This window comes from Nonomuraea sp. NPDC003727 (genome assembly GCF_053586935.1).
The window spans coordinates 1,025,926-1,082,692 of record NZ_JBSFNE010000001.1; the positions used below are offsets into that span (position 1 = coordinate 1,025,926).

General features: G+C 69.4%; 53 protein-coding genes, 2 tRNA genes and 1 pseudogene (2 of these 56 running past the window's edge). 33 read left to right on the top strand and 23 right to left on the bottom strand.

Going from position 1 to position 56,767, the window contains the following annotated elements; genetic code table 11:
* The 7 genes from recF to ACWDLG_RS05015 all read left to right on the top strand — a co-directional run.
* Window positions 1-417: the end of a DNA replication/repair protein RecF gene (recF, locus tag ACWDLG_RS04985; RefSeq protein WP_449916047.1), read on the top strand. It extends 816 nt beyond the left edge of the window; 417 of the gene's 1,233 nt are visible here — the last part of the coding sequence; the start codon falls outside the window, past its left edge; its stop codon occupies window positions 415-417.
* Window positions 407-904, top strand: a complete 498-nt coding sequence (locus ACWDLG_RS04990) for a DUF721 domain-containing protein (RefSeq protein ID WP_354916716.1) — start codon at window positions 407-409, stop codon at window positions 902-904. Before recF ends, ACWDLG_RS04990 begins: the two co-directional genes overlap by 11 nt.
* Window positions 905-1,230: 326 nt before the next feature.
* Window positions 1,231-3,153: a DNA topoisomerase (ATP-hydrolyzing) subunit B gene (gene gyrB / locus ACWDLG_RS04995; RefSeq protein ID WP_449916187.1), complete on the top strand. Its 1,923-nt coding sequence runs from the start codon at window positions 1,231-1,233 to the stop codon at window positions 3,151-3,153.
* Window positions 3,154-3,186: 33 nt separating this feature from the next.
* The gene (gene gyrA / locus ACWDLG_RS05000; protein WP_354916722.1) at window positions 3,187-5,688 is read left to right on the top strand and encodes a DNA gyrase subunit A; all 2,502 of its coding nucleotides are present in this window, start codon (window positions 3,187-3,189) and stop codon (window positions 5,686-5,688) included.
* 3 nt (window positions 5,689-5,691) lie between these two features.
* Complete coding sequence (locus ACWDLG_RS05005; protein ID WP_449916049.1) at window positions 5,692-6,297, top strand: DUF3566 domain-containing protein; 606 nt, start codon at window positions 5,692-5,694, stop codon at window positions 6,295-6,297.
* 115 nt (window positions 6,298-6,412) lie between these two features.
* A tRNA-Ile gene (locus tag ACWDLG_RS05010) sits at window positions 6,413-6,486 on the top strand.
* Between the two features lie 149 nt (window positions 6,487-6,635).
* Window positions 6,636-7,085: a hypothetical protein gene (locus ACWDLG_RS05015; protein ID WP_449916052.1), complete on the top strand. Its 450-nt coding sequence runs from the start codon at window positions 6,636-6,638 to the stop codon at window positions 7,083-7,085.
* Window positions 7,086-7,868: 783 nt separating this feature from the next.
* Here the strand turns inward: ACWDLG_RS05015 and mltG are convergent.
* From mltG to ACWDLG_RS05050, 7 genes are all read right to left on the bottom strand, one after another.
* Entirely contained in the window at window positions 7,869-8,828 is a 960-nt protein-coding gene (gene mltG / locus ACWDLG_RS05020; RefSeq protein WP_449916054.1) for an endolytic transglycosylase MltG, read from the bottom strand.
* The gene (locus ACWDLG_RS05025) at window positions 8,825-9,337 is read right to left on the bottom strand and encodes a SigE family RNA polymerase sigma factor (RefSeq protein ID WP_449916056.1); all 513 of its coding nucleotides are present in this window, start codon (window positions 9,335-9,337) and stop codon (window positions 8,825-8,827) included. Before ACWDLG_RS05025 ends, mltG begins: the two co-directional genes overlap by 4 nt.
* Before the next feature lie 252 nt (window positions 9,338-9,589).
* Window positions 9,590-9,955, bottom strand: coding sequence for a hypothetical protein (locus ACWDLG_RS05030; RefSeq protein WP_449916058.1), 366 nt, complete (start codon window positions 9,953-9,955; stop codon window positions 9,590-9,592).
* 176 nt (window positions 9,956-10,131) lie between these two features.
* Window positions 10,132-10,890, bottom strand: a complete 759-nt coding sequence (locus ACWDLG_RS05035; protein ID WP_449916061.1) for a carbonic anhydrase — start codon at window positions 10,888-10,890, stop codon at window positions 10,132-10,134.
* Between the two features lie 348 nt (window positions 10,891-11,238).
* Window positions 11,239-11,622 (bottom strand): hypothetical protein, encoded by a 384-nt coding sequence (locus ACWDLG_RS05040; RefSeq protein WP_449916062.1) that lies wholly within the window; start codon window positions 11,620-11,622, stop codon window positions 11,239-11,241.
* Window positions 11,623-11,737: 115 nt separating this feature from the next.
* Complete coding sequence (locus ACWDLG_RS05045; RefSeq protein ID WP_449916065.1) at window positions 11,738-13,036, bottom strand: APC family permease; 1,299 nt, start codon at window positions 13,034-13,036, stop codon at window positions 11,738-11,740.
* 269 nt (window positions 13,037-13,305) lie between these two features.
* Entirely contained in the window at window positions 13,306-13,821 is a 516-nt protein-coding gene (locus ACWDLG_RS05050; RefSeq protein WP_449916066.1) for a DUF1269 domain-containing protein, read from the bottom strand.
* Window positions 13,822-14,101: 280 nt separating this feature from the next.
* Between ACWDLG_RS05050 and ACWDLG_RS05055 the strand changes: the two genes are divergently transcribed.
* From ACWDLG_RS05055 to ACWDLG_RS05085, 7 genes are all read left to right on the top strand, one after another.
* Complete coding sequence (locus ACWDLG_RS05055) at window positions 14,102-14,593, top strand: hypothetical protein (RefSeq protein WP_449916068.1); 492 nt, start codon at window positions 14,102-14,104, stop codon at window positions 14,591-14,593.
* Window positions 14,594-14,716: 123 nt separating this feature from the next.
* On the top strand, window positions 14,717-15,376 hold the full coding sequence (locus ACWDLG_RS05060; RefSeq protein WP_449916071.1) for an HNH endonuclease family protein: 660 nt from the start codon (window positions 14,717-14,719) through the stop codon (window positions 15,374-15,376).
* Between the two features lie 135 nt (window positions 15,377-15,511).
* Window positions 15,512-15,808: a hypothetical protein gene (locus tag ACWDLG_RS05065; RefSeq protein ID WP_449916073.1), complete on the top strand. Its 297-nt coding sequence runs from the start codon at window positions 15,512-15,514 to the stop codon at window positions 15,806-15,808.
* 8 nt (window positions 15,809-15,816) lie between these two features.
* Window positions 15,817-16,614, top strand: a complete 798-nt coding sequence (locus ACWDLG_RS05070) for a saccharopine dehydrogenase NADP-binding domain-containing protein (RefSeq protein WP_449916074.1) — start codon at window positions 15,817-15,819, stop codon at window positions 16,612-16,614.
* A gap of 123 nt (window positions 16,615-16,737) precedes the next feature.
* Window positions 16,738-17,952, top strand: coding sequence for an amidohydrolase family protein (locus tag ACWDLG_RS05075; protein WP_449916077.1), 1,215 nt, complete (start codon window positions 16,738-16,740; stop codon window positions 17,950-17,952).
* Between the two features lie 221 nt (window positions 17,953-18,173).
* A complete protein-coding gene (locus ACWDLG_RS05080; RefSeq protein ID WP_449916079.1) occupies window positions 18,174-18,740 on the top strand; it encodes a hypothetical protein in 567 nt (188 codons plus the stop codon).
* 149 nt (window positions 18,741-18,889) lie between these two features.
* A complete protein-coding gene (locus ACWDLG_RS05085; RefSeq protein ID WP_449916081.1) occupies window positions 18,890-20,284 on the top strand; it encodes a PepSY-associated TM helix domain-containing protein in 1,395 nt (464 codons plus the stop codon).
* A 123-nt stretch (window positions 20,285-20,407) separates the two neighbouring features.
* Here the strand turns inward: ACWDLG_RS05085 and ACWDLG_RS05090 are convergent, their stop codons facing one another.
* The gene (locus tag ACWDLG_RS05090) at window positions 20,408-21,622 is read right to left on the bottom strand and encodes a PP2C family protein-serine/threonine phosphatase (RefSeq protein WP_449916082.1); all 1,215 of its coding nucleotides are present in this window, start codon (window positions 21,620-21,622) and stop codon (window positions 20,408-20,410) included.
* Window positions 21,623-21,746: 124 nt separating this feature from the next.
* On the opposite strand from ACWDLG_RS05090, the gene ACWDLG_RS05095 reads away from it, so the two are divergent.
* From ACWDLG_RS05095 to ACWDLG_RS05145, 11 genes are all read left to right on the top strand, one after another.
* Window positions 21,747-22,217 (top strand): hypothetical protein, encoded by a 471-nt coding sequence (locus ACWDLG_RS05095; RefSeq protein WP_449916084.1) that lies wholly within the window; start codon window positions 21,747-21,749, stop codon window positions 22,215-22,217.
* 102 nt (window positions 22,218-22,319) lie between these two features.
* Entirely contained in the window at window positions 22,320-23,831 is a 1,512-nt protein-coding gene (locus ACWDLG_RS05100; RefSeq protein ID WP_449916086.1) for a M28 family metallopeptidase, read from the top strand.
* Window positions 23,832-23,914: 83 nt separating this feature from the next.
* Window positions 23,915-25,423: a M28 family peptidase gene (locus ACWDLG_RS05105; RefSeq protein WP_449916088.1), complete on the top strand. Its 1,509-nt coding sequence runs from the start codon at window positions 23,915-23,917 to the stop codon at window positions 25,421-25,423.
* A 189-nt stretch (window positions 25,424-25,612) separates the two neighbouring features.
* On the top strand, window positions 25,613-26,731 hold the full coding sequence (locus ACWDLG_RS05110) for a PP2C family protein-serine/threonine phosphatase (protein ID WP_449916090.1): 1,119 nt from the start codon (window positions 25,613-25,615) through the stop codon (window positions 26,729-26,731).
* Between the two features lie 5 nt (window positions 26,732-26,736).
* The gene (locus tag ACWDLG_RS05115; RefSeq protein WP_449916092.1) at window positions 26,737-27,354 is read left to right on the top strand and encodes a class I SAM-dependent methyltransferase; all 618 of its coding nucleotides are present in this window, start codon (window positions 26,737-26,739) and stop codon (window positions 27,352-27,354) included.
* An 81-nt stretch (window positions 27,355-27,435) separates the two neighbouring features.
* A complete protein-coding gene (locus ACWDLG_RS05120) occupies window positions 27,436-29,511 on the top strand; it encodes a prolyl oligopeptidase family serine peptidase (protein WP_449916095.1) in 2,076 nt (691 codons plus the stop codon).
* Window positions 29,512-29,613: 102 nt separating this feature from the next.
* Window positions 29,614-30,114 (top strand): hypothetical protein, encoded by a 501-nt coding sequence (locus tag ACWDLG_RS05125; protein ID WP_449916097.1) that lies wholly within the window; start codon window positions 29,614-29,616, stop codon window positions 30,112-30,114.
* Entirely contained in the window at window positions 30,114-31,382 is a 1,269-nt protein-coding gene (locus ACWDLG_RS05130; protein WP_449916099.1) for a hypothetical protein, read from the top strand. The genes ACWDLG_RS05125 and ACWDLG_RS05130 overlap by 1 nt, the downstream gene beginning before the upstream one ends.
* Window positions 31,379-32,605, top strand: a complete 1,227-nt coding sequence (locus tag ACWDLG_RS05135) for a VWA domain-containing protein (RefSeq protein ID WP_449916102.1) — start codon at window positions 31,379-31,381, stop codon at window positions 32,603-32,605. Before ACWDLG_RS05130 ends, ACWDLG_RS05135 begins: the two co-directional genes overlap by 4 nt.
* Window positions 32,606-32,614: 9 nt before the next feature.
* Window positions 32,615-33,724 carry an ATP-binding protein gene (locus tag ACWDLG_RS05140; protein WP_449916104.1) on the top strand — a complete coding sequence of 370 codons (1,110 nt, stop codon included), beginning with the start codon at window positions 32,615-32,617 and terminating at the stop codon, window positions 33,722-33,724.
* Window positions 33,721-36,420: a DUF5682 family protein gene (locus ACWDLG_RS05145; RefSeq protein ID WP_449916107.1), complete on the top strand. Its 2,700-nt coding sequence runs from the start codon at window positions 33,721-33,723 to the stop codon at window positions 36,418-36,420. Before ACWDLG_RS05140 ends, ACWDLG_RS05145 begins: the two co-directional genes overlap by 4 nt.
* Window positions 36,421-36,470: 50 nt before the next feature.
* Here ACWDLG_RS05145 and ACWDLG_RS05150 read toward each other — a convergent pair whose 3' ends face one another.
* Window positions 36,471-37,682, bottom strand: coding sequence for an MFS transporter (locus ACWDLG_RS05150; RefSeq protein ID WP_449916109.1), 1,212 nt, complete (start codon window positions 37,680-37,682; stop codon window positions 36,471-36,473).
* The gene (gene pdxR, locus ACWDLG_RS05155; protein ID WP_449916111.1) at window positions 37,679-39,052 is read right to left on the bottom strand and encodes a MocR-like pyridoxine biosynthesis transcription factor PdxR; all 1,374 of its coding nucleotides are present in this window, start codon (window positions 39,050-39,052) and stop codon (window positions 37,679-37,681) included. Before pdxR ends, ACWDLG_RS05150 begins: the two co-directional genes overlap by 4 nt.
* A 68-nt stretch (window positions 39,053-39,120) precedes the next feature.
* Here pdxR and ACWDLG_RS05160 point away from each other — a divergent pair.
* Window positions 39,121-40,143 (top strand): annotated as a pseudogene (locus tag ACWDLG_RS05160) (MFS transporter); the annotation flags it as partial.
* Between the two features lie 120 nt (window positions 40,144-40,263).
* Here the strand turns inward: ACWDLG_RS05160 and ACWDLG_RS05165 are convergent.
* From ACWDLG_RS05165 to ACWDLG_RS05180, 4 genes are read right to left on the bottom strand one after another with little or no spacing between them, the layout of a single operon-like run.
* Window positions 40,264-42,465: a heavy metal translocating P-type ATPase gene (locus ACWDLG_RS05165; protein ID WP_449916114.1), complete on the bottom strand. Its 2,202-nt coding sequence runs from the start codon at window positions 42,463-42,465 to the stop codon at window positions 40,264-40,266.
* Between the two features lie 22 nt (window positions 42,466-42,487).
* Complete coding sequence (locus ACWDLG_RS05170) at window positions 42,488-43,516, bottom strand: hypothetical protein (RefSeq protein ID WP_449916117.1); 1,029 nt, start codon at window positions 43,514-43,516, stop codon at window positions 42,488-42,490.
* Complete coding sequence (locus ACWDLG_RS05175) at window positions 43,516-43,725, bottom strand: heavy-metal-associated domain-containing protein (protein WP_354916806.1); 210 nt, start codon at window positions 43,723-43,725, stop codon at window positions 43,516-43,518. Before ACWDLG_RS05175 ends, ACWDLG_RS05170 begins: the two co-directional genes overlap by 1 nt.
* A gap of 41 nt (window positions 43,726-43,766) precedes the next feature.
* Window positions 43,767-44,048: a metal-sensitive transcriptional regulator gene (locus ACWDLG_RS05180; RefSeq protein WP_449916119.1), complete on the bottom strand. Its 282-nt coding sequence runs from the start codon at window positions 44,046-44,048 to the stop codon at window positions 43,767-43,769.
* Window positions 44,049-44,423: 375 nt separating this feature from the next.
* Between ACWDLG_RS05180 and ACWDLG_RS05185 the strand changes: the two genes are divergently transcribed.
* The 3 genes from ACWDLG_RS05185 to ACWDLG_RS05195 all read left to right on the top strand — a co-directional run bounded on the left by ACWDLG_RS05185 (window position 44,424) and on the right by ACWDLG_RS05195 (window position 45,795).
* Entirely contained in the window at window positions 44,424-44,543 is a 120-nt protein-coding gene (locus tag ACWDLG_RS05185) for a DLW-39 family protein (protein WP_240506072.1), read from the top strand.
* Between the two features lie 19 nt (window positions 44,544-44,562).
* Window positions 44,563-45,288 carry an HAD-IA family hydrolase gene (locus ACWDLG_RS05190; protein WP_449916122.1) on the top strand — a complete coding sequence of 242 codons (726 nt, stop codon included), beginning with the start codon at window positions 44,563-44,565 and terminating at the stop codon, window positions 45,286-45,288.
* Between the two features lie 81 nt (window positions 45,289-45,369).
* Window positions 45,370-45,795, top strand: a complete 426-nt coding sequence (locus ACWDLG_RS05195; RefSeq protein WP_449916124.1) for a hypothetical protein — start codon at window positions 45,370-45,372, stop codon at window positions 45,793-45,795.
* Window positions 45,796-45,955: 160 nt separating this feature from the next.
* Here the strand turns inward: ACWDLG_RS05195 and ACWDLG_RS05200 are convergent, their stop codons facing one another.
* The gene (locus tag ACWDLG_RS05200; RefSeq protein ID WP_449916127.1) at window positions 45,956-46,723 is read right to left on the bottom strand and encodes a hypothetical protein; all 768 of its coding nucleotides are present in this window, start codon (window positions 46,721-46,723) and stop codon (window positions 45,956-45,958) included.
* Between the two features lie 301 nt (window positions 46,724-47,024).
* Here ACWDLG_RS05200 and ACWDLG_RS05205 point away from each other — a divergent pair.
* A tRNA-Ala gene (locus ACWDLG_RS05205) sits at window positions 47,025-47,097 on the top strand.
* Between the two features lie 90 nt (window positions 47,098-47,187).
* Here the strand turns inward: ACWDLG_RS05205 and ACWDLG_RS05210 are convergent.
* The 8 genes from ACWDLG_RS05210 to ACWDLG_RS05245 all read right to left on the bottom strand — a co-directional run bounded on the left by ACWDLG_RS05210 (window position 47,188) and on the right by ACWDLG_RS05245 (window position 54,264).
* The gene (locus ACWDLG_RS05210) at window positions 47,188-47,820 is read right to left on the bottom strand and encodes a site-specific integrase (protein WP_449916129.1); all 633 of its coding nucleotides are present in this window, start codon (window positions 47,818-47,820) and stop codon (window positions 47,188-47,190) included.
* Between the two features lie 79 nt (window positions 47,821-47,899).
* Window positions 47,900-48,718: an integrase gene (locus ACWDLG_RS05215; protein WP_449916132.1), complete on the bottom strand. Its 819-nt coding sequence runs from the start codon at window positions 48,716-48,718 to the stop codon at window positions 47,900-47,902.
* A 1-nt stretch (window position 48,719) separates the two neighbouring features.
* Complete coding sequence (locus ACWDLG_RS05220; protein ID WP_354916844.1) at window positions 48,720-49,562, bottom strand: sigma-70 RNA polymerase sigma factor region 4 domain-containing protein; 843 nt, start codon at window positions 49,560-49,562, stop codon at window positions 48,720-48,722.
* A gap of 406 nt (window positions 49,563-49,968) precedes the next feature.
* Complete coding sequence (locus ACWDLG_RS05225) at window positions 49,969-50,352, bottom strand: ATP-binding protein (protein WP_449916135.1); 384 nt, start codon at window positions 50,350-50,352, stop codon at window positions 49,969-49,971.
* A gap of 116 nt (window positions 50,353-50,468) precedes the next feature.
* The gene (locus ACWDLG_RS05230) at window positions 50,469-51,311 is read right to left on the bottom strand and encodes a helix-turn-helix domain-containing protein (protein WP_449916138.1); all 843 of its coding nucleotides are present in this window, start codon (window positions 51,309-51,311) and stop codon (window positions 50,469-50,471) included.
* Window positions 51,312-52,113: 802 nt separating this feature from the next.
* Window positions 52,114-52,425 (bottom strand): DUF6342 family protein, encoded by a 312-nt coding sequence (locus ACWDLG_RS05235; protein ID WP_354916853.1) that lies wholly within the window; start codon window positions 52,423-52,425, stop codon window positions 52,114-52,116.
* A gap of 830 nt (window positions 52,426-53,255) precedes the next feature.
* Window positions 53,256-53,948 (bottom strand): tyrosine-type recombinase/integrase, encoded by a 693-nt coding sequence (locus ACWDLG_RS05240; protein ID WP_449916141.1) that lies wholly within the window; start codon window positions 53,946-53,948, stop codon window positions 53,256-53,258.
* Window positions 53,949-54,063: 115 nt separating this feature from the next.
* The gene (locus tag ACWDLG_RS05245; protein ID WP_449916143.1) at window positions 54,064-54,264 is read right to left on the bottom strand and encodes a hypothetical protein; all 201 of its coding nucleotides are present in this window, start codon (window positions 54,262-54,264) and stop codon (window positions 54,064-54,066) included.
* Window positions 54,265-54,325: 61 nt separating this feature from the next.
* Here ACWDLG_RS05245 and ACWDLG_RS05250 point away from each other — a divergent pair, with 61 nt between their 5' ends.
* The 3 genes from ACWDLG_RS05250 to ACWDLG_RS05260 all read left to right on the top strand — a co-directional run.
* Window positions 54,326-54,586, top strand: coding sequence for a GntR family transcriptional regulator (locus ACWDLG_RS05250; protein WP_449916145.1), 261 nt, complete (start codon window positions 54,326-54,328; stop codon window positions 54,584-54,586).
* A 128-nt stretch (window positions 54,587-54,714) separates the two neighbouring features.
* Window positions 54,715-55,314, top strand: a complete 600-nt coding sequence (locus ACWDLG_RS05255; RefSeq protein WP_449916147.1) for a DUF6461 domain-containing protein — start codon at window positions 54,715-54,717, stop codon at window positions 55,312-55,314.
* Window positions 55,315-56,707: 1,393 nt separating this feature from the next.
* Window positions 56,708-56,767 carry the 5' portion of a type II toxin-antitoxin system RelE/ParE family toxin gene (locus tag ACWDLG_RS05260; protein ID WP_449916149.1) on the top strand. The gene runs 303 nt beyond the window's last position, so only the first 60 of its 363 coding nucleotides appear in the window; its start codon is at window positions 56,708-56,710; its stop codon lies off the right edge, out of view.

Consider the following 56,767-nt stretch of genomic DNA (forward strand, 5'->3'; position numbering starts at 1 on the left):
TTATCCACAGACCTGGGGAAAACCCTTGAGTCGAGGTTGAAAGAGCGGCTGATCGAGGTCCGCGAGGCCGAGCTGGAGCGCGGCGTCACCCTGGTCGGCCCGCACCGCGACGACCTCGTTCTCGGCCTCGGCGACCTGCCCGCGCGCGGCTACGCCAGCCACGGCGAGTCGTGGTCGTTCGCGCTGGCGCTCCGGCTGGCCGCCTACGACCTGCTGCGCGCCGACGGCGGCGATCCCGTCCTGATCCTCGACGACGTCTTCGCCGAGCTCGACAGCCAGCGCAGGCGCAGGCTGGCCGAGATCGTCGCGCCCGCCGAGCAGGTGCTGATCACCGCGGCGGTGGCCGACGACGTGCCGAGGGAGCTGACCGGTGCCCGATTCGATGTAGCAGGGGGGAGCGTGACCCGTGTCAGGTGACGACAACCCGACCGCCCGTGGGGCGGCGCTGGCCAGGGAGAAGCTCGCCCAGGCCAAGGCCGACGCGGCCAGGCGGGGGCAGTTGCCGCGCCGGGAGCCGCGCCGCCGGTCGGTGGCCCAGCGTGACGCCGGCGACCCCCAGCTGTTCGGCAAGGCGATCACCGACCTGCTGGCCGCCCGCGGCTGGGAGCGCTCGGCCGCGGTCGGCGGCGTCTTCGGCAGGTGGCCCGACATCGTGGGCCCCGACCTGGCCGCGCACACCAAACCGGAGGCGTTCGAGGACGGCGAGGTGGTCATCGCCGCCGACTCCACCGCCTGGGCCACCCAGGTCCGGCTGCTGGCCCGCACGCTCATCCACAGGCTGAACGAGGAACTCGGCCCTGGAACGGTCAAGAAGGTCAAGGTCAGAGGCCCGCAGAACGGGCCGAGGCCGTCCGGGGGGCTGCGGGTCACGGGCAGCCGAGGCCCGGGCGACACGTACGGCTAAATCCCGCGTCGGGCGATCAGAAGGCCGCAGACGGGAGCGGCCCTCCTCCAAGAGGGGGGATGCTCGACAGGGGGGAAAACGAGCTACAGGGCATCACAGGCGCGTTCGATGCCACCTTCGGCGCTCAGAGCCGGTAGAATGAAAGCGGATTCCGGACACGTCCGCTTGCGTGTCACCCGCGGCATGCGAGCCGACTCCCCTGGGTGACCGCGCATCGGGGCACTCACGACGGTGACGGGCACGGCAGGGGCAGCTGGCGGTTGTCGCCTCCCCGGCCGCGTGTCCGCGGCAGGAGGATTTCGCACTTGTCCTACGACGCTAGCTCAATCACCGTACTCGAAGGGCTTGAGGCGGTCCGCAAGCGCCCGGGTATGTATATCGGTTCGACCGGTGAGCGCGGTCTGCACCATCTCGTCTACGAGATCGTCGACAACTCCGTCGACGAGGCCCTCGCGGGTCACGCCGACCGCATCGACGTGACGCTCCTCGCCGACAACGGCGTGCGGGTCGTCGACAACGGCCGCGGCATCCCCACGGGTATCCACCCTGTGGAAAAGCGCTCCGCGGTCGAGGTCGTGCTGACCACGCTCCACGCGGGCGGCAAGTTCGACGGCAAGTCATACGCGGTCTCCGGCGGCCTGCACGGCGTCGGTTCGGCGGTCGTCAACGCGCTGTCGACCGCCATGGACGTCGTCGTCGAGCAGAACGGCCACGTCTGGCGCCAGCGCTTCGAGATGTCCAAGCCGGTGGCTCCGCTGGCCAAGGGCGAGACCACCGACCAGAGCGGCACGTCGATCACCTTCTGGGCCGACCCGGCGATCTTCGAGACCACCACGTGGAACTTCGAGACGCTCTCGCGCCGCTTCCAGGAGATGGCCTTCCTCAACAAGGGCCTGACGATCACACTGACCGACGAGCGGCCCGACCACATCAACGGCGAGGTCCACAAGGTCCACTACCACTACGAGGGCGGCCTGTCCGACTTCGTCAGGCACCTCAACTCCAAGAAGGAGCCGGCCCACGCGTCGGTCGTCGACTTCGAGGCCCACGGTGAGGGCATCTCCGTCGAGATCGCCATGCAGTGGAACAACTCCTACTCCGAGTCGGTCTACACCTTCGCCAACACGATCAACACGGCTGAGGGCGGCACCCACGAGGAGGGCTTCCGCGCGGCCCTGACGTCCATCGTCAACCGCTACGCGCGCGAGCAGAAGTTCCTCAAGGAGGGCAAGGACGACAACCTCTCCGGTGAGGACGTCCGCGAGGGCCTGACCGCGATCGTCTCGGTCAAGCTGGCCGACCCGCAGTTCGAGGGCCAGACCAAGACCAAGCTGGGCAACACCGAGGCCAAGTCCTTCGTCCAGAAGGCCTGCAACGACCACCTGCGCGACTGGTTCGAGCGCAACCCCGGCGAGGCCAAGGACATCATCAACAAGTCGCTGCAGGCCGCCCGCGCCCGCCTCGCGGCACGCCAGGCCCGCGACCTGACCAGGCGCAAGTCGCTGCTGGAGTCCGGCAGCGGCCTGCCGGGCAAGCTGGCCGACTGCCAGTGGAACGAGCCCGACAAGTGCGAGCTGTTCATCGTCGAGGGCGACTCGGCCGGCGGCTCCGCCAAGGGCGGCCGCGACTCCCGCTTCCAGGCGATCCTGCCCATCCGGGGCAAGATCCTCAACGTGGAGAAGGCCAGGATCGACAAGGTCCTGAAGAACAACGAGGTCCAGGCGCTGATCACCGCGCTCGGCACCGGCGTGCACGACGAGTTCGACATCGCCAAGCTGCGCTACCACAAGGTGATCCTGATGGCCGACGCCGACGTCGACGGCCAGCACATCAACACGCTGCTGCTGACCCTGCTGTTCCGCTTCATGCGGCCGCTGATCGAGGCCGGTCACGTCTACCTGTCGTGCCCGCCGCTCTACAAGATCAAGTGGGACCGCAAGGGTGACGACGCCTCCTACGCCTACTCCGACTCCGAGCGCGACGCGGTCATCGCCGAGGGCATCGCGGCGGGCAAGCCCGACCCGCGCCCGCGCGACAACGTCCAGCGCTTCAAGGGTCTGGGCGAGATGAACGCCGGGCAGCTGTGGGAGACCACGATGAACCCCGCGACGCGGCTGCTGCGCCTGGTCACGCTCGACGACGCCGCGCAGGCCGACGACCTGTTCAGCGTGCTCATGGGCGAGGACGTCGAGGCCAGGCGCGACTTCATCATCCGTAACGCGCGTGACGTCCGCTTCCTCGACGTATAGCGGTAGCCGTACCAGAAAAAAGGATCTTCACCTGTGACGGAAGTGAACACCACTCCCCCGGCTGACCGCATCGAGCCTGTGGACATCCAGTCCGAGATGCAGCGCAGCTACATGGACTACGCGATGTCCGTCATCGTGTCCCGTGCGCTGCCCGACGTCCGCGACGGTCTCAAGCCGGTGCACCGCCGGGTGCTCTACGCCATGTACGACGGTGGCTACCGTCCCGACCGCGGCTACTTCAAGTGCGCCCGCGTCGTCGGTGACGTCATGGGCACCTACCACCCGCATGGCGACACCTCCATCTACGACGCGCTCGTACGGCTGGCGCAGCCGTGGTCGCTGCGCTACCCGCTGGTCGACGGGCAGGGCAACTTCGGCTCGCCCGGCAACGACCCCGCGGCGGCGATGCGCTACACCGAGTGCAAGCTCGCGCCCATCGCCATGGAGATGCTGCGCGACATCGACAAGGACACCGTCGACTTCCGGCCCAACTACGACGGCAAGTCGCAGGAGCCCGACGTCCTGCCCGCGCGCATCCCGCAGCTGCTCGTCAACGGCTCGGGCGGCATCGCGGTCGGCATGGCCACCAACATCCCGCCGCACAACCTGCGCGAGGTGGCCGCGGCCGTCAAGTGGTGCCTGGAGAACCCCGACGCCACTGACGAGGAGCTGCTCGAGGCGGCCATCGGGCTGGTCAAGGGGCCCGACTTCCCGACCCACGGCCTGATCGTCGGCCGGCGCGGCATCGAGGACGCCTACCGCACCGGCCGCGGCTCCATCACCATGCGGGCCGTCGTCGAGGTCGAGGAGGACGGCAAGGGCCGCCAGTCGCTGGTGGTCACCGAGCTGCCCTACCAGGTCAACCCGGACAACCTGGCCCTCAAGATCGCCGAGCTGGTGCGCGAGGGCAAGCTGACCGGCATCGCCGACGTCCGCGACGAGTCCTCCTCGCGGGTCGGCCAGCGCCTGGTGATCGTGCTCAAGCGCGACGCGGTCGCCAAGGTCGTGCTGAACAACCTCTACAAGCACACCCAGCTGCAGGACACCTTCGGCGCCAACATGCTGGCGCTGGTCGACGGCGTGCCCCGCACGCTGCGCCTCGACCAGTTCATCCGCCACTACGTGGCGCACCAGATCGAGGTCATCGTCCGCAGGACCCGCTACCTGCTGCGCAAGGCCGAGGAGCGCGCCCACATCCTGCGCGGGCTGCTCAAGGCGCTGGAGCGGATGGACGAGGTCATCGCGCTGATCAGGCGCTCCCCCTCGGCCGCTGAGGCGCAGGGCGGCCTGATGACGCTGCTCGACATCGACGAGGTCCAGGCCCAGGCCATCCTCGATATGCAGCTGCGCAAGCTGGCCGCCCTGGAGCGCCAGGCGATCCAGGACGAGTACGACAACCTGATGACCCAGATCGCCGAGTACAACGCGATCCTGGCCAGCCAGGCCCGCCAGCGCGAGATCATCAACGACGAGCTGTCGGAGATCGTCGCCAAGTACGGCGACGACCGGCGCACCGAGATCATCGCCTACGACGGCGACATGTCGATCGAGGACCTCATCGCCGAGGACGAGATCGTCGTCACGATCACCCGCGGCGGCTACGCCAAGCGCACCAAGACCGACCTCTACCGGGCGCAGAAGCGCGGTGGCAAGGGCGTGCGCGGGGCGCAGCTGCGCCAGGACGACATCGTCGACCACTTCTTCGTCACCACGACCCACCACTGGCTGCTGTTCTTCACCAACAAGGGCCGCGTCTACCGGGTCAAGGCCTACGAGCTGCCCGAGTCGGGGCGTGACGCGCGCGGCCTGCACCTGGCCAACCTGCTGGCCATGCAGCCCGACGAGACCGTCATGGAGGTCCTCGACCTGCGTGACTACGACGTCGCGCCGTACCTGGTGCTGGCCACCCGCAGCGGCCTGGTCAAGAAGACGAGGCTGGCGGAGTACGACTCCCCCAGGTCCGGCGGCCTGATCGCGATCAACCTGCGTGAGGACGACGAGGTGATCGCCGCACGGCTGGTCTCCGAACAGGACGACCTGCTGCTCGTCTCCAAGGGCGCGCAGGCCATCCGCTTCACCGCCACCGACGACGCGCTGCGCCCCATGGGCAGGGCGACAAGTGGTGTCATCGGCATGAGATTCCTAGAAGGTGACGAACTTCTCGCCATGAATCGCATGGGTGATGGCGAAGACGTGCTTATCGCCACCGAGGGCGGGTACGCGAAACGGACAGCTGTTGAGCAGTATCCGGTCCAGGGACGTGGCGGCAAGGGCGTGCTTACTGCGAAGATTGTTACCTCTCGTGGCAAGCTGGTCGGAGCCGTCATGGTCAACCCGGAGGACGAGGTCTTCGCGATCACATCCAACGGCGGGGTGATCCGGACGAGTGCTGGGGAGATCAAGCAGTCTGGCCGTCAGACCATGGGAGTGCGCCTGATGAATCTCGCCGAAGGCGACAGCGTCGTGGCCCTCGCTCGGAACGCCGAGTCGATGGAGACTTCGGCGGAAGCTGAGGAAGACGGGGGAGGAGAGTAGTCCATGAACGCCCAGGGCGGTTCCGCGAAGACGACATCGTCTCGGGAGAACGGGCAGAAGCCTGCCAAGCCCAATGAGACGGAAGTCCTTGACATCACGGAGGACCAGGCCCAGGACGAGGCGGAGCGGAAGAACGAGACGGTCCGTCTCCGTCCGTCTCTGACCTCCGAGGCCCCACCGCCGCCGGCCGTCGAGCTGCCGAAGAAGAAGGCGGCCGCAGCGGCGGCCCGCCTGCCTCGCAAGGCGCACCTGGTGCTGCGGCGCGTGGAACCGTGGTCAGCGATGAAGTTCAGCTTCGTCGTCTCCCTGGTCTGCTTCGTGATCCTGTTCGTCGCGGTCGCCGTCCTGTACGGCGTGCTGTCGGCCATCGGGGTCTTCGACTCGATCGTCCAGACGGTCAACCAGCTGACCCAGGCCGACGGGCAGAGCTCGGGGAGCTTCGACATCTCTGCGTGGTTCGAGCCGGTCAGGATCCTCGGGTACACCGCGCTCATCGGCGCGGTCAACGTCGTGCTGATCACGGCGCTGTCGACGCTGGGCGCGGTCATCTACAACATCGCCGCCGACCTGGTGGGCGGCGTCGAGGTGACGTTCAGCGAGGCCGAGTAGGCCCTTTGCCGTGTCCCGGACGCGGCGCGAGCAGCGCCCGGGACACGGTAAGCTTTCCTCGTACGAACAACCGGTTCGCCTCCGGCTGACGGATGCGATAACGTTCTTTGTGCGCGGGGCTATAGCTCAGACGGTTAGAGCGCTTCCCTGATAAGGAAGAGGTCCCAGGTTCAAGTCCTGGTAGCCCCACCCAGCTCAGAGGCCATTTCTCGTAATGAGAAGTGGCCTTTTTGATCTTCCGAGTGACTAACTGGGTGACTAAGGTGGAACACTGAGCCTCCCCGTCCCGAGGCCCGCCCGGAGGATGAGCGGTTGTGGGGTCCTGGGGGATATAGGCGATGAAGCACCGCGCGCTGTTGTGCTGGATGGGTGCCGTCCTTCTGTCCACCCTTCCTAACTGGGCTTCGTTACCAGTGGATACAGAGATCTACATCTGTGCCTACCTGAACACCGAAGACGGATACACCGGTCGTGATGTGCTCGGCCTGGGCTTCGGCGCGATGGCCACTCTTCTTCCCCCTGCCTTGATAGCGCTGGCCGTGGCCGCATGGCGATCACTGCCCCAAAGGCGCCGACTCTTGGCCTGGACAGGAGCAGGCGGAGCGCTCGCGACAGCCGCTTACTACGCACTGTCGACCATTGCGTTCTTCTCCCCCTATTGCCCTGAGGGTTCGCAGGGGCTTGGGTTCGTGATCCCGCTCTACGGCGCTATTGCTGCGCTCATCCTGATCGCCGGCGTGCCACGAGCCGAAGACAAGCCCAACGCGGAGGCCGAGACGCGGACATGAACAGCGTTTAAGCCTGCGGGAAGATCTGATCCATCGCCTCGGCGCCTTCCAGTAGTACCGGGCGGAGCTGTTTCCGGTAGACCTTCTCGGTCACCACAGTGCCCTTGTGGCCGACCAGGCGGGAGATGTTCTCCAGCGCTCGATCTTGGACGGCGCCTCAGGTGCGGACTCCCGCGCCCTCCAGAGAGCGATCAGCTCATCCAGGATCGCGACCGGCGAAGCAGGGCCCCTCGTGGGCCGCTCGGCTGCGAGCTCCCCCACAGCGGCCCAGAAGCGCGCCTCCAGGGCCGCGCAGATCTGCTTCTCCATCTCGTCCGAGACGTGGGTGTAGATCGTCTCGATCTTCTATGTCTTGTGCCCCATCCGCCGGTTGATCGCCTTCTGTGCGACCTGATCGCGAGCACCCGCCCCCTCCTGCCCACCACGACGAACTGACACTCGCTGCCCGCGCCATCCTTCAATGTTGGAGCGCACCGCTGAGGCGATCGGCGCGTCCCCGGCGCCCGTACGCGTGCCGGTCGTCGATCTGCTGTCGCCTCCTGGCCGGCGTTGGCCGCCTGGGTCGGGGTGCTCGGCCTCATGGACTTGCGGATGAGTTCGTCGGGCGAAGGCGAGCTGCCCCCATGCAACCCGCCGCACCGAGCCACGCCGCTCTGAACGACGTGGGCGACTCGACGGATGCAGCGGCAGCCGCGCGGACCGGGCGTCGTCGCGGTCCGATGAAGGGACGAGGAGAGGGAGCGTGCCCGATCGGTGAACCGAGGACTGCGGCGCGCCGCTCCATCACCCGGTCCTGCGGTTCTTGTTGTATTCCTCGACCAGCTTGAAGAACTCGGATTCCGAGTCGGCGAACTTCGTGATGCCCTTCTCCGGATCGGTCGTCACGAAGAACAGCCAGGGCCCAGCGGCCGGCTTCAGGGCAGCCTCGATGGCGTCGGCGCCCGGATTGCAGATGGGACCGGGCGGCAGGCCGAGGCGCGCATAGGTGTTGTACCGCGACCGGCTCTTGAGATCCTCGTTCGAGGCCCTGGCGCCGAACTTGTTCAGGCCGTACAGGACCGTGCTGTCCACCTGCAGCCTCATCTCGGGCGTGTGGTTCAGCCGGTTGTAGACAACTCGCGCGATCTTGGGCATGTCGCGCTTGTTGGCCGACTCGGCCTGGACGATGCTGGCGATGGTCAGGATCTCCAGTGGCGTACGGCCGACACGCCTGGCACCGTCCACCAGGTTGCTGTCCTCGGCGGTGCGATTGAAGCGTGTCACCATCGCGGCGAGGATCTCGTCGGGGCTCGACGTGGGCGAGACCTCGTAGGTTCCGGAGAAGGCGAATCCTTCCAGCGCGCCCTTGGCGTAGGCCGGAAGGCCAAGCGCCCTGCCGTCCTTGGCGGCCCGCTCGAACTCCACCAGCGGTCTGCCGGTAGCGGTCGACAGCTGCTCCAGGATCTGTGAGAGCCGTAGTCCTTCTCTCACCGTCAGGGTGGTCTGTCCCTGTTGGGTCTCCGCAAGCGCCTCGCCGGAGCCCTGCTCGGCGAAGTCCTTGGAGACCCCCACCCGAGAGGACAGCCCCTGGACCACGAGCGTGGATCCGACCGCCATCACGGTTACGGCCGCGGCCGCCGCCAGGGCGAGGCTGCGCCAACGGGATCGACTCCGGTCGACCTGGAAGAACCGGCTCGGTGAGGGTGGCTGCTCCTCACGGGCCATGTCGGAAAGGGTCTCACGCAGCAGATCCTCGATGTTCATCCGAACTCCCTCACGGTGTTCAGTTCAGGTGCGGCCTTCTTCAGACGCTCCAACGACCGGTAAATCTGGCTGCGCACCGACCCCACCCTGACACCGAGCAGCCGCGCGATCTCGGTCTCGGACAGGTCTTCGAAGTAGCGCAGCACGAGCATGGTCCGCTGCCGGGGTGTCAGCCGGGCAAGAGCCGCGCGCATCACCAGGCGGAGATCCACCATCTCGGCGTGCCCGTCGCCGATCTGTTCGGGCAGCCATCCAGTGGACACTTCCGCGATGCGGGAACGGCGCCGCCACCAGCTCACCTGCTCGTGGTACATGGCGCGGCGGACGTAGCCCTCGATGGCCGCCGGGTCGCGCAGGCCGCGCCACTTCGCGGCGGTCTTCGCCAGCGCCGACTGGATCAAGTCCTCAGCGGCGTGGCGGTCACCGGTCAGCAGGTACGCGGTACGGAACAGCGCCCCTGATCGACCGATGACGAACTCCCGGAAGTCCGCCTCAAATCCTGGATCCACCCGTCCTCCTCAGATGTCACCAAGCAAGGACGCGGAAAGGGCGTCGATCTATGCCGGCATGGCCGCACTGATCTGCATCAAGGGCCGCATGCCTGCATCATCTACCTCCGCCGCTTGCGGGCCTCAGCCTGAAACGACTTTCGAAGGGCGAAGGGCGCGGAGTGAGTTCTCGACGAGGACGCGGTCCTGGATCGGTGCTGCCCTCCCGATCGCCTGATGGTGGCCGATCTCCGTTCAGGGCCGGGGTGATCTTTAATCAGCATCCTGCTCATGGTCATCGGCCGGAACCGCACCGCACGCACGGTCGATCTCTCCCGTTTCGATCATGCCCCGTACGGCGTCGGCCATCGAGGCGAAGCCCGGCTCACGGATGACGATCAGATCGGAGCACCAGAAGTACCGGCCGTTGAGGCACTCGCCCGTGTCGCGCCACCGGTCCATGGTCCTGCCGATGACATCGAGAGTCATGAAGGTCGCATGACGACGAGTGCCGTCAGGAAGGGTGATGGTCGCGTCGGCCTCCTTCGCGGTCTCAGGGTCATGCCCTTCCCACTGCGGGATCAACATCTCGAAGCCGGGTTCGATGACGCGATAGAAGGGACCCTCGGTCTCGATCACGCAGCTCACTCTGCCGGTGGCTTCGAGATGCTGCAACGAATACTGCAACAGTCAGTGAGCACTGGTCGCGGGCAGGCAGTGAGCCGCTGATCTCGCCGCGGACAGTTCTGATAGCTCCCGGGTTCACGCCGAGGAAGATCAGGTCCGTTCTCCTGCCACGACTCCCCCGCCTGCGCTCAGGCGGGGGCGCCGTTCAGGGTTTCGACCTGGCCGGTGTCCAGCGAGTAGTACGCGCTGACCACGGCCAGGCTTCCGTCGCTCACCAGCGGCGCGAGGTCTCGATTGCCGCGCAAGTTGTCCGCCGTCAACCTCACCTGGGCTCTGGCCATCGTCTCGACGGGGTCGGCGCCGGGGTTCCTGATGGTCTGTTCGTATGCCGGACGGAGAGCCTGCGCGATCGCCTGCAGGTTGCCCGGAAGCGGCTTGCCTTCCCGCAGGGCCTTGTACGCGGCGGAGACGGCGCCGCACCGCTGGTGTCCGAGGACGACGATGAGCGGGGTACCGCTGGTCATCGGCCCGTACTCGACGGATCCCGTGACCACGGGCCCCACGGCCAGCCCGCCGGTACGCATCACGAACAGGTCGCCCAGCCCGGTGTCGAAGACGAGCTCGGGCGCGACCCGGGAGTCGATGCACGACAGCACCACTCCATAGGGCTGCTGCTTGGCGGCCAGCAGCTCGCGGCGTGTGGGATCGCGATCGGGGTGCTTGAGCGCGCCGGTCACCCAGCGCCTGTTGCCCTCCATCAGCCGTTCGTAGGCGGCCTTCGGCGAGTCCGGAGCCGGCCCCGTGGGCGACGCGGGCACCGTCCTGTCCGCATCGCTCACGGTGTGCACCGCATCGGCAGTCGAGCAGCCGGCGAGGTTCGCCGCCACGAGAGCCACGCCGCCCGCCAGCAGCGTGCGCCGTGCCGGGCCATCAGCTGGGACGCTCATGACCTGTATCCTTCCTCTCCCCCAGCAAGGCCCCGGCAACGAGCGCGGATCGACTCGTCACGATTTCTGAGGCCGATCGTGAGGCAGCACAGCAGGTCGATCACCGGGTGGCCAGGACGCGGATTCGCTCCCTGGCGGCGACCACGAGCATGGCCGCGGAACCCGGGAGGGCTCACCCGACAAGATCGGCACCGCGCCGCGCGATTTCATCCGCACGCTTTGCGCTCACCCAGGCCCGCAGCGGCGCACCAGCCGGCCCAGCCAGGCTGGGCGGGTCAGGCTGGACGGGTCAGGTCAGGCGGGTCAGGCCGGGCCGGGCGGGTCAGGCCCGCTGGTCGGCGGGCGAGCTCAGTTGCCGAGGGCGGCGAGGGTCAGGCGCTGGGCCACCGCCGCGGCGCCGTTGCCGGAGGACGAAGAGGTGCCCATCGAGTAGACCGCGCGCAGGCTGAGGTCGCGGGTGGCGAAGACGCCGCTGCGGTAACCCGGCTCGGAGCCCGTCTTGCCCCACAGAAGCGAGCCGTCGGGCAGCGGCACCGACATCAGGCCGACGCTGAAGCAGGCCGTGCCCTTGCCGGGGCCGGTGTTGCAGTAGGAGCTGTCGGCGTACGGCAGCGGCTTGCCGTCGGCGCCCTTCGGCACGGTGAACAGCTCCGCGGCCTGTGCCGGGCGCAGCAGCCGGCCGTCGAACAGGCCGGAGATGAAGCGGTCCATGTCGCCCGTGATGGAGGTCATGCTGGTCGGCAGCCCGCCCTGCACGGTGACGTCGACCAGTTCGCCCGACCCTGACCCCGCATCAGGAGAACCCTGGCCGGCCGCCCACGCCGGCGACCGGCAATGTCCCCGCGCCTTAGTGCGCCCCCGGTAGCGGGCCTGCCCGGTGGGTGTATCTGTGCTTCCAGCCGAGATCGAGGGCGACGCTCACCACCAGTACGGCCAGCAACGTGAGGATCGACGCGGGCTCGTGCACGAGCGTGGTGAAGACGAAGGTCAGCAGGACGGCGCCGGCTGATACGACGGCCAGTCCGAGGACGAGGGTGTTGGCGCCGGTCTGGGTCCGTACCCGGAAATGCGCCACCGTGATGAAGATGAAGACCAGGAGGGCGACGGCGCTGCCGATGGAGGCGATCGCGTCGAGTTTGAAAGCGACGGCGAGCACCACGCATACCGCCGCCTCCACCAGCAGCCCGGCTGATGCTCGTCCACCGATCCGCCGTGCCATCAACGGCGGGAACTGCCGCGTGTGCGCGAGCCGCTCGCACAGGCCGGGTGCCGGGTACAGTCCCGCGTTGGTTGCTCCCGCGGTGGCGAACAGGGCGGTCACGCTCATCAGCCAGTAGCCGGCCGTACCGAGGGACGGCTCGGCGGCCACGGCGAGCGCGGTCCCCCCGGAGGCGATGACCTCCTCCGCGGTGAGCGTGCCGAACACGCCTACCGCGATGGCGACATAGATGACCGTCGCGATCCCGAGGGCGAGGTACATGGCCTTCGGAAGCTGGCGTGTCGGATCGGCGAGATCCTTGGCCGTGAACGTGATGATGCCGAATCCGAGGAACGCGAAGAACGTCAGCGCGACGCTGGCGACGATGTCGCGGAGCGGCGGGTATCCGGACGGCGCCAGCAGCGACAACCGCATGTTGGCGATCGTCACCACCGCGAAGACGACGAGGATTCCCAGGACGACGTACACGATCACGGTCTGTGCCTTGGCGACGAGCGTCGATCCGATGATGTTCACGGCGGTCATCGCCAGGATGATGAGCACGGAGAACGCCTTGGCCCATGTCGCGTTCGCGGCGGTGAACATGGCGCTCGCGTAGCTGCCGAACGACACCGCCACCATCGCGGTGACGATGGCGTTGGCCACGTAGATGAGCCAGGCGGTGATGCCGGTGATGTGGCCTTCACCGAAGCCCTTGGCCACGTACTCGAGCAGGCCTCCGGCCGAGGGGTACTTGGCGCCGAGCTTGGCGAACGAATAGCCCTGCAGGGCCGCGACCACGCCCGCGATGAGGAACGACAGCCACACGGCCGACCCCGCCACCTCGCCGGCCGCACCCAGGAGTGCGAAGATGCCGGCTCCCACCATGGCGCCGACGCCGATGAACGCGGCCTGCCGTACGGTCATGAATCTCGACGGCGATGACATCAGCGGCAGCCTCCCTCTCATGGCGCGGCCTTGCCCAGGGCCTCGACCGCTCCGCTCGGCCGGCCGGGCCTGTGCCACGGCGGCACCGCCGGCCGCATTCCGGGTCACTGCGGCACCGCCGACCGGTTTCCGGGTCGCGGCGGGACCGCCGGCCGGTTTCCGGGTCACTGCTGGACCGTCGGCCGTTTCCGGCGTCACAGCGTCAGCTACGGCCGCTTTCCGGCGTCACAGCGTCAGTGACGGCCGGACGGTGTTCCCGTACACCCCTTTCAGTCGGCGCCGTGCGGGCGGTTGGGCTTCGCGGCTGTGAGAGCCGCCTCGAGTTGCGCCTCGACTTCCGCGCTGAGCGTCGTGCGGATCACGTGCCCGCGCTGCTGGATGAGCGGGAGGACCTTCTCCGGCGTCATGTCGCGGACGAGGACGATGAGCGCGGCGCTTCCGGGCGGCAGGTTCGCGCTGAGCTCGTTGACGAAGTCCTGTGCCCCGCCGGTGGAGCCGAAGGTGCTCTTCCATATCGTGCCGCCCGCGACCGCGCCGACCGCCATGCCGAACAGCGGCGCCAGGAGCAGCAGGCCGATCATGCCGCCCCAGAGGGCTCCGCCGGTGGCCGCCGCGCGGACGCCGGTGCCGCCCTGCTGCACCTCGATCTTGCCGTCCTGGCCCCTGATCATGACGACGACGTCCTCGATCTGGACCGAGCCCTCCGCGCCCGATCGGCGGAGGCGCTTCTCGGCCTGCTCGACCGCCGCCCGGTCGGGGTACGCGATCGCTATGAGATCACTCACTGGCGCCCTCTCACCGGATCATCGAGCACGTGCGGCAGTGGATGCAGGGGAAGACAGGCCCCCGCCTCGGTAGGCGTCAGTCACCCTGGCCGCCTCTTGCCGCACATTCTACTCCGCGCGTGTTCCCTCCGGATTTGTCCCGCGACCGTGCGTGACGATCAGTCAATCCCGGCGGATCCGCGGGTCTCGGGACCGGTGCAGGATCTGGCCCGAGGGGATGGTGAATGCGGTGGTACCGCCGTCCGGCCCCCGAGGCGTGCCGGCGGAGTACGGTCATGCCATGTCCCCTGACGTCGAACTGGCCTGCGAGCAGTTGGTGAAGGCCCTTCGCGATCTTGCCGCCGGGTCGTCCCAGGAGGAGGCGGTCGCCACGGTGAGATCCACCGCGCGTGCCTATGCGGACGCGATCGCCGAGGTCACCGGATGGACGGACGTCTTCGCCGACCTGGACGAGGAGGACAGCGAACCTCATGACGAGGTCGAGCGGGTCAGCGTGACAGGACGATGGGACTTCGTGGTGGAGGACCCCGAAGCTTTCATGCGTCACGCCTACGATCGCCTGATCGAGAACGGCTGGCCCGAGGATGCCGCGGCGGAGCATTCGGAGTCTCCTGCCGCAGCGCTGGACACGCTGCTCAGCCTGGACGGCTGGGACGCGCGGCGGTACGACCGGCATGGCGCCAAAGCATCCGGACAGATCTGGACCGCACGCCATGTCGACAGGACCCTGTGGGAGATGAGCCACACCGAACAGTGGAGAGCCCGCTTCTGACCGGCGCCCGACGCCACGCACCCCTGGTGAAAGCGCGAACCAGGGGAGGCCCATGGTCGTCTCACCCTTCGATGTCTCGGATGTCGCTCTAGTCACGGGGGAGTCATGGGTATGGGTGGAAGCATGATCTTCCTGAGGCGGGCGCTCCGCATCGCTGTCTTCACGCTTGTCGTCCTCCCCCTCACCGCTGTCATCGCCACCCAGCAGGCGGCGGCCGACTCCCGCAGGCAGCACCAGGCCGACGCGGGGACGGCCCGCCGGATGCTGGCCCAGCTGAAGGTCGCCCGGCCGTTATCCCTGCGCGGCTACAGCCACCGCCGGTTCCAGCCCCGGTGGGCGCACCACAAGGGCAGGTGCGACGCGCGGGAGACGGTGCTGTCCCGCGACGGGCGAGGCGTGCGCAGGAACGCGGCCTGCCACCCGGTCAAGGGCGTCTGGTACAGCCCGTACGACGGCAAACGGCTGAGAAGCGAGAAGCTGGTCGACGTCGACCATGTGGTGCCGCTGGCGTACGCCTGGCGTACCGGCGCCCGCACCTGGAGCCAGGCGCGGCGGCGCGCCTTCGCCAACGACCTCACCCGGCCGGAACTGGTCACGGTCAGCCACTCCGCCAACATCGCCAAGGGCGGCCAGGGCCCGCAGAGCTGGCGGCCGCAGCGCCGCGGCTACTGGTGCCGTTACGCGACCTCATGGATCACCGTGAAGCATCACTACCGGCTCTTCGTGACCCGGAAGGAGAAGGTCGCCCTCCTCAACATGCTGCGCACCTGCAGCAGGTCCTGACCCTTTCCCGGAGACCACGGGCGGAACGGCGGTCGCCGAGCCGGCGAACGGGACATGAGGGATCTCGGGGGAGCAGCCTGAGCGTTCTACACTCCTGCGACGAGTTGATCATTCCCCCCCTCTGTGTGAGGAACCATGAGAAACGTCTTCGCGGCGACCGTCGCCACCGCCTCCCTTCTGCTGGCCGTCCTTCCGCCCGCCGCCTCCGCGGGCACCACCGCGCGGCCGTACTGCAACGAGAAGCATCCGCCCAAGGACCGGTACTACTACAAGCACAAGAACCACTGGGACTGTGTCGGCGAGCACTTGACCTGCTCCAAGGAGCAGCGCGGCGCCTACGGCTACTCGATGAACCATGCACCGCACACCCGCCGGCTCAGGTGCGTCTTCTGGACGGACGCCTACCGCTGGAAGCCTGCCCCCACGCGGTAGGAGCGCTCATGTGCGCCGAGATCGACAACGTCCGCGTGGCCCGTGCCTGCCTCGAACGCGGTATCGGCTACGTGGACGTCTCGGCCTCCCACCACGTGCTCGCCGCGATCGAGGACCTCGACCCGCTGGCCAGGCGGCGCGGTGCGGCGGCCGTCCTCAGCGTCGGACTGGTCCCCGGCGTCACCAACCTGCTGGCGCGGATCTGCGTCGAGCGTTCGCAGGCCGACGACCTGCGCGTCGGCGTGCTGCTCGGCTCGGGCGAGCAGCACGGGCCTGCGGCGCTGGCGTGGACCCTGGACGGCCTGGGCCGGCTCGCGGGCTCGTGGACGATGCGCTTCCCACCGCCGTACGGCACGCGCACCGTCCACCGCTTCCCGTTCTCCGACCAGTACACGCTTCCCGGCACGCTCGGCGTCGCGTCGGCGGGCACGGGGCTGTGCCTCGACTCCCGGCTCACCACCGGCCTGCTGGCCGCGGCAGGCCGGCCCGCCGTCGCCCGGCTGCTGCGCCGTCCCAGGGTTCGCGAACTGCTGCTGACCGCGCTGGCGAAGGTGCACGTCGGCGGCGACGGGTTCGCCGTGACCGCCCGCTGCGGTGCCGTCCAGGCGGCCTTCAGCGGGCGGCTGCAGAGCCGCGCCACCGGACGGACCGCCGCGCTGGTGCTGCGCCGGCTGTCCGGCCTGCCGCCGGGGGTCGGACACCTGGAGCAACTGGTGGACCCGGTGGCCTTCCTGACCGAGCTCGCCGCCGACGGGTTCCGCCTCGACCTGCGCACCGCCGCCAGGCCCGCCGACCACGCCGCCTGACGCCGACGGGCGGCCTGACACCACCTGGCTGCTGCCTGGACGGCGCTCCTATGGGGGTGGTTTTACCCCTGATAGTTAGACGCCTTACTATCAGAGGCGAGATCACTGCAGAGGAGTGCCGACATGCGTACCCTGATCACCGACGTGAGCGTCTTCGACGGCGAGCGCGTCCAGCCCCGGGCCACCGTCCTGATCGTCGACGACCTGATCGCCCCCTCCGACGGCCGGCCCGCGGACCTGGAGATCGATGGCTCGGGCAAGACCCTGCTACCCGGCCTGATCGACGCGCACACCCACGTCTCGGACGGCATGCTCGCCCAGGCGCTGACCTTCGGCGTCACCACCGAGCTCGACATGTTCTGCCTGCCGTCCAACCTGGCCCGCCAGCGCCGCCTCGCCGCCGAGCGGGACGACGTGGCCGACCTGCGCAGCGCCGGAGTCCTGGCGACCGCGCCGGACGGGCACCCGAGCCAGATCATGGCCGCCGAGGCGGGGGCGCTCGACTGGCTGGGCGACGCCGTCGGGCCGTTCGACACGATCGCCGACGCGGCCCACGCCACGGAGTTCGTCGAGAAGCGGCTGGCCGAGGGCATCGACTACCTGAAGATCGTGGTCGACGACGGCCGCACCGCAGGGATGGACCTGCCGGTCATGGGCCCCGACGTGGTCGCCGCGCTGGTCGAGGCGGGGCACGCGGCGGGGCTGACGACCATCGCGCACGTGGCGACGGCACGCGACACCGTCATCGCGCTGGACGCGGGCGTCGACGGCCTCGCCCACGTCTTCCACCACGGGGAGCCAGGCGACCCGACCGCAGAGGAGCTGGCCGCCCGGATCGCCGCGCACGGCGTCTTCGTGGTTACCACGCTCTCCTACATCGAGACGATCACCCAGGACCCCGCCCAGGTCGAGCTGGTGCGGGACGAGCGCATCGCCTCGCGCCTGCCCGAGGGGGCGCGAACGGCCATCGACAGGGACTACACGGCCGTGCCCGTCCACCCGGAAGGCGTCGCCAACGCCCTGCGCGCGACCACGGCGCTCCACGCGGCCGGGGTGCCGCTGCTGGCCGGCACGGACGCGAACGCCTTCGCGCCCCTGCACGGCGCCGCCATGCACAGGGAACTGCTCCTGCTCACCCGGGCGGGACTGGCCCCTGAGGCGGCGCTGGCCGCCGCGACCAGCGTCCCGGCCCGGCACTTCGGCCTGACCGACCGCGGCAGGATCGCCCCCGGCCTCCGCGCCGACCTGGTGCTGGTGGACGGTGACCCGACCAGCGACATCACCGCCACCCGCGCCGTCGCGGAGGTGTGGCGCCGCGGCGCCCGCCAGTCCCGCTGACCCCGTCCCCACGACGGATACCGCCACCCGGTCCTCCACCCGGTCCGGTCTTCCACCCGGTCCGGTCTTCCACCCGGTCCGGTCTTCCACCGACGGCCTCCCGGCGAAAGCCCTGGCGGGGGAGGTACCGGACACCGGCCAGGGGGACCGGTGGCGCCGACGGCTGAAGGCGGTGAGAGACCGGGCTGGGCGGCGCGGTCGATCGATGGCACCATGAGCGGGTGGATGTCGGCCGGCCTCTCATCCGCGCGCTGCGCGCCGCCGTGTTCGCGGTGGCGTGCGTGCTGGTGTCGGCCGTCCTGCACGTGCTGGCCGGAGGCGCGGGCGTCCGTCTCGAGACCATGGCCGGGGCCCTGACCCTCACCTGGGCGGGGGCCTTCCTGCTCGGCCGCCGCCAGTGCGGCGTCGAGGTGCTCCTGGCGGCCTGCTTCGCCGCGCAGTACGGCATGCACCACCTGTTCACCGCCGGCGCCCCGCCCGCGGTGTCGGCGCCGGCCACGCACGGCCACGGCACCGGCCTGGGCATGCTGCTGGTCCACGTCGTGGCGGCGGTCGGCTCGGCCTGGTGGCTGGCCCGCGGCGAGTCGGCCCTGGCGACGCTGCTGCACCTGGCGGGCGCTTCCGTGAGCATGGCGTGGGCCGCCCTGCTCCTCCTGCCGGCCGTTCCGATCGAGTTCGGGCCGGCCGTCCGGGTCACGCCCTGGCGCGGGCCCGTCCCGCCGCGGCGCGCGCCGTTCGCGGTGGTGGTCTCCCGGCGTGGACCGCCGGTGTCGTTCTCCGTTCTCTGACCGGGCACCGCTGCCCGGATTCTGGCCCCGCCTGTGTCGCCGGGCCTGTTCGGCGTGGCCGCCATCTCGCGGCCACGCGTCGAAATCCTCGCCGAGACGGCGCGTACCTCGTTGTGGCGCGCCCTCTCACCGAACGGAGAAACGTCACCATGACCTCATCCACCGACGAGCGACCCGAGGCGACGGCGGCCGAGCCGCCCGTCCGGCGCGCCACCTGGGCGGCGCTGCGTCCCCTGGTGCTGCGGCTGCACTTCTACGCCGGTGTCCTCATCGCCCCCTTCCTGCTCGTCGCCGCGACCACCGGCCTGCTGTACGCCGCGTCGTACCAGATCGAGCAGATCGTCTACCGGCACGAGCTGACCGCGCCCACGGGCGGCCCGCAGCTGCCCCTGAGCGGGCAGATCGCCGCGGCCCGCGCGGCGCGGCCCGACGGGACCGTCACCGCGGTACGGCCCGCCGAGCCGGGCACGACCACGCGCGTGCTGCTCGACGTTCCCGGACTGGCTGACAGCACCCAGCTGGCCGTCTTCGTCAACCCCTCGACCGGACAGGTGCACGGCGTGCTGGAGAGCTACGGCAGCTCGGGCGCGCTGCCCGTGCGGGCCTGGATCTCCACGCTGCACCGCAGCCTGCACCTGGGCGAGCCGGGCCGGATCTACAGCGAGCTGGCCGCGAGCTGGCTGTGGGTGGTGGCCCTCGGCGGCCTGCTGCTGTGGGTCACCAGGCGCCGCCGCGAGGGGCGCCGCCTGCGCGGACTGGCCGCGCCCGAGCGTGGCGCCACCGGCCTGCGGCGCGTCCTGTCGTGGCACGGCTCCCTCGGTCTCTGGGCGGTGCTCGGCCTGTTCTTCCTGTCCGCGACCGGCCTGACCTGGTCGGCGTACGCGGGGGAGAACGTCGACGAGGTGCGCGCCGCGCTCGGCTGGACGACCCCGTCGATCTCCACCTCGTCCGGCGACCACGCCGCCCACAGCGGGGGAGGCCATCAGCACGCCGGGCCGTCGGACGCCGGCGTGGACCGCGTCGTCCAGGCGGCCGCGGGCAGGGGGCTGTCCGGCCCGCTGGAGATCGTCTGGCCGAAGGAGACCGGCGGTTCCTACGTGGTCAAGGAGATCGACAAGGAGTGGCCGCAGCGGCTGGACCAGGTGGCGGTCGACGCGGGGACCGGCCAGGTGACGGACGAGCTGCGCTTCGCCGACTACCCGCCGGCCGCCAAGCTCGCACGCTGGGGCATCGACGGCCACATGGGCCTGCTGTTCGGCCTGGCCAACCAGATCCTGCTGGTCGCGCTGGCCGCCGGGATCATCACGCTGATCGTGCTGGGCTACCGGATGTGGTGGGCGCGGCGGCCGGGCCGCGGATTCGGCGCGCCGTACCCGCGGGGTGGCTGGCGGCGGGTGCCGGTGGTGGTCCTGGCGCCGCTGGTCGTCGCCGCCGCGGCGGTGGGCTGGTTCCTGCCGCTGATGGGCCTCTCGCTGGCGGCGTTCGTCGTGCTCGACGTCCTGCTCGGGCTGCGCTCCAGGAGAACGGCCGCGCGCGCGGAGTGACACCGGCGGCGGCGCGCGCGTGGCGATACCCCCGGCGACACGCGGGCGGAGTGACATCGGCGGCGGCGCCGTGCGGATGGCGTGGCGGGCGGTGGTGGAGCGGGGGCCCGCCCGCTCCACGCGTCACACGAGGAGCGGGCGGTCGTCGGGGCCGTACCACTCGGTGAGCAGCACCGCGGCGTCGTCGTCGAGCCGGCCGTTCCGGTAGGCCAGGATGCTCTTGATCAGGCGGCGGAGGGTCTCCGGCACGGGCAGGTCCGAGGCGGTGTGGCGGATGATGAAGTCGACGAACCTGGTCAGGCCGAACTCCCTGCCCTCCCTGGCGCCCGCCTCGACGATGCCGTCGGTGTAGAGCAGGATCCGGTCACCGGGTTCGAGCTGTTCCCTGCACGTGACGACGGGGATGCCGAGGTCGAGGCCCATGGGGTGGGCGGGCGGGCAGTCCACGGGGAACGTCCAGCGGCCGCCCCTGATGATGATCGGCAGGTGGTGGCCGCGGTTGACGCAGGTCAGCACGCCGGTGGCGAGGTGGAGGTCGGCCAGGATGCCGGTCACGAAACGGGTGCCGCGCCCGAACTCGTCGATCAGCACCCGTTCGATCAGCTCGCTGTTGGCGGCCAGCGGTATGTCATGCCGGCGATGGTTGCGGGAGGCCGTCATGGCCAGGTTGGCGGTCACGCCGGAGGAGACGTCGTGGCCCATGGAGTCGAAGACGGCCAGGTGGAGGATGTCGCCCGCCAGGGCGTAGTCGAAGGCGTCCCCGCCGACCTCGTAGGCGGGTTCCACCACCCCGCTCACCACCACCCTGCCGGTGGAGAAGGTCAACGGGGGCATGAGGTGCCACTGCAGCTCGGCTGCCAGGTTCATCGGCCGCGAGCGGACCACGCGCGGATGGGCGTCGCTGTGCGTCCGCTGGCTCACCAGCAGCAGCGCGACCAGCGACGCCAGGTGCCGCATGGCGTCCGCGGCCTCCTTCTTGCCGGAGGGAGCGGTGACCCGCAGGACGCCCAGCCGTTCGGTGCCGTCCAGGAGGGGCACCCACCAGTCGGTCGCGCCGTCGGCGCCCGCCTTGCCCAGGACCCGGACCTCCTGGAACGCCCGTCCGGCCAGGGTGGTGTCGATGTCGAGTTCCTTCGGCTCCTCGCCCGCCGGCTCGCCCCGCACCGCCAGCAGCCGCAGCATGCTCTGCTGGAGATCGGCCAGGTAGATCAGCACCGTCTCCAGCCCGGCGCCCGCGGCGTACCGGTTCACCAGCACGGGCAGCTCCTCCAGCGTGGCCGTGTGGCTGCGGTCGAGCAGTCCGGTGAGCATGCCCTCGATTCCGTGGGAATCGTCCATGGCGGTCACCCCCCGATGCGCCGGCGACTGGCACCTACAGGCATACCCACTGTGGCGTCCCTGTCGTGATCGAGGTCTGTTCACTGACACGAGATGGCAGGGGAGGGGGCCTACCGTCCACCGCATGAGCGACTTCGACTTCTTGACCGGCACCTGGGACGTCACCAACCGGCGGCGGACCGACTTCCTCGAGGAGTCGTGCCTTCTCGGTGAGGCGACCGACTGGGAGGAGTTCCCCGGCGTCAGCCGCGCCTCCCGGCACTTCGGCGGCGGCGCGAACATCGACGAGATCGAGTTCCCCACGAAGGGGGTCAGCGGTCTCACGGTGCGGCTGTACGACCGCGAGAGCGAGTGCTGGTCCCTGTACTGGGCCAGCAGCAGCACCGGCCGGCTGTTCCCGCCGGTGGTGGGCGGGTTCGCGGCCGGCAGGGGCGAGTTCCACGGCGACGACGTGCACGCGGGCCGTCCGGTCAGGGTGCGCTTCGTGTGGTCGGACATCTCCGACCGGTCGGCCCGCTGGGAACAGGCCTTCTCCGTGGACGGCGAGCGCACCTGGATCACGAACTGGAGCATGGACTTGACACGTCGCGAATGACCAAATCTGCGGCACTAGGCGCGTAACGGGAAAAGAGGTACGTTCCAAAAGGCGTGCGCTCGGGGGATCTTGCGCACGCCCGGTTCTTTTTGAAGGAGCTTCATGCGCCTGTCCTTAGGCAGGGCCATCACCACGGCCGCCATCCTCGCCCTCCCCCTTTCCGCGATCGCCGTCCCTTCCGCCGCCGCCGGCCCCGTGGACGACGCGTTCGCCAAGCTCCTGGTCAAGAAAGTCCAGGGCGCCAACGTCAAGAAGCACCTGGACGCGCTCCAGGCCATCGCGACCGCCAACGGCGGCAACCGCGCCGCAGGGACGGCCGGATACGACGCCTCCCGCGACTACGTGGCCGGCAAGCTCCGCAAGGCGGGCTACAAGGTCACGCTCCAGCCGATCAACTACGTCGACAGCTGGACCGAGAACACCCCGCCGGTGCTGGGCTCCTCCGTGCCGAACGAGGACTTCTTCACCTTCCAGCCGTCGCCCGCCGGCGACGTCACCGCGCAGGTCCAGGGCGTGGACCTGACGCTGCCGCCCACCCCGACGCCGACCTCCACCAGCGGCTGCGAGATGTCCGACTTCTCGGGCTTCGTCGCCGGCCGTATCGCGCTCATCCAGCGCGGCACCTGCCCCTTCGCCACCAAGGTGCGCAACGCGGGCCAGGCGGGAGCATCGGGGATCATCGTCTTCAACGAGGGCCAGCCGGGCAGGACCGAGGCGTACCCGCTGGACCTCGGCGAATGGCGGGCCGGGATCCCGATGGTGTTCGCCGACTTCGCCGTCGGCAACGCGCTGGCCGGCACGCCGGGCGCCACCGTCCACCTCAAGGTCGACTCCACGCTCGTGCTCGGCACCGACGAGAACGTGATCGCCGAGACCAGGTTCGGTGACCCGCGCAACGTCGTCATGGTCGGCGCGCACCTCGACAGCGTGCCCGAGGGCCCCGGCATCAACGACAACGGTTCGGGCTCGGCCGCCATCCTGGAGACCGCGCTCCAGCTGAAGCAGTTCCCCGTGCGCAACAAGGTGCGCTTCGCCTTCTGGGCCGCGGAGGAGATCGGCCTGCTCGGCTCCGACCAGTACGTCGAGAAGCTGTCCCAGGAGCAGCGCGACCGGATCAAGCTCTACCTGAACTTCGACATGGTCGCCTCGCCCAACCACGCCTACAAGCTCTACGACGGCGACGACTCCGACAACGCCGGCTCGCCCGCGGGCCCGCCCGGATCGGCGGAGATCGAGCAGCAGCTGAAGGCCTTCTTCACCGGCCGCAGCCTGCCCACCGTCGGCACCGACTTCGACGGCCGCTCCGACTACGGCCCGTTCATCGCGGTCGGCATCCCCTCGGGCGGCATCTTCACCGGTGCCGAGCAGCTCAAGACCGCCGAGGAAGCCGCCATGTTCGGCGGTACGGCGGGCGTCGCCTACGACGCCTGCTACCACGCGGCGTGCGACGGCATCGCCAACATCAACGCGACGGCGCTGGACGTCAACGCCGACGCGATCGCCGACTCCGTCGCCCGCTACGCCTTCAACACGCGCGACATCCCCGACCGGCAGGCCGCGTCGGCGGCCCGCGCCGCCGTATCGGCCGCGACCACCGGTAGCGCCGCGAGCTGAGCACACCCGTGAGGGAGGGCGGTCTCCCACCGGAACCGCCCTCTCTCCATCGCACCCTCTGTCCACCCCCCACGGAGGAACCGATGAAGTCCCGCCTCCTGGTCGTGGCCGCCGCGCTCGCGCTGGCCGCGCCCCAGGCCCAGCCCGCCTCGGCGGCCGCCGTGCAGTTGGCGCCGCCGAACATCTCGCTGGCCAACGTGAAGGCACATCTCAGCCAGCTGCAGTCCATCGCCTCCGGCAACGGCGGCAACCGCGCCCACGGCCGCCCCGGCTACCTGGCCTCGGCCAACTACGTCAAGGCCCAGCTCGACGCGGCCGGGTTCCAGACCACGCTGCAGTCGTTCACCTACAACGGCGCGACCGGCTACAACGTCATCGCCGACTGGCCCGGCGGCGACCCCGACGACATCCTCATGGTCGGCGCCCATCTCGACAGCGTGACGGCCGGTCCCGGCATCAACGACAACGGCTCGGGCAGCGCCTCGATCCTGGAGACCGCCCTGGAGGTGTCGCGTCAGGCGTTGCAGCCGACCAAGCACCTGCGGTTCGCCTGGTGGGGCGCCGAGGAGCTGGGCCTGCGCGGCTCCCAGTTCTACGTCGGCAACCTGTCGGCCACCGACCGGGCCAAGATCAAGGGGTACCTGAACTTCGACATGGTCGGCTCGCCCAACGCCGGCTACTTCGTCTACGACGGCGACAACTCCGACGGCGTCGGTTCCGGTCCCGGCCCGGCGGGCTCGGCGGAGCTGGAGCGGACGCTGCAGGACTACTTCGCCTCCATCGGCGTGCCGACCAGGGGCACCGACTTCGACGGCCGCTCCGACTACGGCCCGTTCATCTCCCGCGGCATCCCCGCGGGCGGCACGTTCACCGGCGCCGAGGGCATCAAGTCCAGCGCCCAGGCCCAGCTCTGGGGCGGTACGGCGGGGCAGGCCTTCGACCCCTGCTACCACCGCTCGTGCGACACGACGAGCAACATCAACGACACGGCGCTGGACCGCAACGCCGACGCGGCGGCGTACGCGGTGTGGACGCTCGGCACGGCCGTGCCGCCGACGACCGTGTGGTCGGACGACTTCGAGACCGCCACGGGCTGGACCGCCGACCCCGGCGGCACCGACACCGCGACGACCGGCCTCTGGGAGCGCGGCGACCCCGAGGCCACCACGTCCAGCGGCACCAAGCAGGTGGGCACGACGGCGAGCGGCGTCAACGACCTGGTCACCGGACGGCTGGCGGGCGCCGCCGCGGGCGATCACGACGTCGACGGCGGGACCACGTCGATCCAGTCGCCGCCGATCACGTTGCCGGCCTCCGGCGTGCTGCGGGTGTCGTTCTCGTGGTACCTGGCGCACGGCAGCAACTCCTCCAGCTCCGACTTCTTCCGGGTGAAGGTCGTGGGCAGCACGACCAGCACGGTGTTCCAGCAGCTGGGGGCCGCTTCCGACCGTGACGGCGCGTGGGGCTCGTCCACCGCCGACATCTCGTCGTTCGCGGGGCAGACGGTGCGAATCCTGGTCGAGGCGGCCGACGCCTCGGGCGCCAGCCTCGTGGAGGCGGGCGTCGACGACGTCAAGGTGACCCGCCAGTAGCACGCACGGCCCGGCGCCGCCCCTGACCGGGGGCGGCGCCGTTCCATTGGTATGGAAAGTCACGTATATCCCCTATGTCTGGATAGTTGTTTTCCGTTCTCTTTGTCGCTTGTTACAGCGGGCGCGGTGTGCCGGGAAGTCTGGTCGGCGGTTGAGTGGAGGTTGACCAGGGGTTTGTGGAGGCATGCGATGGTGAGACCAGGGGGAGAGGCCGCCGACAACCGCGCGGCACACCTGATCATGACCGCGCTGCCGTACGCCATGATGGGGATCGTGGCGGTGCTCAGCCTGCTGTCGGGACCGGAGTTCGGGTTCTTCTCCCTGCTGGCCCTCGGCCCCGCCTTCGCCAGCCTCGTGGGGACCGTCCGCCGCACCGTGGTCATCGGCGGCATCGCGCTGGTGCTCTCCCTCCTGCTGGCCGCCCACGACAACCTGGTCGGGTCGCGCCAGAGCTACCAGAGCCTGCTGGTCATCGCAGGCGTCACCGCGGCGAGCCTGGTGGCCACGGTGGGCAGGCAACGGCGCGAGCGCGAGCTGGCCAACGTGCGGTCGGTGGCCGAGGTGGCCCAGCGGGTGCTGCTGCGCCCGCTGCCGCGGCGGGTGGGACACCTGCGGGTCGGGCTCTCGTACTCCTCGGCCGCCGCCGACGCCCGCATCGGCGGCGACCTGTACGAGGTGGCGGCGGGCCCGAAAGGCGTCAGGGTGATCCTCGGTGACGTGCAGGGCAAGGGCCTGGAGGCGGTGGAGACCGCGGCCATCGTCCTGACCGCCTTCCGCGAGGCCGCCCACGACGAGCCCGACCTGCTGGGCGTCAGCACCCGCCTGGAGAAGGCGCTCAACCGGCGGCTCGAAGGGGAGGACTTCGTCACCGCCGTCCTGCTGGAGGCCACCCCCGACGGCACGATGACGCTGCTCAACTACGGGCATCCCGCGCCGCTGATCCTGCACCCCGGCGGGCAGGTCAGCTTCGCCGAGCCGGACGAGACGGCGCCGCCGCTCGGCATGGGGGCGCTCGACGTCGAGGGTCCGCTCCCGTACCGGATCCGGTTCCGCCCGGGAGACCAGATGCTGCTCTACACCGACGGGGTGATCGAGGCGCGCGACCCCGAGGGCGGGTTCTACCCGCTGGCCGAGCGCGCCTTCCTGCTGAAGGACGACAACCCGGAGGCGGCGCTCGAGGCGCTGCGCCTCGACCTGGTCGCGCACGTCGCCGGACCGCTGCACGACGACGCGGCCATGCTGCTGCTGCGCCCGTCCGGCAGGGACCTCAAGAGCTGGGGCAGAGCCGCTGCCCCGCTCATGGGGTGATCGCCATGCGGGACCCGGACGTCGGAAAGACGATCAACCATCCGCGTGCCTACGACCTGCTCTCCTCCATCGCCTTCCTCGGGCGGCGGAGGGAGGTGTTCACGCGGATCGCGGCGCTGTCCGGCGTCCGTCCCGGCGACAGGGTGCTGGACGTCGGCTGCGGCACGGGCTACCTGACCCGCGTGCTCGCCCCGCTCGTGGATCCCGGCGGGCAGGTGACCGGTGTCGACCCCGCACCGAAGATGATCGCGTACGCCAGGGCGCGGGCGCCCGGCGCCTGCTCCTACCTGGTGGGCCGGGCCCAGGCGCTGGAGCTGCCCGACGCCTCCTTCGACGTCGTCGTCTCCAGCCTCGCCGTGCATCACGTTCCCGCCGCCTCCCGGGGCGCCGCCGTCCAGGAGATGGCCCGCGTGCTGCGGCCCGGCGGGCGGCTGCTGATCGTGGAGTTCAGCCCGCCGACCACCGGCCTGGCCGCCACGCTCGCCCGGCCGGTCACCCGGCACGCCCTCCAGCCGAGCCCCGAGGACGTGCTCGACGAGCTGATCCCGCCGGCCGGAGGCAGCGTCAAGGTCAGGGGCACCCTGCCGCCGATGCTGTACTACGTGAGCGCCGTGGTAAAATGATCTCGATGGTGAGGCCGCTTCCCGCGTGACGGGGGCGGCCATTCTGCTTTTGACGTACTTTCCCGTACCGAAGGAAGTGGAATGACCGGCACCTCACTGCCTCACCAGATCGCCCGCACCAGACGCTTCACCCTCGGCGCCCCCTCCGCCTTCACCGTGTCGCCCGACGGCGGCACCGTCTTCTTCCTGCGCACCAGGGCGGGCGACGACCCCGTCTCCTGCCTGTGGGCGCTGGACGTCGCGACCGGGAGGGAACGGCTGCTCGCCGACCCGCTCACCCTGCTGGCGGGAGAGGAGGAGCGGCTGACCGCCGAGGAGCGGATCCGCCGCGAGCGCGCCCGCCAACTGTCGTCGGGAATCGTCGGCTACGCCGCCGACCGCGCCTGCGAGCTGCTGGCCTTCGCGCTGTCGGGACGGTTGTGGACGGTCAGGACCCGCGACGGCGAGGTCCGCGAGCTGCCCGCCGCCGGGCCGGTGGCCGACCCGCGTCCCGACCCGACGGGCCGAAACGTCGCCTACGTCAGCGGGGGCGAGCTGCGGGTGGTGGCGGCCGACGGCTCGGCCGATCGCGCGATCGCGGTGCCGGAGGGTCCCGAGGTGACCTACGGGCTGGCCGATCACATCGCGGCCGAGTCCATCGGCAGGCGCCGCGGCCACTGGTGGGCGCCGGACGGCCGGTCCCTCCTGGTGGCGCGGGTGGACACCACGCCCGTCCAGCGGTGGTACGTGTCCGACCCGGCCGACCCGACCCGGCCGCCCGTCGCCATCCGCTACCCCTCCGTGGGAACCGCCAACGCCGACGTGAGCCTGTGGATCACCGACCTGGACGGCGACGGCGTCGCCGTCCGGTGGGACAGCCAGGCGTTCGAGTACCTGACGGCCGCGGGCTGGGACGCCTTCGGGCCCTACGCCGCCGTGCAGAGCCGCGACCAGCGGCACGTCCAGGTGCTCGGCGTCGACGCCGCGACGGGCGCCGTCGAGGTGCTGGCCGAGCAGCGGGACGCCGCGTGGGTCACCCTGGTCGGCGGGCTGCCCGCGCGCACCGCCTCCGGCGCGCTGCTGACCTGCGCCGATCTCGGCGACACGCGCACGCTGCTGCGGGAGGGCCACCCCGTCACGCCGGACGGGCTGCAGCTTCACGAGGTCCTTGCCGTGGACGGCGAGACCGTCCTGTTCACCGCGTCGGACGAGCCCACCGAGACGCACCTGTGGGCCCACGACCCGGACCACGGCCTGCGGAGGATCAGCGCGGAGCCGGGCGTGCACGGCGGCGCCACGCGGGGCGGCGCCACGGTCCTCGTCTCCCACACGACCAAGGGCGCCCGCGTCACGGTGCGGCGCGAGGAGGACGAGGTCGAGATCGCCTCGCGTGCCGAGCGCCCGGTGCTCGAACCCAGGATGGAACTGCTCAGCCTCGGCCCGCGGGCCCTCAGGGCCGCCCTGTTCCTGCCGTCGTGGCACCGCGAGGAGGACGGCCCGCTGCCGGTGCTGATGGACCCGTACGGCGGGCCGGCCATGCGCAAGGTGACCGCGTCGCTGTCGTGGCTGGTGTACGTGTCGCAGTGGTTCGCCGAGCAGGGCTTCGCCGTCCTGGCGGTGGACGGCAGGGGCACGCCGGGCCGGGGTCCCGCGTGGGAGCGGGCCATCCACCTCGACCTGGCGGGGCCCGTGCTGGAGGACCAGGTGGAGGGGTTGCACGAGGCGGCGCGGCTGCGGCCCTGCCTCGACCTGACCAGGGTGGGCATCCGCGGCTGGTCGTTCGGCGGGTTCCTGGCGGCCATGGCGGTGCTGCGCCGTCCCGACGTCTTCCACGCGGCGGTGGCGGGGGCGCCGGTGACCGACCAGCGCCTGTACGACACCCACTTCCGCGAGCGCCATCTCGGCCACCCCGACGAGCATCCCGAGGCCTACGACCGCAGCTCGCCCATCAGGGAGGCGGCGTCGCTGAGCCGTCCGCTCCTGCTGGTGCACGGGCTGGCCGACGACAACGTGGTGGCGGCGCACACGCTGCGGATGTCGGCGGCGCTGCTGGCGGCGGGCCGGCCGCACGAGGTGCTTCCGCTTTCCGGCGTGAGCCATCAGGCGCTGTCCGAGAACGTCCTGCTCCACCAGCTGGAGTTCCTGCGGCGCGCGCTCGGTCTGGAAGTGCTTCCCTGAATCTAGGCTTTTTGTGGTAGCGATATCGGCCTCCCGCATGATCGAGAAGCGTGTCCGGACGTATCGGGAATGGGGTAAGTTACCGACTCACTGATCGCCCGCATGCCGACAAGGCTGGAGGTCGAGGTCGTGAACGCGGACAGTCCCGCGTGGGAAATACGTAGCGCCGTACGGGTGATCGCACCCGTACAACCGCGCAAACTGGCCAAGGTGCCCTTCGTCGAACTGGCGGACGGCCGGCTGCAGGGCGTGGTGTCGAGCGGTTCCGACATCGCGAGGGTGTACGTCTCGTCGATCGCCGCGACGACCCATGAGTTCAACTGCAGCACGAACAACAACCGCCCGTGCGGCGGCCTGTACGGAGGGCCGTGCAAGCACCTGGAAGCGCTCGTCGACGAGGCGATCGTGCAGTACGGCCTCGACCGGGTCGCCAGGTACCTGCGCGTCGAGGTCGGCGAGGGCGAGCGCCTGATCCGCAAGCTGCACGGCCAGCACGCGCCGGCTCCCGCCGCCATGGTCTTCAGCCGCTTCCTGCGCCACCTGGCCTATCTGGAAGTGCCGGAGTCCACCATGCCCGTCCCCGAGATGCATTGGTTCCGTTGATGCGACTGGACGCTCCCCCCGCGGGAGTCGAAGAGGCCCTCGAGGTCGTGACCGGGTTCGACGAGGCCCTGACGCACGGGTTCGCGCGGTCCGGAGGAGAGCGGCTGAGGGCCCTGGCGGGCGCGCTGGCCACGACGCCGGTCGGTCAGCGCGTGGCCGAGGCCACCGAGAAGATCGCCGCGGGCTCCATCGGCGAGGAGCACCTGACGGTGCTGGCGGCCGGCCGGTCCGCGCTGCTCGGCGCGGTCCACGACGCGCTCCTCGGCCAGCTCGACACCGCGCTCGGCCGGCAGCGGGCCGAGCACGTCGCCGGCGAGAGCGGCTCGAAGGCCGCCGAGAGCTGCCGGTCGTGGCTGAGCGAGCTGGCGATCACCGGCTGGCGCGGGGTCGACCACGACCTGGTCTCCGCCTCCTCGCAGGTGGTCGAGGGACTGCTGGCCGACCCCGGCTCCCGGCGCCTGGCCGTCCTGCTCGACGGGCTGGCCGCCGAGCTGAGCGCGTCGGCTCCCGTGGCGACGATGGAGCACCTGCCCGCGCGGCGCTGGGCCGACCTGTGGTCGAGGGCGCTGCTGCTGTCGCAGGGCGGCTGGCCCGAGGCCGCCGCCGAGGAGGTGTCGGGACGGCTGCTGATCCTCGGCGTCGAGGTGCAGGAGCACGGCACCGCCGTTCAGGTGCAGGTCCACGGGGTCCTGGAGACCACGGGGCAGAACCTGCTGGTCCGCACCAGCGTGGTCGTCGCCAAGGTCGACACGATCGTCGGGCTCGCGCTGTGGCCGCTGCTCGGCGGCTACCCGCTGCTGCTGAAGGCGCTGGCCGAGCAGCGTGCCGTCGAGGTCAGGGGCCTGACCCTGCTGAGCGGGGGCGACCTGCTGTGGCAGGAGGACAAGGTCGCGCTGCAGGATCCGGCCGACCCCTTCGTGACAGCCAGGGTGCTGCTGCCCGAGGCGGTCGCGCCCGGCGTGGCGCCGCTGGAGCGGCACCCGGTGCGCATCGCCGAGCCCGTGCTGATCGAGGGCAAGCTCGCCGACTACGACATCGAAGGACTGACGGCCGCGGGACCGATCACCCCTGAGCTCGCCGCGGGCGCCACGGCCTGCGTCGGCCTCATGCGGTGGGACGGCGGGCGCTGGGTCCTGCAGCCGCTGGCGGTGCAGAAGGGCAAGAAGGCGCCGCACAACGCCGAGCCGGCGCTCAGCCCCAAGGCCACCAAGGCGGGCGAGGCCGTGAACGTGCTGCGGGAACGAGCGGGACGGCTGCTGCGGAAATGAGCGACGAGAACAGAAGGCAGGTGCTCTACTGGCGCCTCCTCGCGCGGCTGTTCGAGCCCGACGAGCAGCCCTCGCTCGAGTCGGCCGGCGTCGCCATCGTCGACGACCTCGGACTGCCCGCGGCGCTGCTCGACCCGTCGATCTCGATCGACAACCTGACGCAGCGCTTCCCCGACCTGCGCGACCAGCTCGACAACCTTCACGACCTCGACTCCGTCCGCAAGGCCGCCCTGGTCAGCAAGCTGCTGCTCAACGTCTTCAACACCGGCTCGGGCACGGTCACCGCGACCCAGCTCGACACGTGGAAGAAGGACGCGGCCTGCTTCCAGCAGGTGATCGGCGACGAGTCCGGGCAGCTGGGCCAGATCGAGGCCGATCTGGTGAAGCGCATGCACCTGAGGGAAGTGCTGGCCGACCCCAACCTGGCCAGGCAGCTGACCCCGAGCATGTCGCTCATCGAGCAGCTGCTGCGCGACAAGGCCAACCTGTCGGGCATCGCGCTGGCCAACGCCAAGGCGCTGATCCGCAGGTTCGTCGACGAGGTGGCCGAGGTGCTGCGCACCCAGGTCGAGAAGACCAGCGCGGGCACGATCGACCGGTCGGTGCCGCCCAAGCGCGTCTTCCGCAATCTCGACCTCGAGCGGACCATCTGGAAGAACCTCACCAACTGGAGCCCCGAGGACGAGCGGCTGTACGTCGACCGCCTGTTCTACCGCCACACGGCCAAGCGGACGACGCCCGCGAAGATGATCGTGGTCGTCGACCAGTCGGGCTCGATGGTCGACGCGATGGTCAACTGCACCATCCTGGCCTCGATCTTCGCGGGCCTGCCGAAGGTCGACGTGCACCTGGTCGCCTACGACACCCGTGCCCTCGACCTGACGCCGTGGGTGAACGACCCCTTCGAGGTGCTGCTGCGCACGACGCTGGGCGGCGGCACCGACGGGACGGCCGCCATGGCACTGGCCAGGCCGAAGATCACCGATCCGCGCAACACCGTCATGGTGTGGATCTCGGACTTCTACGACAACCGGTCGCTGATCACCGACTTCGAGTCGATCCACCGCTCGGGGGTGAAGTTCATCCCCGTCGGCTCGGTGAACAGCTCGGGTCACGCGAGCGTGGACCCCTGGTTCCGCCAGAAGCTCAAGGACCTGGGCACTCCGGTAATTTCCGGACATATCCGCAAACTTGTGTTCGAGCTCAAGAGCTTTCTCTCCTAGGAGACCCTGTTGCTGCGCGCACCCGCTGAAACCAAGTACGCCGACGAGCTCGACTACCTGGAGTCGATCGACAAAGGCCCCAAGCCGTTCTCGTGGCGGCTCAGCCCCCGCATGGTGCGGATCTTCGTGCTCGGCTCCGAGCGCTCCGACGGGATCGAGCGCGAGATCCCGCAGAAGTGGTTCGGCGACCGCAGCTTCGTCGAACGCGCCATCGTCACCCTGGCCTCCGACCGCGGCCTGCTGCTGATCGGCGACCCCGGCACGGGCAAGAGCTGGTTGGCCGAGCTGCTCGCCGCCGCCGTCTGCCGCAACTCCACCCTGGTCGTGCAGGGTACGGCGGGCACCACCGAGGACCACATCAAGTACTCGTGGAACGTCTCCATGGTCATCGCCAAGGGCCAGTCCCGCGAGTCGATGATCCCCTCGCCGATCATGACGGCGATGGAGCAGGGCGTGATCGGCCGCTTCGAGGAGCTGACCAGGTCCACCAGCGACGTCCAGGACGCGCTCATCTCGATCCTGTCGGAGAAGTACGTCTCCATCCCCGAGCTCCCCGACGGCGACGACAACATCGTCTTCGCCCAGCCCGGCTTCTCGATCATCGCCACGGCCAACAGCCGCGACCGGGGCGTCAACGACCTGTCCTCCGCGCTGAAGCGCCGCTTCAACTTCGTCCGCATCCCCGTCGTCACCAACAAGAAGAGCGAGGCGGAGATCGTCCGCTTCCGCACGACGGAGCTGCTGCGCAGGCACCAGATCGAGCTCGACGTGCCGCCCACGCTGCTGGACATCCTGCTGCAGAGCTTCTCCGACCTGCGGGCCGCGGCCGCCTCGGCCACCAGCGACGACGAGAAGCTGGAGTCGGCGCTGTCCACGGCCGAGCAGATCGGCGTGCTCGAGGACGCCATCCTGCACAGCACCTTCTTCGGCGACACCAGGCTGCGGGCCCAGACCCTGGCCGGCTCGCTGGTCACCTCGCTGGCCCGGCGCAGCCCCGAGGACCTCGCCATCCTCAACAAGTACTGGCACGGGGTCGTCGAGCCGCGCAGCAAGAAGGAGGGCGGCGACTGGACGGAGTTCCTCGAAGGCGGCCGCCAGGCGATCGCCACGCTCTCATGAGCGGTCCCTTCGACCCGCTGCGCGAGCAGCTCGCCGCGGCGGCCCAGGAGTTCGCGGGCGTCGGCATCCTGCCCGGGATGGTCGACGACGTCGAGCGGGCGCTGGCCGAGGAGCTGGAGATCTTCCCGGTCTGCCACCACTCGCCGGCCTCCGCGCTGGCGATGGTGCGCAGGCTGAGGGAGAAGCAGCCCAAGGTCATCTACCTGGAGCTGTGCGAGGACCTGCGGCCCGTCCTCGACGAGCTGGTCAACTGCCGCCTGCCCGTGGCGTTGCAGGCCTTCGCCACCGACATCGACGGCTTCCCCGCCGAATGGGCGCCGCTGAGCGTGATCGCGCCCATCACCGAATCGTCGGCGGAGTACCAGGCCATCGCCTACGCGCTCCAGACGCCCGGCGTGGAGATCGTCCTGGTCGACCGCTCGGTCGACCACGTCTTCCAGTGGGCGCCGCGCGAGCGCGACGGCGACCCGGCCGCGGAGAAGACGGTCGAACCGGTGGTCGACACGGTCGGCGTCGAGATCGGCGACCTGCGCCCCCGCTTCGCCGAACTCGAGGAGCACCTGCTCCACCACGGCAAGGTGCGGCACTGGTCGGAGTGGTGGGACCAGTACGTCGAGCAGCCGCTCTCCGGCGCCGACTACGACACCTACCGCCAGGTCATGGTGCTGATCGGCAGCCTGTTCCGGCGCCTGCGCCCCGACGGCAACGAGGTCGACGAGGACCGCGAGCGCTACATGTGGACCCGCATGCGCGAGCACCTGGCCGCCACCGGCGCCGACCCTGCGACCTGCCTGTACGTGTGCGGCGCCTTCCACGCCGCCAGCCCCGTGATGGGCGAGCACCTCGACATCACCCCCCGTACGGCCACGCAGTGGCTCTACGGCCTCATCCCCTCCAGCCACTCGCAGATCGAGCGGCAGTTCGCCCTGGCGCCAGGCTCGGTGTCGATCGCCTCGGCGACGTGGGAGAAGGCGGTCAAGCGCACCGGCGTCACGCCGTTCAGGCTCGGCGGCAAGCCCAGGAAGGGCAAGGCCACGCCGGCCACGCCCAGGCCCGTCAGCGACCGGCTGTCGGACTTCCTGCGGCAGCCGCCCTCCCTCGACAGCTTCGACGAGGCCGAGCTGCTCGACTGGTGCGTCGAGATCGTCCGGCTGGCCCGCCGCAACGGCTACCAGTCCAGCACCGCCGACGCCATCGCCGTGTACGAGACGTCGATCCTGCTGGCGGGCATGCGCAACAGGAAGCGGCCCACGCCGTACGACTTCCAGGACGCCGCGGTCACCTGCATCGAGAAGGACGTCGTGCCGGGCCGGCGCGACGTGCGCCGCCTGTGCGAGATCATGCTCGGCGGCGACAGGATCGGCCAGGTCGGCTACGACTCGCTGCCGCCGCTGGCCCGCGACGTGCTCGACCGCCTCGCCCCGCTCGGGCTCGACCTGCAGAAGCGCACACTGTCCAGGGCGCTGATGAACCTCGACACCGACCCCGAGCTGGTGCCGTGCTCCGACCTGCTGTGGATGCTGCGCTACCTGCTGCCCGAGGGCGCGGTGAAGCCCATCATGGGCTCGCGGGTGCTCGGCGAGCGGTCCATCCAGGAGAGCTGGGACCTGTGGCTGGGCAAGTACCAGCGGGAGCTGATCGAGCTCGGCTACGAGGGCGTGACCATCGAGCAGGTGCTGGAGCAGCGGCTGCGCGCGGCGGCGTGGGACCAGAAGGCGACCGCCGCCACGGTGCTCGCCGCGGTCGAGGACTCACTCCTGTTCCTGGGCAGCCGCAGGTTCACCGAGGAGCTGGGCGCGCGGGCGGTGGAGCTGCTGGCCGCCGAGCGGACCGTGGACGACGCCCCCGAGGTGCTGCGGCGGATCCGGCGGCTGCTGGCCTACTACCGGTCGGCGGGCCACGGGCTGCCGGCCTGGTGCGAGGCGTTCGTCACCGCGGGCTACGCCCACTACTGCACGCTGCTGCCCACGGCCTTCGTCGACGAGGAGTCGGGGGTCAGGCAGGTCGGCGCGATGCTGGGCTTCCTGTTCTCCATGGAGAGCCTCGCGCTGTCCCTGGGCTGCGACAGGGCGCAGCTGGAGCTGGCGGTGCAGCAGTCGCACCCGGAGGCGCCGCCGAAGGTGGCGCTGCTGTGGACGGCCAAGTTCCAGCTGGGCCTGCTGTCCATGGCGGACCTGCGGGCGCTCACCGCCGACCTGCTGGACAACCCGCTCGTCGTGCCGTCGGTGCCGCTCTACGTCTCCGGCTTCGTGCAGGCGCTGGAGTCGGCTCCCGCGCTGACGTCCTTCGTGGTCGAGGTGCTGTCCGGCGCGTTCGGGCGGCTGCCCGACGACGTGCTGATCCCGTGGCTGCCGAAGCTGATCGCCGCGCTGCGCAAGGAGGCGCCCGAGCTCGTGCCCGTGCTGGTGCGCGAGGCGGGCCGTACCTTCCCCGGCACGCTGGCCGCCGTCGACGCGTGGGTGGCGCCCTGGTCGGCCCAGGCCGCTCCGGCGGTGCCCGCGGCCGTCGCGGCAGGACCCGTCGGGGAGCTGCTGGCCGCGCACCCCGCCGCCACGGACGCCCTCGCCGCGCTGCTCGGCTGCTCGGGCGAGTGGCAGCAGGCCGGCGGGCCGCCGGTCGCCGAGGGGAACCGCGAGGTGGCGACGCTCCTGGCCGCCCATCCGCAGACCGCCGCCGCCCTGGCCGCCCTGCTCTAGGGGGGCTTGCCGCCCTGCTCTCCACGGGCGGGGCGGCTGCGGCGGTGGTGTCATCGGGCGGTGAGGCCGCGCACCCCCGGCGACAGCAGCGCGGCCAGCGCGACGGCGACGATCAGCGCCGCGCAGCCCAGCAGTGCGGGCGCGGGCCCGGTCGCGACGGCGACCGGGCCGGCCACCAGCAGCCCGATCGGCCCGAACATCAGCGAGCCGAGCGCGTCGTAGGAGCTGACCCGCGACAGCGACGCGGGCGGGATCTCCCGCTGCATCGTGGTCTGCCACAGCACCCCGAAGACGTCCATGCAGACACCCATCAGCACCGCGCCCAGCACCACCGTCCACAGCGGCGCACCCAACCCCAGCAGCAGGTACGGCAGCGCCGTGGGGATCATCAGCAGCGTCCCGAGCAGGATGGGCCGCCGGGGACGCAGCCGCATCGCGACCACGACCCCGCCGATCATGCCGACCGCCTCACCCGCCAGGACGGCCGACCACGCCGGCGGGCCACCGAGGCTCTGCTTGGCCAGCAGCGGGCCGAGCACGCCGTGCGCCCCCTGCATCGCCATCACCATCACGGAGAACTGCGCCACGACCACCCACAGCCACTGGCGGGAGATGAACTCGCGCCAGCCGTCGCGCAGGTCGGCCAGCACCGAGTGACCGGGGGTCAGCATCCGCTCCGCGGGCGGCAGGCTGATCCCCGCCACGCAGGTCGCCCCCAGCGCGAACATCACGGCGCTGGCGACCAGCGCCCACCCGCTGCCCACCAGCGTCACCACGGCCCCGCTGAGCACCAGCCCGATCACGCGCCCGGCGTTCGTGCCGAGCCCGAGCAGGGCGTTGGCGGTCTGCAGCCGCTCGGACGGCACCACGTCGGGCACGATCCCCGTCAGCGCCGGATACATCATCGCCATCGCGACGCCGCTGACCGCCGCGGCGATCACCAGGGCCGGCACGGGTGTCCAGCGGGTCAGCAACATCAGGGCCAGGGCGGCGAAGGCCGCCGCGCTGGTCGCGTCAGCGGCGAGCATCACCCTGTTCCGCGGCAACCGGTCCGCGATCACCCCGCCGACCAGCATGAACACCACCATCGGGACGGCCTCGGCGGCCAGCACGACCGACAGCGTGGTGGCGTCGGCGCCGGGCAGGCCGAGCACGCCGAAGGCGAGCGCGACGGGCGCGAAGGCGCTGCCGAGGACCGAGACGAACCTGGCCGCCAGCAGTAACGCGAAGCGGCGCTCACGCAGCAGGCCGAGATCCTTCACCGTCGCCCCCTGTCTCCGGCCGCGAACAGCCTGCGCAGTCCCTCGTCGATGTGTTCGAGTGAGATGCCACCGTAGCCGAGGACGACCCCCCGCTGCGCGGGGCCCGCGTAGTAGGTCGTCAGGTCCTCGGCCGCGACCTCGGGCGCCGCGGCCGGATCGACCTCGCCCTTCGCGCACAGGTGCAGCCCCGCCGCCGAGGGCACCAGGTCGAGCCGGTCGTCCAGGAAGGCGGCGATGCGCGCCCGCCGGGCGGCGTACTCCTTGGTGGCCTTGCGCACGTGCCTGGCCAGCAGCCCCTCGTCGATGAACCGGGCGAGCGCCGCCTGCGTGGTGGTCTCGCTGTGCCAGTCGGTCAGCTGCTTGGCGGCGCGCAGCGCGGGCTGGAGCGACGCCGGGGCGACGAGGAAGCCGAGGCGGAGCATCGGGGCCAGCGTCTTGGAGAACGAGCCGACGTAGACGACCCTGCCGCTGCGGTCCAGGCTCTGCAGCGGTTCGAGCGGCCGGTCCTCGAAGCGGAACTCGCTGTCGTAGTCGTCCTCGATCACCAGCGCGTCGCGCCGTGCCGCCCACGCCAGCAGCGCCGTACGGCGGGCCAGCGACATCGGCGTCCCGAGCGGGAACTGGTGCGACGGCGTGACGTAGACCAGCCTGGCGGCGGTGGGAACGGCCGTCACGTCCACCCCTTCGGCGTCCACGGGAACGCTCACGACGCGGGCGCCCAGGGAGCGGAACAGGCGCCGGGCGGGCGGGTAGCCGGGCTCCTCCACCGCCACGCAGTCGCCGGGCTCGATCATCACCCTGCCGATCAGGTCGAGCGCCTGCTGGGCGCCCTGCGTGACGATCACGTCGTCCGGCGCCGCCCTGACCGACCGCGAGATCCCGAAATAGCGTGCTATCGCGGTACGCAGGCCCTCGTGGCCCTCGGGCGGCAGGTACCCGGCCACCCTGACCCGCAGCTCCCTGGCGACCAGCCGCCGCCACGTCTCCAGGGGGAACAGCCGGAGGTCCGGCGTGCCGACGGTGAAGTCGAAGGCGGGCGCGGACCGCCCCGCCAGGGGCGCGATCGACCGCCACACCGCGCGCGGCCGCACGCCGCTTCCCTGCGGAGCCCTGCGCCCCGTCTCGACCCTGGCGGGGGCGCAGACGAACGTGCCCGCGCCCGCCCTGCCCACCAGGAAGCCGTCGGCCATCAGCCGCTCGTAGGCCACGGCCACGGTGTTGCGGGCCACGTCGAGGCCGCGTGCCAGCTCCCGCGTCGGCGGCAGCCGCTCGCCCTGCCTCAGCCGCCCGTCGAGAATGGCGTCGCGCACCTGCCGGTAGATCTGCGCGGCCAGATCGCCTCTGCCGGAGAGGCTGACGTGGAAGTCCACCTTGGCCCCATCAGTTAGCTCGAAATTGGAGCTTACAGACGGCCAAGTCGCGCCCGTAGCCTCGCCTGGTGACGAACCCCCGCCGCCTCCTCACCCTCGCCCAGCTGTCCAACGCCATCGGCGACGGCGCCTACGTCGTCACCTCCACCCTCTACTTCAGCCGGATCGCCGGCCTGTCGCCCGCCGAGATCGGCCTCGGCCTGACCATCGGCTGGGCCGTCGGCACGGTGGCGGGCGTCCCGCTCGGACACCTGGCCGACCGGCGGGGGCCGCGCGGCGTGGCGGTGCTCCTGGCCGTGGCGACGGCGGCGGGCGTCGGCTCGTTCCTGCTGGTGCGCTCGTTCCCGCTGTTCCTGTTGGCCGTCTGCCTCTACGCGGCGGCGCAGACGGGGCTGTCGGCGGCGCAGCAGGCGCTGCTCGCGGGTCTGGTGCCGCCCGCCGGGCGCACCCACGTGCGGGCCGTCCTGCAGTCGACGCTGAACGCCGGGCTGGCCGTGGGCGCCGGGCTCGGCGGCCTCGCGCTCCACTTCGACACCACGGCGGCCTACCTGACCGTCTTCGCCGTCGACGCGGCGAGCTACCTGGTCGCGGCGGCGGTGCTCACCCGGATGCCCGCCGTACCGGCGGTGCCGCGGGTGAAGGGAGAGCCGCGCCTCGCGGTCCTGCGCGACCGGCCCTACGCGGTGGTCACCCTGCTCAACACGGTCATGCTGCTCTACCGGCCGCTGATCAGCCTGGTGCTGCCGCTGTGGATCGTCCAGCGGACCGACGCGCCCGCGTGGACCGTCTCCGCCGTGCTGGTGCTCAACACCGCGTGCGTCGTGCTGTTCCAGGTCCGCGTCGCGCGCAGGGTGCGCGACCTGGTCTCGGCCTCCCGCTCGGTACGGCTGGCCGGCCTGGTCCTGTTCGTGTCGTGCCTGGTGTTCTCGCAGGGCGACACGGTCGTGCTGCTGCTGGCCGCGGCGCTGTTGCAGGTGCTCGGCGAGATGCTGCTGGCCGCCGGCGCCTGGGAGATCGGCTTCGGCCTCGCGCCCGCCCACAGGCAGGGCCAGTACCAGGGGTTCTTCGGCTCCGGCACCGCCGTCGCCAGGATGGCGGGGCCGGTCCTGCTCACCACGCTCGTCATCGGCTGGGGCACGCCCGGCTGGCTGGTGCTCGGCGGGATGTTCGCGGCGGCCGGCGCCGCGATGGCGCCGGCCGTCCGCTGGGGACTACTTGAAGCCGCGAAGGCGCAGGCTGTTGGTGACGACGAAGACGCTGGAGAACGCCATCGCGGCACCGGCGATCATCGGGTTGAGCATTCCGAGCGCCGCCAGCGGGAGCGCGGCCACGTTGTAGGCGAAGGCCCAGAACAGGTTGCCCTTGATGGTGGCGAGCGTCCGGCGTGACAGCCTGATGGCGTCGGCGGCCACCCGCAGGTCGCCTCTCACCAGGGTGAGGTCGGAGGCCTCGATCGCCGCGTCCGTGCCGGTGCCCATCGCCAGACCGAGGTCGGCCTGGGCCAGTGCGGCCGCGTCGTTGACGCCGTCGCCCACCATGGCCACCGACCGCCCCTCGGCCTGCAGCCGCTTGACGACGTCGACCTTGTCGGCCGGCAGGACGTCGGCGATGACCTCGTCGATGCCGACCTCGGCGGCGACGGTCCTGGCGACCGCCTCGTTGTCGCCGGTGAGCAGCACCGGGGTCAGGCCCAGCGCGCGCAGCTGCGCGATCGCCTCGGCGGAGGTCGGCTTGACGACGTCGGCCACCACGAGGACCGCGCGCGCCTTGCCGTCCCAGCCGACCGCCACCGCGGTACGGCCCGCCTCCTGCTCCCGCTCCACCGCCTCGGACAGCTCGGCCGGCAGGTGCTGCGACCACTCGGCCAGCAGCCTCGGCCGGCCGACCAGCACGGCGTGGCCGTCGACGATGCCCTGTACGCCCAGCCCCTCGATGTTGGCGAAGTCCTCCACCGTGGCCTGCGACCGGGCCGCCCTGGCCACGGCCTGCGCGATCGGGTGCTCCGAGGCGTGCTCCAGCGCGCCCGCCAGGCGCAGCACCTCCTCGCGGTCCTCGCCCTCGGCCACGTGGACCGCGGTCAGCGTCATCCTGCCCTCGGTGACCGTGCCGGTCTTGTCCAGGACGACCGTGTCGATCTTCCTGGTCGACTCCAGCACCTCCGGCCCCTTGATCAGGATGCCGAGCTGCGCGCCCCTGCCGGTGCCGACCAGCAGCGCCGTCGGCGTGGCCAGACCCAGCGCGCACGGGCAGGCGATGATCAGCACCGCGACCGCGGCGGTGAAGGCCGCGCCCGCGCCGCCGCCGGTGCCCAGCCAGAAGCCGAGCGTGCCGACCGCCAGCGCGATCACGATGGGGACGAAGATGCCCGAGATCCGGTCGGCCAGCCGCTGGACCTCCGCCTTGCCGGTCTGCGCGTCCTCGACCAGCTTGGCCATCTGGGCCAGCTGGGTGTCGGCGCCGACCCTCTCGGCCCTGACGACCAGCCGGCCGCCCGCGTTGACCGTCGCGCCGACGACCCGGTCACCGGGACGCACCTCCACCGGGACGGACTCGCCGGTCAGCATCGAGGCGTCGACCGCGCTCGAGCCCTCCTCGATCACGCCGTCCGTGGCGATCTTCTCGCCCGGCCGCACGACGAACCGGTCGCCGACCTTGAGCTGGTCGGCTGGGATCCTGCGCCCGTCGACCAGCTCGACGTCCTTGGCGCCCAGCTCCAGCAGCGCCCGCAGCGCGGCGCCCGCCTTGCGCTTGGACCTGGCCTCGAAGTAGCGGCCCGCCAGGATGAACGCCGTCACCCCGGCCGCGGCCTCGAGGTAGATGTTGCCCGAGCCGTCGCTGCGCGCGATCGTGAACTCGAACGGGTGGGTCATGCCGGGGATGCCGGCCGTCCCGAAGAACAGCGCCCACAGCGACCAGGCGAAGGCGGCCAGCGTGCCGATGGACACCAGCGTGTCCATGGTCGCCGCGCCGTGCCGCAGGTTGGTCCACGCGGCCTTGTGGAACGGCCAGCCCGCGTACACCACCACCGGCGCGGCCAGCGTCAGCGACAGCCACTGCCAGTTGGTGAACTGCAGCGGCGGCACCATCGCCATCGCGATCACCGGGACGCTGAGCACGAGCGCGGTGACCAGCCGGTTGCGCAGCGGCCTGAGCTCGTCCTCCTCCGCCTCCTCCTGGGGCCGCTCCTCGGCCCGCGGGCGGGGCAGCTCGGCGGTGTAGCCCGCCTTCTCCACCTCCGCGACCAGCAGCTGCGGGTCCAGCCCTTCGGGGACGGTGACCTTCGCCTTCTCCGTCGCGTAGTTGACCGTCGCGGTCACGCCGTCCATCTTGTTGAGCTTGCGCTCGATCCTGTTGGCGCAGGAGGCGCAGGTCATGCCGCCGATCGAGAGTTCGACGGCTGTCTCGGTGGCCATCACCTTCTCCTTTCGGCTGCGTCTAGTGGCCGTGCCCGTGGGGCGCGGTGGTGGTGGGTGTCCCGCTCGGGGCGGCCGCGTCGGCCTTCACGGTGAACGCGGCGGTGCGGACCTTGTCCTGGTGCTTGAAGTCGAGGAACAGACGATAGTCGCCCCTGCTGGGCACCTCGGTGTAGAAGGTGAGGCTGTTCTCCTCCGGGTGCACGTGGAGGTAGGCGAGATCGCCCGCGCGCAGCGCCACCAGGTGGCCGAGCGCGCCCAGGTAGGGCTGCACGTCGGTGACCGGCTTGCCGTCCTTGGCGACCGCCAGCGTCAGCTTGGTGGTCTGTCCCGGCACCACGTCTCCGGTGAGCGTCACGGTGTATCCGTCGACCTCGGCGGTACGGCTGACCGCGGGAAGCTGCTTCGGCGCGAAGTCGCCGCCGGCGAACAGGTCGACGCCGAGCGTCATCGCGCTCCCGCCCGCGGGCAGGATGTCGGCGTAGGCGCGGTAGACGCCCGCCTCAGGCAGGTTCAGCTTGACCGTCCACACGCCGTCGGCGCCCTCCTCGGGGTGGAGGTGCTGGAAGCTGTTCAGGTCGCGGGAGACGACGATGAAGTGGACCTTCTTCTCGTGCTGGACCTCGAAGCCGGTCACCGGCTTGCCGTCGGGGCCCGTGACGGTGAAGCTGAAGTCGGCAGGCTTGCCCGGCTCCAGCGTGGTGGTCGCGGGCGTGAGCGTGTAGCCGTTCTCGGACACTTGGAGCCCCCCGGGGATGTCCTCGGGCGCCGTGTCCTTCCCGGCGCTCTCGGTGTGACCAGCTTCTTCTGTGTGGCCTGCGGCTTCGTCGTGACCCGCGGCCTCGGTGGTGCCGGCGGTCTCGGCGTGGCCTTCCGTCGCGGCGTGACCGGTGGTCCCGGTGCTCGCCCCGGTGTGGCCTGCGGCCTCGGCGTGGGCGCTCGCCTGGGGCGGCGCGCCCACCTGGCCGACCGCGCTGCCCACGCCCAGGGCCGCGCCGAAGACGACGGCGAGGCCCAGAGCGTAGGCGCCCAGCTTGGCGGGAGTGTTCATCACTGATGGGCCACTTCGTATCCGGCCGCCTCGACGGCGGCGACGATCTGGTCCTTGTCGAGGGGGGCGGCGCTCTCCACGGTCAGCAGGCCCGTCGACAGGTCCACCTCGACACCGGTCACGCCCTGGACCTCGCCGACCTCCTCCTTCACGGAGCTCACGCAGTGGCCGCAGGTCATTCCCTTGACGGTGTAGGTGGCGGTGCTCATCTGATATCTCCCTGTCGATGTGCTTCGTGTGGTGAACTCGGTTACGAACGGACGAGCCGGGCGATGGCGTCGGAGGCTTCCTTGACCTTCGCCTGCGCCTCCGGGCCGCCCTTCAGGGTGGCCTCGGCGACACAATGGGCGAGGTGCTCTTCCAGGAGGGAGAGGGCGAAGGACTGGAGCGCGCTCGTGGTGGCCGACACCTGGGTGAGGATGTCGATGCAGTACTTGTCGTCCTCGACCATCCGCTGCAGGCCCCTGGCCTGGCCTTCGATCCGGCGCAGGCGCCGGAGGTGGTCGTCCTTGTTGCCGGTGTATCCAGCCATGGTTCTCGCCTCCCCTGTTCACTCAGCATAACACCGTACCCCCCTAGGGTATTCCGGCGAGGCTGGTTTTTCTGGCGTCGAGGTGGACGTGCGCGGCTTCGGTTTCGGTTTGCGTGTGAGGCTCGTGCGCTCGGTGAGGCGTGTCCCTGGACCCTTCTCACGTACCCCGGCCAGGTATGCAAGACGTGTCCATAATGGGACGCGCCGCGGATCCGCGTCGCCGTTGGCGCCGTCGTATCGGAAGATTGGGTAGAACTGGATAGGTCCGCACCCGGGGGAGCAGAGCCAAGCCTTGCTAGGCTGCTGTGCAACCGTTGCAACCGGGCGTTGTCTCACCCCGGCAAGGTGAGACCGTCGAAGAAGTGGGGTCACACCGTGAAGAAGCTGCTCGTTCTGGCGCTGCTCGCCCTCGGGGGGCTGCTCATCTGGCGTAAGGTGCAGGCCGACCGGGCCGAGCTCGATCTCTGGACCGAGGCGACCGGCAGCGAGAACTGACGATCGTGGCGACGAGGGTATGACCGAGTCCGGCCCCATCACGCTGGTCTGTCTCGACCTCGCCGGCACCACGATCGGCGACATCGCCACGGTCGAACGAGCATTCGCCGAGGCGATCGCCACCCAGGGCATCGTCCCAGGGACCGGTGCGTACGCACGGGCCATGGTCCACGTGCACCGGTCCCGCGGTTGCCCCAAGATCGATGTCTTCCGCGGGATCTTCCCTGGCAACGAGGCCCAGGCGCAGGCCGCCAACCTGACGTTCGAGCGTTCCTACGAGGGCGCCATCGAGCGGGCAGGTCTCCTTCCCGTGCCCGGAGTCGTGGAGGCGCTCGACAAGATCCGCGGCTCGGGCCTCCGGACCGCGCTGATCACCGGCTTCAGCCGTACCACCCTGAGCAGGGTGCTGAGCGTGCTCGGCTGGCACGACAAGATCGACCTCGCCATCAGCCCCGAAGACGCGGGCCGCGGCAGGCCCTGGCCCGACATGGTGCTCCACGCGGTGCTCCGGCTGGGCGTCGAGGACGTACGCCACGTCGCCGTCGTCGGCGACTCCGAGAACGACATGCTGGCCGGACGGCGCGCCGGCGCCTCGGTGGTCGCCGGGCTCATGACGGGCGTCCACAGCCGCGACCGCCTGCTCAAAGGCGGCGCGACCCACATCCTCCACTCGCTGGCGGAGTTCCCCGAACTACTCCTCGGCGGCGAGTACGACCCGCCCGCGGTGGCCGTCGCGCAGACCTGACGTTAGTCACTCTCCGTAATCGGGTATGTCGCGTCTCGTGATCATGCATGATCACGACGGATACACCTGTGAGAGGTACCCATGCGTCTTGCGCACGCACTTGTCGTGCTGGCCGCCAGCAGTGCCAGCCTGTTCGCCGTCCCGGCCCACGCCGCCCCGCTGCCCACCTACGGGTGCTTCGACATCCAGAAGAGGGACGGGGCCGCCGCCGTCATGGCGGTGTACTGCGAGTCCATGAACGGAGCACCCACCTTCGGGGAGATCACGACCGCGTTCAGGATCGTCCCGAACGACAGCCAGGAGAACGTCACCTACGTGTGCAGGATCCCGGCGGGCCGAATGGTGTCGGGGTACGCGGGCGGCTACCCGGGGGCGATCCTCGGGTTCTCCTGCAGGGAGCGGGAGAGCCTCCCGGCCGACCAGCGGACCACCCAGCTCGAGCAGCCGCAGCCGCTACCGCTGCAGCCGGCTCTGGTGCTCGACCCGATCAGGGTGTTCCTCCGGTAGCCCTTTCGCCTCGTGGCGGACGGCCGGGGCCACTGACCCCCGGCCGTCTCGGCCCCGCATCCGTTCGGCCTCCGGACCAGGGCGACCATACGGGTCCGGCGGTCCAGCAGCCCGCTACGCGACCTCGGCCGCAGCGTCCGGCGGCCGAGCAGCCCGTCCTCTACGCGACCTCGGCCGCAGGCGCCGTCCAGGTGTTGCACGAGCCAGGATCCCCGGTGGCGAAACCGCGCCCGACCCACAGGCGAACGTTGGCGGTCTTGCCGTACAGCCTCCGATGCCCGGGGGCGTCACCCTGCACGATCGACAGGAGATACTTCCAGTCGCGCGAGGACCTTCCCTCAAGGGGCCAGACGCTCTTGACGAACGCGCCCGACAAGCAGGCGGCCTGCAGGTTGTAGCGGCGCACCCGCTCGGCGCGCTCGGTCTGGCTGTCGTAGAAGGCCTGGCCGTCCACGCTGTAGACGATGTCGACGAGCCGCTGCACGTGGTGGGCGTAGATCGTGGCCGTGTTGTGCAGCAGCCACAGGTCGGACGGATCGTCGAGCCAGGACCGGCCGAGCTTGAAGACAACCGCGCGGGCGTCGTGGCAGTAGACACTGTCGGAGTCCCACTTGGGGTTGATGTCGCAGTAGCCGCTGCTGACGAACTTGAGGCGGGCACCCTCGAACCGCACGCCGTTCTCCGACAGGTACTGCTCCCAGGTGGCCTCGAGGCACTGCATGACCCCGCCGATGTACCGCTTGGCCGCCGCACGGTCGTCGCGCGCGACCGGCTGCTCCTCGCACGTCGACTTGGGCAGCTTGCCCATCCTGTACAGTCCGTTCTCGGTGAGAACCTTCTGCTTGACGGGATACGCCTCCGCCGTCGCGGTCCCGCTCAGCCCCAGGGCCGCGACGCAGGACAAGGCGGCGATCAGACGAAGCTTCATGATCGGGAGACTAGAACACATGAGCTACGGCGGTCGATCCACGCCCCCTCGATGTGCGCCCTGACCGGCCTCCCCTGAGGGTCCACCACTAGATGAGGCGCCCCCGGCCGGCGCCGACGAGCCCCCGGCAGACCATCGCCCACGCAAGGATTTCGGAGCGGTCAGCGGACCACTGCCCCCAGCCGGGCCAGGAACGACGCGCGGCAACCGAGTGGCGAGAAAGCCCATGGTGTTGGTACGGTGTACAGCCGGGGCAAGTTTGACCATGCAGACGTTTCCGCAGGTCAACAGGCCCTTTTGAGGGGCCTTAGCTCAGTTGGCAGAGCGCCTGCTTTGCAAGCAGGATGTCAGGAGTTCGAATCTCCTAGGCTCCACCTCTCTTCACCTGTGAAAAAGCCCAGGTCAGACATGATCATCTGCCCTGGGCTTCTATGTGTCTGGGAGGAATTTGGGAGGCGTGCCCGTCACGTGCCCGATGGCTTCTTGAGTGCTCCTCGGGCGAGGTGATCGAGCTTGCGTGCCACCTCGCGTTGCCGTTCGTCGGTGGAGTGCTGGTAGATCATCGCGGCGCGTGTGCTGGAGTGACCCATGCGGGTCATCAGCTCGCGGATCGAGGCGCCGGCGTTGGCGGCGAGGTTGTTGCCGGTGTGCCGGAGGTCGTGAAAGTGGATCTTCGGTAGGCCCGTGTCTTCGAGTGCGGTGGGCCAGACCCGGCGGTTGAAGTTGCTGTTGCAAATCGGGGCGTCGTCGGGTCCGACGAACACCAGTCCTTCGTCACCCTCCTGGGCGAAGTCCTTCAGGATCAGCTCGGGGATTACGACCGTTCGTTTGCCTGCTGCGGACTTGGGGTCGGTGAACACGAGCCCTTTGCCGGTGATCTGTATGAGCTGGCGTTCCACACGGATGGTTCCGGCGTCGAGGTCGAGGTCTCTTCGTTGAAGGCCGGCCAGCTCGCCCCATCGCAGGCTCGCGAAAGTACCGAGCAGCACCAGGGCGCGGTATCGCTGCTCGATGACCTCGATGAGCTTGTAGACCTGGGGACCGAGATGACCCGGCGCTCGGCGGACTTCTCCTGTCCCGCGCCCTTGATGCGGCATGGGTTGCGTTTGATCAGCTGGTCATCGACGGCGGTGGTGAAGATGGCCTTGAGAAGCCGGTACGCCTTGGCCGCGGTGCTTAGGCGAACAGCCAGTGGGCCGCGGTGGCGTCATCGAAGATCTTGCCGCGCTTCCACCGGGCAGCGTCCAGGTCGGATCGTTCGGCTGCGCGGACCTGGCGGATGAGTTCTTCAGGGCCGTGGTGTTCAAGAAGGTCAAGGCACTGTCGCCAGGTGGTTAGGTGGAAGCGGTCGACAAGCCGCGATGCCCCGTCGCTGAGAACGGCTGCGGCGCGGATCTGGTCGACGGGCGCGGAGCCGGTCAGTGCCTGCTCGGCTGCATGCGGGTTGGTGGCGGCGACCCAGAAGCCCCCGTCGATGTTGCGATGTGCGCGCATGGCGCTCATATAGGCGCTGAGTGCGTCAGCATGCTCCGAAGTCCCGCCGAGCGTTGCGTTCATCGGCGCGCGGTACTGCCTGCCGACCATGGATTCCCGCTCATCGCAGATCACCATCGGCTCGGCGCCGATGACGTCGAGGACGAGAACCGAGTCGGCCAGGATCAACCAGTTCAGGGTGGCCCCGGTACGGCGCAGCATCACCACGGTCGCCGAAGGGGTGCCAGGGTGGTCGAGGTCGCACGTATCGTGCTGCGCGGCGGTTTCCTTGATCCCGCTGGCCAGGATCTCGGTCAGCGGACCCGTGTTCTGCGTGATCCCCGCGACCAGGGTGGAGCCGAGCGTGTGGGAGAACCAGGCCACGCCGTGCGAGCACCCGGACTCCAGATCGGCCGGGGTGCCGGCCCCGTCCAGAAGGACTATGGCGTTCGGTGTGGCGCCGATGAAGTCCTCATTGGGACGGTCAGGGTAGGCGGATTCGGTCGCGAGGGTCAGGCGCACGTCAGTCGTCCTCGTGTCGGTAGAGGGGGCTGGCCAGGGCGGTGCGGACGGGCTCGTCGGTCTCGGGGTCGTACTCGACGCTGACGACGGTGGAAAACCGCTTGTCGCCGACCTGGCCCCAGAAGGTCGCGATCTCGGACGTCAGCAGGTCGACGACGCCGAGCGAGCCGTTGGTCCTGATGCCGGCGATCGCGAGGAAGGTCCCGTTGCCGTCGGGGCGGGGCAGCCGGCCGAAGTACGCCGAGTCGGTGGGCTGCTCGGGGTCGAGCTGGGTGCCGGTGCGGTAGGCGGCGCCGGTTCTCGTGTCCCGGAGCAGCCAGCCGAGTTCGTCGCGCTCCCAGCGAATGACGGGGTCGGTGTCGTAGGCCGCGTGCATCGCCTCGGACATGCGGGGGCCACAGACGACGATCAGGTTCGGCCGGTTGAGGTCGATGACGCCGTCAATGGTGACCTTGTCGGTCTCGACCGCCAGCCCGAAGGACTTGGCCAGTTCCTCCAGGCGCTGACCCGAGCGCATGTCGTCGAGGGCCAGGACGGGACGCTTCTTCTCCGGGTCGAGCCGGAGCGGAGTGACCACGGTGACCGTACCGGTGCCCAGGAACGCGCCCTCGGGGGCGGGGCCTGTGTGCTTGATCTGATGAATCCGCCCCCGGGACAGCCCGGCTTGCTGCGCGATCTGAGCATAGGAGATGCCCTGCGCATGCAGTTCCTGGATCACGCGGCGCCGTAGCCGCGCCAACTCGGTGACCTCCTGCTGCGCCGCGCTCAGTCGCTCGGTGGCCTGGCGGATCAGCAGGTACGGGTCGTCGATCGCGGCGATCCGCTCAAGGTCACTCGGTGGCACGGTGGTTCCCTTTCCGTGGTGCTCCGCCGAGTCTAGGGCCCTAGACGAAATGCCGTCTATCCCCCTGGACAAGACGGATTTGAGCGTTTCGCCGGTAATTCGACTTACTGCGCGGATTGCTGACCGTCGTTTGGGGACGCCACTCGTCAACGCGCTCGCCCGGTCAAGAGGGATATCCACAGCCTGTGGGCTTCCACCCAGATGACTCGCCCAGTCTCGGCCGGGCGCTCGCCTCGGACCGCCCTATGGAGGTAGTAGAGACCGCCCGACCTGCGCAGTTCGTAGACGACCTTGCGACAGTCACAGGTCCACTCGACGACGCGGACCCGTCCGTCCTTGCGAGGTTCTTCCCAGTCAATCTTCTCGTGGTCCGGCCATAGCGGCGCCGGATGTGGAGCGAAGCACATCAGGACCGCGCGAAGGCGAAGGGTGATGCCTCCAGGACGGCCCAGACTGTACGGCCGTGGTCGTCGCCGGCCACACCCCACTTCACGGACAGGCCCGAGACTAGTGCCAGTCCCCGCCCTCCCATCTCTGTCGGGGACAGCGGGAGCAGCCGCGGAGTGCGAGGGCCACCCTCATCCTGTACGGACAGACCGAGGGTGGAGTCGACGATTTCGAGGGAGACGACGAAGCGGCCACTGGGGCGGCCGCTGTTGGTGTGCCGTACGGCATTGGTCGCCAGCTCGCTCACGACGAGGATCGCGTCATCCAGGTTCGGCCAGGTCGGGAGGAAGGCGGCGACGAAGCGGCGAGCTTCGAGCACTGAGATGGCGGAGCCGAGGAACATGCGCGATACGCGCCAGGAAGGCAGGGACGTCTCCGATGTCTAGGGGGCTATACATCCATGCGATCAGCGTATGAGCAGCAGTGGAACAGACTCAAGGCATTCGACGCATAAATACGTCAGATGGGGAAGCGGGTTTCGAGTTCCTCGTAGTCGGTACTGATCTGCCGCAAGAGTTCTCGCAGCGCATTGCCGTACAGCGCCACAGCGGCGAACAGGTCGAAGGCGTCAGAGTGGGCCTCGATCGCTGCTGGAACGGTCAGAGGGAGGTCGCCGGTGAAGCTGTCGATGGTTCCGGCGTCGCCGTCCAGGAGCGTGAACCCATGCAGGGGGAGGGCCGGCGTCTCCACTGTCCATGGCACGATGCCGAGGCTGACGTGCGGCAGCGTGGAAACCTGCGCCAGGCGATCGAGCTGTCCTCGCATCATGGCGGGCGACCCGAGCCAGGTCCGCACCGCCCCCTCGGTGAGCACGAACGAGAACTGTCGCCCGGACTCGAACAGCAGGCTCTGTGCCTCCACCCGAACAGCCGCAGCCTTGGCTGCATCCCCCATGTCAACATCACGCTCAAGGGAAAGCGCCAGACGGGCATACTCCGACGTCTGCAGCAGCGAGGGGATCACGGCCGACTGGAACACCCGGACATGCCGAGCTGACCGCAGTCGGGCAGCATTCGCCGCCTCACGACCAGCCAGGCCACCTTTCAGCCGGGATACCTGGTCACGTAGGCGTTCCAGGAGCTCATCCAGCTGGCGACGCGCGCCTTCATCCAGCGCCAACGCCTCAGTCAGGCGCTCTACCGTCTCCGGAACGGGAAGCAGTTGCCCAGTCTCGATTCGAGAGATCGTCGGCTGAGCCACCCCCGCCAGCACCGCAAGATCCTTACCGGTCAGCCCGGCGCTCTTGCGGAGTTGCCGAAACATCGCACCCAATGCGCGCAGTCGATCGCGACGATCCTCCACACCCAGCGTTCTACCACTGTCTCTGTGACGCGCGGAGTGGAGAGTTGGATCACTGCCGAATTGTTCTCATTGGGATCAAGGGCGGCGCTCCGCGCCGCCTCGCGGCCCGTCGCCCGCTCGGCGGTCGGGCATGCGGCCTGGGGGGCCGGTCCCGGCCGCCGGCGGCTCGGACCGCGCACGCAAGCGTTCCCATGACTTCACCGCAGGTGTGATTAGCTCACTGCCGAGCGTGGCCGCACATCGCTTCGAAGCGCTAACGGTAGGCGTGAACGCAATGAACGTTCCCGCATGCGACTGTGCCGCCTTCGAGATAGCAACGGATGGGCTGAGCGACAACTTTCGAATGGCTAGCGGCGGCTAGCGGAGACGTCGATTTCGACGACTTCAGCAGGAGCAGCCCGGGAGTTCTCTCAGAAGGCTAAAGAAGCGGGTGTGCCACCCAATTAGCTTGACCATTTCGATGGACTTTGGCGCTGATGGTGCAAATCCATCGAGATCTTGCGGGGATGAGCATTCGGAGTGCAATCACCTTCCGCGTCAACAACTGCTCGACACCTTGCGATGGACACAACACACCTCTTCGAGGCGGCGGGCCCTATCCGAGCAGAGGTAGTCATTTTCTTCTACTGATCGGGGCCGATGGGAACTCCGCCGACCCCGATCGGATATCGCGCACAGGCACTGGTGCGTCGCTGCCGGCCGCGAGCATTTTGTCGTCCTGGCGGACGCTATCGGCCGTGCTGGCCGTCACCCGGTCGGGGCTGTGCCAGCCGACGAACCAGTGCCCACGCACCACGAGGCGCTACATGCCTGTTTCGTAGGTCATGTTCGTTTGGCCCGTTTTCACCTGGCCGGCGATGTGGAGGTTCCCACTGGAGTCCAGGATCGCGATGATCTTCTTCTGCGACCCGTGGTGGGTCGTGAAGTAAATCTTGTCCGCCTCTTGAGAGCTGGAAAGGTTTGTGTTCACCGAAAGCTCGATGCTCACCGGTGAGCTTATGAGCACGTCCTTCTTCGGAGAGGTCGGGTAGATCTGGTTCTGGCGCAGCTTGATTCGGCCGTGAGTGTCACCTTCATCCCAGTCGGTGGCCACCCCGAGGTCGATATCCGGCATGTCGACTCCCTTCGCTTCTCTCCGTTTGGAACGACCCTTTTGGATCGTGCCATAGCGAAGGATATGTGGTTCTTAAGAGATTTTCTAGAGTTCTTCCAGGCACTTCCTAAATATGGAAATTTGGCCACCTAATATAAATCTGAGGCGTTAAATTCCCTTATCTGCTATTTGTCCGAATGTGATGAGTGGGGCAAGGCATCGAGTGCGAAGTCGAGATGCCTCCGGCGGGGGCACTCCGGCTCCGGGATGATCATTGGTCGTATCCTGAAGGCCGTAGCTAGCTGAGGTGAGCCCGATCGTCCCGCCCGCCGTCGTCCCGGACAAGCCGAGCAGACCAGGGGCCAGGGGTGAAGGTCGTTCCTCCAGTCGGGGGCTCCACCTTCACCCCTGGCCCCTGGCCCGCTCCCCTGGCGGGCGGGACGACGGCACACGGGACGATCGGGCGGGGAGGTGCGCGCGTTCGCGCTGCAACCTGACGCTCCTCACCGCTGATAGGTGCCGCGATGGAGGCCGGCGCGGGCTGCCAATGAGGTGGTTCCGGAGACGCCAATACCCTTCGGAGGCTCCTCCTCGCTGGTCAAGTGTCCCGGCCGTACCCGCCGAATCAGCCACCGTGCCCGTTGCATGCCCGATGGAGCGGTGATCAAGGGGGAGCAGCAGGGACTCAGGGGGAACGCGATCAGTGGCCCCAGCAGCAAAGACGCAGACCAATCATGATCGGCTTACGTCTTTGCAAGCAGGATGTCAGGAGTTCGAATCTCCTAGGCTCCACCAGTACAAACGCCCCGACACCGATCATGGTGCGGGGCGTTCGGGCCATTAACGGGCCATTAGCCGTCGTTGATCTTCCTCTTGCGGGGCTTCCCGGCCTTCTTCTGCTCAGCCCGAACCCGAGCGCTGAGCGCGTCAGCGATCCTCTGGTCGGCGTCCCTGGTCGCGTGCTGGTAGATCAACGCGGCCCGGTCGCTGTCGTGTCCCATCCGCGCCTTGAGGTCGGCCAGGCTCGCGCCTGACTGTGCGGCGAGGGTGTTCCCCGTGTGCCGAAGGTCATGGAAGTGCAGCCCCGTGAGACCCATCTCCTTCAGCGCCTCTTCCCACTTGGCCGCGCGTCGGAAATTACCGCCCCGCAGGAAGCCGCCCTTCGCGCCGAGGAAGACGAACGCATCCTCTTCAGGCCCGACGTGGGCGGCCAGGTGGTCCACCAGAGCGGGGATGATCGCTGCCGGGATGGAGACCGTACGGCGGCCCGCCTTGGCCTTCACCGGACCGAGCTGCATGCCGATGCCGTCGAGTTCGAGGAGCTGTTCGCGGACCCGTACCGTTCGCGCCTTCACGTCGATGTCCCGTCGTCGCAGCGCCGTCACCTCACCCCACCGCAGGCTCGCGAAGGTGGCGAGAAGGATCATGGCGCGGAAGCGCTTGTCGGCCATCCGGTCGGCCAGCTCGAACACCTGGCTCAGGGGGATCACGGGACGTTCCGGCGTGTGCTCGTGGCTGGGGCAGGTGTGCTCTTTGATCCGCACCCGCTCCACGCGAGGGACCGCCGGCTGCCAGACCAGACGTTCATACCCACGCTGAAGCGGTGCCAGGTGGAGCGTGTGGTGGTCATCCCCGGGTTCGCTCTGGTCGCCCACGGCCTTACCGCAGCTTCTCTTGGTCCTGGAGGAGTCGGACGAAGGCTTCCATGTCGTCGGCGCAGACTGTCCGCTGAAGACCCGAGTCGATCTGCTGATCTGTGAGCATCTCGCCTCGTCGAGTCGCGTAGAAGGTGCCCGCGTCGCTGCGGAAGACCGACCAGGCCGGGAAGGCGTTGCGGATCACACCGAGGTCGTAGGTCACGGAGGTCATGCTCCGACAGTAGGTCAACCCATTCCTAGGAATTCCTGTTCTATGTTCGCAGGTGGGGGCATACCTAGAGTCGTCTTGTGATCGATGGGACCCCAGGCTGTACAAGTGGGAGCAGATAGCGAAGGTTGTCGCCGAGCGCATCAAGGACGGCACCTATCCGCCCCTGACGTTGATCTCCGAAGTGAAGCTTCAGGAGGAGTTCGACGTCGCCCGGGTCACCGTTCGCAAGGCGATGGAGGCCCTGCGAGAGCAAGGATTGATCACGACCAAGCCTGGCAAGGGATCGATCGTTAGCCCTGCCGACGGCTCATGAACAGATAGATCGCCGGTCCTCGCTCGCCGGGCCGGAGTACCAGGCTAGACATCGGAAACAGTCAGCAATCCCCTCGTCGGTGAACTACCGGCGCCCGTTGTGTCGGTCGGTGCTGCGAGCATCGCGTCATGATCGCGACTCCTGACGACTACGCCTGGCTCACCGAAGCGGCGGACAATTGGTGCTTCACCTACGTCCGCGGCCTGACGCCCGAGCAAGTGGTGATCCGGCGCGGCGGCCGCCTGGAGGACTTCACGCCCATGACGTACGACGAATTGGGCGATGCCGCCTTCTCCGGTTCTTCCGGACCTGGAGCGTTCATCGGCGTGACGACCATCGGCGACTGGGCGTTCGTCATCGAGCCCGACTGGCACGGCATCGCCGAAGGGGTGATCATGCCGCTGTCAGCGGGCACCCGCCTCGTCTCCCACTACCTCATGACGATCAAGGCCCTCGACTACTTCTACTGGATCGAGGACGGCGAGCTCCGGTTCTGCTTCGTCGCCCAGGAGGGCTACATGGAGGAGGTGCCGGACGAGCTCGTGGAGACCATGGGACGGATCGATTCCGTCCATTCCTCCTTCCCCAACCTCCACGACGGGCCGGCGTTCCTCCTGGCCGAGCGCCTCACCGGGATCACGCTGACGCCGCAGCTACTGGAGGAGTCCACCTATCTGTGCGGCGTCGTCCCCGAACCCCGGTCTTGGAGGATGCCCAGCCCGTGGTGAGCCGGATCCAGCGGGAACAGCCCTAACTAGTCAAGATCATCGAAGCTTGCGGGCTGCGGATGAGAACTTTCTCTACGTCTTCAAGGGCGTGCCGCCTGCGGCGACCCGCCGCGCGTAGGCGGTCGCTGGCCGCGCTGCGGCTCTTCGGCCGGTCGCGGCCCGCCCCGCCTACGCGCTTATCGTCCTTCCTGGGTGAGCATGCCCTACGACGCCTCTCACGACTGGGCAAACTTCTTGTCCGACGCTCGGGTCGGAAGCTTGGTGGGGTGTTGCCCTATCTATCGGCCTCGCGGCGAGGTTAAGGGGCGTATTTGTCCCCCACGAGAACATATGGATGTGAAATTCGCGTATCGGACTATTCAGACATGTATAGTTTGGTTACTACGGAGAACTTGAGATAACTAGAAATTTGAGGTTACCCTGCAAAGCATCAGGAAGGGGAAGCTCTCTCCTGATGAAGCATGCGGGCGCGCAAGCCAAAGCGTTGGCATGCTAAGGCAACACGCGCAACGCACAGAGGTGAATCTCGAATGCATCAATTGAGAAACTCGCAGTCCACTAATTGCATGGATAGCTCTTTTGTTCGACTAAGATGAAAGGGGGAAGATTGTTGACTCAACGTGAATTGGCGGAGTGATGAATGAGCTGCACACGAGGTAAGGCAGACCCATCGCAGCAGACACGGTATCGATTGTTCGCTGACTCGGCGGGACGATGCCAAAATCCAGCCTGCCTGATTCCGCTGTAGCTATAACTATCGATATGGTCAGCCATCATGAGTGTCTGGCGGCAGCTCATGTCGCTGCTGACATTGGTCGGTCCGCCGGAAAACGGATGGTCATGCTGCCGCGGGGCTTCCGTTCCTCGGGCCTGGCGGCCCTGCGGTACGGGTCCCCTTGCCCTCGGGATGACGGGGTGGGTCGCCGGCCGGGGTGCTGTGTACAGCAGGGGGTACAGCAATACCGGCTTACATGATCACACGTCGCCAGCCCGCATCTGCCGCCTGACCAGGCTTAAGGCCTCGCCGCAGGGTGACCGGCTCCCGTTTGCCAGCAGGATGTCAGGAGTTCGAATCTCCTAGGCTCCACCCACAGAAAGCCCAGGTCGAGGCTGGGGTCGTGATCTTCCTCGAGCCGATTTCGGTCCCTTGTCCGATGACAGGGAGCGCACCGCGCACCAGCCTGTTGAGATCGTGCGTCGCCTATCGCTGACGTTCCTGGGTGGCGGTGTCGGTAGGAGCGCGGTCCTGCGTGCAGACATGGCATATCCGTCTTGAGTTGGCAAGGGCCGTTCTTGACCGAGAGTGGCTGCATCCAGTCTGGGCTTCGAGGTCGACCACGCCCGGGCCGGTTCTGCGCTCTATGGGTGTATACCATTCGCTATACTGCACCGTGTGGCCGCCGAAGAATGGGACGTCTACATCGTCGATGAGGTGCGTGAATGGATCGAGCAA

Excerpts from the sequence above, each read along its gene's own strand:
- ACWDLG_RS05005 (WP_449916049.1), top strand. The coding sequence starts at position 5,692 with ATGAACGCCCAGGGCGGTTCCGCGAAGACGACATCGTCTCGGGAGAAC.
- ACWDLG_RS05015 (WP_449916052.1), top strand. The coding sequence starts at position 6,636 with ATGAAGCACCGCGCGCTGTTGTGCTGGATGGGTGCCGTCCTTCTGTCC.
- mltG (WP_449916054.1), bottom strand. The coding sequence starts at position 8,828 with ATGAACATCGAGGATCTGCTGCGTGAGACCCTTTCCGACATGGCCCGT.
- ACWDLG_RS05035 (WP_449916061.1), bottom strand. The coding sequence starts at position 10,890 with ATGAGCGTCCCAGCTGATGGCCCGGCACGGCGCACGCTGCTGGCGGGC.
- ACWDLG_RS05040 (WP_449916062.1), bottom strand. The coding sequence starts at position 11,622 with ATGACCTCCATCACGGGCGACATGGACCGCTTCATCTCCGGCCTGTTC.
- ACWDLG_RS05045 (WP_449916065.1), bottom strand. The coding sequence starts at position 13,036 with ATGTCATCGCCGTCGAGATTCATGACCGTACGGCAGGCCGCGTTCATC.
- ACWDLG_RS05055 (WP_449916068.1), top strand. The coding sequence starts at position 14,102 with ATGTCCCCTGACGTCGAACTGGCCTGCGAGCAGTTGGTGAAGGCCCTT.
- ACWDLG_RS05060 (WP_449916071.1), top strand. The coding sequence starts at position 14,717 with ATGATCTTCCTGAGGCGGGCGCTCCGCATCGCTGTCTTCACGCTTGTC.
- ACWDLG_RS05065 (WP_449916073.1), top strand. The coding sequence starts at position 15,512 with ATGAGAAACGTCTTCGCGGCGACCGTCGCCACCGCCTCCCTTCTGCTG.
- ACWDLG_RS05070 (WP_449916074.1), top strand. The coding sequence starts at position 15,817 with ATGTGCGCCGAGATCGACAACGTCCGCGTGGCCCGTGCCTGCCTCGAA.
- ACWDLG_RS05075 (WP_449916077.1), top strand. The coding sequence starts at position 16,738 with ATGCGTACCCTGATCACCGACGTGAGCGTCTTCGACGGCGAGCGCGTC.
- ACWDLG_RS05085 (WP_449916081.1), top strand. The coding sequence starts at position 18,890 with ATGACCTCATCCACCGACGAGCGACCCGAGGCGACGGCGGCCGAGCCG.
- ACWDLG_RS05090 (WP_449916082.1), bottom strand. The coding sequence starts at position 21,622 with ATGGACGATTCCCACGGAATCGAGGGCATGCTCACCGGACTGCTCGAC.
- ACWDLG_RS05095 (WP_449916084.1), top strand. The coding sequence starts at position 21,747 with ATGAGCGACTTCGACTTCTTGACCGGCACCTGGGACGTCACCAACCGG.
- ACWDLG_RS05100 (WP_449916086.1), top strand. The coding sequence starts at position 22,320 with ATGCGCCTGTCCTTAGGCAGGGCCATCACCACGGCCGCCATCCTCGCC.
- ACWDLG_RS05105 (WP_449916088.1), top strand. The coding sequence starts at position 23,915 with ATGAAGTCCCGCCTCCTGGTCGTGGCCGCCGCGCTCGCGCTGGCCGCG.
- ACWDLG_RS05110 (WP_449916090.1), top strand. The coding sequence starts at position 25,613 with ATGGTGAGACCAGGGGGAGAGGCCGCCGACAACCGCGCGGCACACCTG.
- ACWDLG_RS05115 (WP_449916092.1), top strand. The coding sequence starts at position 26,737 with ATGCGGGACCCGGACGTCGGAAAGACGATCAACCATCCGCGTGCCTAC.
- ACWDLG_RS05120 (WP_449916095.1), top strand. The coding sequence starts at position 27,436 with ATGACCGGCACCTCACTGCCTCACCAGATCGCCCGCACCAGACGCTTC.
- ACWDLG_RS05125 (WP_449916097.1), top strand. The coding sequence starts at position 29,614 with ATGCCGACAAGGCTGGAGGTCGAGGTCGTGAACGCGGACAGTCCCGCG.
- ACWDLG_RS05130 (WP_449916099.1), top strand. The coding sequence starts at position 30,114 with ATGCGACTGGACGCTCCCCCCGCGGGAGTCGAAGAGGCCCTCGAGGTC.
- ACWDLG_RS05135 (WP_449916102.1), top strand. The coding sequence starts at position 31,379 with ATGAGCGACGAGAACAGAAGGCAGGTGCTCTACTGGCGCCTCCTCGCG.
- ACWDLG_RS05145 (WP_449916107.1), top strand. The coding sequence starts at position 33,721 with ATGAGCGGTCCCTTCGACCCGCTGCGCGAGCAGCTCGCCGCGGCGGCC.
- ACWDLG_RS05165 (WP_449916114.1), bottom strand. The coding sequence starts at position 42,465 with ATGGCCACCGAGACAGCCGTCGAACTCTCGATCGGCGGCATGACCTGC.
- ACWDLG_RS05170 (WP_449916117.1), bottom strand. The coding sequence starts at position 43,516 with ATGAACACTCCCGCCAAGCTGGGCGCCTACGCTCTGGGCCTCGCCGTC.
- ACWDLG_RS05175 (WP_354916806.1), bottom strand. The coding sequence starts at position 43,725 with ATGAGCACCGCCACCTACACCGTCAAGGGAATGACCTGCGGCCACTGC.
- ACWDLG_RS05180 (WP_449916119.1), bottom strand. The coding sequence starts at position 44,048 with ATGGCTGGATACACCGGCAACAAGGACGACCACCTCCGGCGCCTGCGC.
- ACWDLG_RS05190 (WP_449916122.1), top strand. The coding sequence starts at position 44,563 with ATGACCGAGTCCGGCCCCATCACGCTGGTCTGTCTCGACCTCGCCGGC.
- ACWDLG_RS05195 (WP_449916124.1), top strand. The coding sequence starts at position 45,370 with ATGCGTCTTGCGCACGCACTTGTCGTGCTGGCCGCCAGCAGTGCCAGC.
- ACWDLG_RS05200 (WP_449916127.1), bottom strand. The coding sequence starts at position 46,723 with ATGAAGCTTCGTCTGATCGCCGCCTTGTCCTGCGTCGCGGCCCTGGGG.
- ACWDLG_RS05210 (WP_449916129.1), bottom strand. The coding sequence starts at position 47,820 with ATGCCGCATCAAGGGCGCGGGACAGGAGAAGTCCGCCGAGCGCCGGGT.
- ACWDLG_RS05225 (WP_449916135.1), bottom strand. The coding sequence starts at position 50,352 with ATGTTCCTCGGCTCCGCCATCTCAGTGCTCGAAGCTCGCCGCTTCGTC.
- ACWDLG_RS05235 (WP_354916853.1), bottom strand. The coding sequence starts at position 52,425 with ATGCCGGATATCGACCTCGGGGTGGCCACCGACTGGGATGAAGGTGAC.
- ACWDLG_RS05255 (WP_449916147.1), top strand. The coding sequence starts at position 54,715 with ATGATCGCGACTCCTGACGACTACGCCTGGCTCACCGAAGCGGCGGAC.